This is a genomic window from Marinococcus sp. LNHM4E3-1 (assembly GCF_056034405.1).
On record NZ_JBQLID010000006.1, the window covers coordinates 1 to 57,671 of the forward strand.

Genomic DNA, 57,671 nt, shown 5'->3' on the forward strand with positions numbered 1-57,671 from the left:
TTCATCAGTGGAAGCGCCGGAGTCTTCGGTTTCGTCAGAGCCACTGTCCCCGGAAGGAGCAGAAGAGGAGTCCTCAGCGGAATCCTCTTCGTCAGTGGAGGCGCCGGAATCCTCGGTTTCGTCAGAGCCACCGTCCCCGGAAGGAGCAGAAGAGGAGTCCTCAGTGGAATCCTCTTCATCAGTGGAAGCGCCGGAGTCTTCGGTTTCGTCAGAGCCACTGTCCCCGGAAGGAGCAGAAGAGGAGTCCTCAGTGGAATCCTCTTCATCAGTGGAGGCGCCGGAGTCTTCGGTTTCCTCAGCGTCCCCGTCTCCGGAAGGAGCGGAAGAGTCTTCATTGCTGCTATCTTCAGTGGATTCTTCTTCGTCTGTTGAACTTCCGTCATTTTCTGCTTCATCCGCCGTATTCGATTCGTTTGTGTTTTCATCGGAGCTATCATTGCTGTCATTGCCTGATGGCTCCGAAGAGTTATCCTCAGATTCCCCCGGGCTGTCGCCGGAAGAATCTTCAGAAGAGGAATTATCCCCGCCTTCGTTTTCGTTATTTTCATCTGTGCTGTTTTCTTCATTATCACTGCCGGAGTTGTCGCTTGTGTCCTGGTCTTCAGAGTTTTGATTTTCATTATCGTTGTTTGAAGAACCATTACTGCCGGTATTTTCTTCAGCGTCATCATTGCCCGAGTCATTATTGTTGTTTTCTGAGTCGCTGCTGTCTGAGTCTTCGTTGCTTCCAGAATTGTTATTGCCGGAGTCATTGTTGTCGTCAGAATTATCATTGCTGTTATTGTCGCCATCGCCATTCGAACCGCTGACGTCAGCTCCGCTGGAATCATTTGATTCCCTGCCGTGAGTATCTACGGCGCGGACAGTATACTCGCCGTTTCCATCAGTATCAAATTCTGTGGTTTCCCGGTCGATTACATTGTCAACTTCGTCGCCGTCATTAAAGATACGATAGCCGATCACATCATTATCATCGGAGGCTGACCAGGTGAGGGTTCCGCCATCATTAGAGACTCCAGTCACACGGGAAGGGTCCCTGTTATTTTCAGGAGCATCTTCATCTGGAACAATATTATCCCAATCGTCCGGCAGATACTCCTGAATCTCTTCTTCATCGCCGTCCAAAAGGTATTCGTCATTTAAAGAAATGCCATCTTCCATAAATTCAGAAGGAGTATCATCGTACCCAGGGTAACGATCTCCGTCGATGGTTACATATTCAATTTCTTCGAGACTGTCATCCTCTTCAGTAGGAGCGAATTCTTCATTGAGAATATCTTCATTCACCAGATCTGCTTCTTCACACAAATCGGTAGGCTGTTGACCGGAGAGGCCGCATATTTCTTCTGTAGATATGCCATCCGGTTCAGAGAATGTGTCCCCAGTCCCGATTAAATCGTCCTCCGTGTCGGAAGCGGCATTCATAATATCGGCCCAAATCTGCTGAGTTCTCTGCGAATAAGAGAGCCCCTGCGCATCTTCAATGCCAATCTGTTCATTATACCCAAGCCACAGGCCGAAGGTTACGTTGGGATTATAGCCGACGAACCAGGAGTCGATCTGATTATTTGTCGTACCTGTCTTTCCGGCCCAGTCACCGTCAATATTCAGACGATCGGGAAGAGAGCTTGCAGTACCGTCTGATCCTAATACGTCACGAAGAATATCTGTAATAAGGAAGCTGGTCTGCTCCGAAAAAGGATTGGTGGATTCTTCTTCATGTTCGAAAACAGCTTCGTCTGTACTGTCGGTAATAGAAGCTACCATGTAAGGTTCATGATGTTCTCCTCCGGCAGGAAAGGTCGTAAACGCGCTTGTATTTTGTTCTACACTTACGCCGCGGCTGAGTCCGCCGATGGCAGTGGAAGAAGAAATGCCGTTTTCGACCACATTGCCCATACCAAGATCATTAAGAGCTTCTTCTCTGGTCGATTCGTCCAGCATGTCAAACACCCGTACTGCCGGTATGTTTCGTGATTCGGCTAAAGCACTTCTGGCGTCGATAAAGCCTTCATACTCTCCGTCAAAGTTATTGAGCTCGTCATCGTCTCCTCCGTATTCGGTAGGAATATCGAGCAGCGTCTGTCCGGGATGCAGAAGGCCTTCTTCAATGGCGGGGCCATAATCAAGCAGCGGTTTCATGGTTGAGCCGTTCTGCCTGCGCGTCTGGGTAGCGTAGTTTAATGAACTTGTTTCAAAATCACGACCTCCGACGAAGCTTAAAATAGCACCGCTGTTATTTTCAATCATCATACCGCCGACCTGCTCTGCTTCGCCCTCTTTATCGGGGCCAAAGTAGTCGTTGCCATCTACAGCTTCCTGCATAGCGTCATAGGTGTCTTTGTGAACCGTCAGTTCAATATCATACCCGCCTTCAGCAACTTCCCGGCCTGCTTCCTGGTTATATTGCTGAATGGTTTCCTGACGCTCTTCGTCTGATAAATTTTCTAATTGAACGTCGTCTTCGGCAAGCATTTCTTCGCGCATAATCCTTGTAGCTCTGCGCTGAGCTTCATTAATCAAATAAGGGTATTCCTGTGCTACTTCTTCTTTTGGTTCAGCAAGGTTGTCGCGAATATCGTAATCCATTGCTTCATCATATTCTTCCTGGGAAATGGACTCTACTTCGAGCATATTGTTTAAGACTTCATCTTTCCTGTTCAGCCCTTGAGAGAGGTCGTCTTTTATTTCCCCGTTACTTTCAAATGGAGTGTAGGTGTAAGGGTTTTGCGGGAGTCCGGCAATGTAGGCGGACTGGGCCACGTTCAGTTCAGAGGCGTCAACGCCAAATATTCCCTGGGCGGCTGCCTGGGCCCCTGCGATATTTTCCCCATTGGCATTACGGCCGAATGGAACGATATTCATATAAGCCTGAAATATTTCATCTTTCGAAAAGTACGTTTCCATTCTCATCGCCAAAGCGACTTCTTTCGCTTTTCTTTCAAAGGATACTTCTCTGGTCAACAGCTGGTTTTTAACGATCTGCTGGGTTAAAGTTGACCCTCCCGTTTGAGTGGAAGAGTTCGTTACCTCCTGGTATGTAGCGCGCATTAATGACTGGGGATTAATTCCGTTGTGATCATAAAAAGCCCTATCCTCTGTTGACAAAAATGCGTCCTGCAGGTTGGTTGAAACGTTATCGAGTTCTACACGCTGTCTCTCCAATTCTGAAGGCAGCTCTCCCAGTTCCTCTCCGCTGGCAAAATGGACGGTGCTGTTCTCGGCATAGCTATATATTGATTCCTGCATTTCTTCCTCCGTGTAAGCTTCCTGTCCTTTAACCAAGGAAGCGAAAAAGCCTGCACCGATTGACCCAATAAATAAAAAAGCTAAAATAAAAACAATAAACAGGGTGAGAAATGAAAGACCAACAACGCGTAAGGTGTTTCTAGAGCTTGTTTGGTCGTGACGCCCCATAATTATTACGATCTCCCTTCTCTATGTAGCTTTGTCTTTGGATTCATACATTGACAGTGTTGAAAGTCTTGTGCTAAAAATAAAAGAAGTGCAAACTTGAAAACAAACTATAACATACAGCTATGAAGGATGAAAGTAACCATAGGACCTACAGTCACAGAGAGTCGACGTTAGCTGAAAGTCGAACTGCAGCCTTTGGCGAATTACACATCCAGAGCTCCTTTCAGATCTTTGATTAAAAAAGGTCTGAAACGGTGTAATGCATCGTTATCAACATGAAGCCGGGAAGCTCATGCTTCCAACAAGGGTGGTACCGCGGTCATCATCGTCCCTTTTCGTTTTTCGAAGCGAAGAGGGACTTTTTTATGTACCTACACTTATATATCCAAGTTTAGTGCGTTTTTAAACCAGAAAGGGGAAAGTTATGGGCATTTGGGAGGAATTAGAAGAAAGAGGACTTGTGAATCAGGTAACAGAAAGAGAGGGACTTAAGAATCAGTTAAACAACGGTCAGCTCCGTTTTTACTGTGGATTCGATCCTACGGGAGACAGTCTTCATATTGGTCATCTGCTGACTATTATTTTAATGCGCCGGATGCAGCTGCACGGGCATCAGCCAATTGCTCTTGTAGGCGGTGGCACAGGAATGATTGGGGATCCGAGCGGGAGAAACGCAGAACGCTCCCTGAATGAACCAGAGATTGTGGAAGGTTTTTCACAAAAAATCCGCACTCAGCTTGAAAAATATCTCGATTTTGACGGGGCGTATGGTGCAGAAATAGTAAACAACCATGACTGGCTTGGAAGCATGACTCTCATCAGCTTCCTTAGAGACTTTGGGAAGCATTTCAGTGTCAATTATATGCTTGCGAAAGAATCGGTGGAATCCCGTATTCAGGAAGGCATTTCTTTTACGGAATTCAGCTACCAGATAATGCAGTCAATTGATTTTTACTACCTCTACAAAAATCACCAGTGTACGCTTCAAATCGGCGGCAGCGATCAATGGGGCAATATTACTGCCGGTTTAGAGCTGATTCGTCGTCTTGAATATGAAGACGAGGAAAAATCCCCTGCTTACGGTATGACAATCCCGTTAGTAACCAAAGCCGACGGCACGAAATTTGGAAAAACAGCCGGCTACGCGATATGGCTCGATCCTGAGAAAACATCTCCATACGAAATGTATCAATTCCTGCTTAATACGGATGATCGTGATGTATTAAAGTTTATACGCTACTTCACGTTTATTGATCATGAAGAAATGAAAGAGCTTGAAGAAAAGATGCAAACAGTGCCTGAAAAAAGAGAAGCCCACCGGAGGCTGGCACAGGAAATCACTTCGTTTGTCCACGGCGGGGAAGCACTGAATCAGGCTGAAAACATTACGAAAGCTCTTTTTGGCGGAGGCGAGCTGACAGCACTGACAGCAGATGAAATAGCCCAGGGTTTCAAAGATGTACCATCGTACACGATGGAAGCAGAAGAACAAAACCTGGTGGATCTTTTAGTTCAAGCGGGAATAGCAGGTTCAAAACGACAGGCCAGGGAAGATGTACAGAACGGTGCTGTGTATATTAATGGTGAAAGAGAACAGAGTACAGACAAAACTGTAGGGAACAATGATTTAATTGACGATCAATTTATCATTATGCGCAGAGGTAAAAAGAAATATTTTCTGATTTTAAAAAACAATGGATAAAACCGGCTGAAAAAAGCCGGACAAACATAAAAATCCCGTGCAGATCGATATCTGCACGGGATTTTTACTATTAACGAGAGTAGTACTCAACGATTAGTGCTTCGGAAATTTCCGCAGGAAGCTCAGAACGTTCAGGGTAACGACTGTACGTGCCCTGAAGGTTGTCAGCATCAAACGTGAGATATTCCGGAACGAAAGAATTAGCTTCAAGTGCGTCCTGGATAGCGCTCATGTTGCGGGATTTTTCACGAACACTGATGGTTTTTCCTGGCTCTACGCGGTAAGACGGGATATCTACACGATTACCGTCTACAGTGATGTGGCCATGGTTGACCAGCTGGCGTGCACCGCGGCGGGTGCGGGAAAGACCGAGACGATAAACAAGGTTATCGAGACGGGATTCAAGCAGAATCAGGAAGTTTTCGCCGTGTACACCAGGCAATTTGCCGGCGATGTTAAATGTGCGCAGGAATTGGCGCTCATTTAAGTTGTACATGAAACGAAGCTTCTGTTTTTCCTGCAGCTGAACACCGTATTCGGATAATTTTCTGCGCTGCGTTGGACCATGCTCTCCCGGCGGATAAGGACGTTTTTCGAGTTCTTTTCCTGTACCACTGAGAGAGATGCCGAAGCGGCGGGACTTTTTCCAGGTTGGACCTGTATAGCGTGCCATAATGGCATCCTCCTCTATTAAAACAAATTTTGGTATAAAAACACTGTTGGCGAATCTCCCGTCATGCTCATTTTGCCCTCGTATGTCTTCGCCCCGACAGCTAGGGGTTACGCAACACACCTTGCTGAAAGCAAGGAGCAAAATGGAAAGCACATGCAAGGCTTGCCCAGGCTGTCTTTTACACAACCGTCATTATAACTTCTGGCTGATGGCAAGTCAATATGTTTAGACCGGTAAGATTTAAATAAAATTAATGGAAAATTTCCGGAGGAAATAAAGAAGCCAGGCAAGCATAATTTAAGCTTGCCTGGCAGGACAGCGAACTGGAGAAGGTTACGTTTTAGCTGAAAACAGCCCGTGTTCAATTTCATCGGCAAACTGACGAAGGAAAGACTCTTCCTGTTCAGAAAAGCGGTTCAGTACAGGGCTGTCAATGTCGAGCACGCCGTACACCTTCCCCTCAGGGGTGAACAACGGAACAACTATTTCTGACTGGCTGGCAGCATCACATGCGATATGGCCCGGAAAGGCGTGCACATCCTCCACGCGAACCGTCTGCTTTTTCTCATAAGCCGTACCGCAGACCCCTTTGCCAGGGGTGATGCGGTTACAGGCAGGCAGCCCCTGGAATGGACCGAGAACCAGTTCATTTTCTGTATCGTTCCAAATATAGAAGCCGACCCAGTTTACGTCGGTCAAAAATTGATTAAGCAAAGCGGAGGCGTTGGCCAAGTTGGCGGTTTGGCTGTTTTCGTCTGAAAATAATGCTTTCGCCTGCTGACATAATGTATGGTAGCTTTTCTCTAAAGATGAGTCATAAGAAACTGGTTGAAAAGACATGAAGATCCCTCTTTCATTATCGTAGTTGCTCCCCTGCAAGAGCTGAAATATCGTTACTGCCTGCGAGCAGTCCCGAAGAGGCGTGGGCATCGGAGCCGTATACAAGCGGTATCCCCATCTTTAATGCTGATTGTATTACCGAGGGATGCGGGTACGGCTCGAGGCACCGTTCTTTGATTGTACCGGCACCGTTCACATCAAGTTCAAACCCTCTGGATTTAACCTCCTGCAAAATAGCTTCAATAGCATTTTGATCAAGAAAATCATATTCGTAATTTTTATGAAACTTTCGAATAAGCGTCATATGCCCGATCCTGTTCGGTGCGTATTTTCCAAGGTGAGTCTGAGCAGAGCGGAGAACGGCACTATAGTACAATTCCGCCGCTTTTTGCGGTGATCCGCTTAGACGGACGTAGCGGTCAAAGTGATCAGGTGAAAAATCTATACATATATATTCACTGTTTATTTTAATGAAGTGAGAGGAAAGAATGCAATCCTCGAGCTCAGGACCGTACGTGTTCATAAACTGTTCTGTATTTTTCTCAAATCCTTCAATAAAATCCACTTCGAGTCCTTTTTTAATGGAAATATCGCTATGGTATTCTGACTGAAGGTCATTTAAATCATGGAGATACTGATCGAGCTGCGCAAGCGGCATGGCACTGTCTTTATCCGGCACAGGATCTGTAAAACCCTTAGGAAGAGGAGCGTGCTCGGTGAAACTGATCGTTTTTATTCCGTTTTTGATACAAGCCTCAATATAGTCGTGAAACGAGTCTCTGCTTCCATGCGGACAGAAGGGGGAGTGAATATGGCCGTCACGAGTAATTGTCATAGGTATAAACTCCTTGTTTTGTGGAAAATATTATTAAAATACGGTTGACGAAATTAAGAAATAAGGAAAATGGATTTTCTCGAAATTTTCTTTATCGTCATATAACAATCACTGCGTTTACATGTTATCATAAGTTAGAGCAAACATAGTTGAAAAAATATTTTGAGTACATTCGTGCACATAAAGTATGAGATAAGTATAAGTAACCCATAACGTGTAAATTATTGAAAACAAGGATGCACAGCGGGGAAAACTGGAGTGAGGAATTTGGCGACAACAATTGTAATTATAGTTCTGGTTATCATTATCGCCGCGTTTGTCATATACGGAGCATGGGGACGCAGACGCATTTACCGGGAAGTAGACCGCCTGGAGGATGCAAGGGCAAATATGGCGGACCAGCCTGTAGCTGAAGAGATTGCGCGGGTCAAGGGCATGACAATGTCGGGAGAAACAGAAGAAAAGTTTGAATCATGGCGCAAGGACTGGGACGAAATTGTGGGCAAGCATCTGCCTGATATTGAAAAGGCTCTTTATGATGCGGAAGAAAAAGCAGACAAGTACAAGTTTAGTCAGGCTTCAGAAATCGCTGCTGCTGTAGATACGCAGCTCGCCAGTATCGAAGAGGAGATCAGCAATATATTTCTGGAAATAGAAGAGCTGGTACATAATGAATCTGATAACCGTCGCGGCATTGAAGAGTCGGAACAGAAATATGAAGATATAAAACGGTTTGTTTCTCAGAACTGGCACACGCTCGGCAAGACAGCCCCGCTTTTTGACCAGCACATGCGTGACCTCCAGTCTTCTTTTGAAGCTTTTTATGAAGCGGTGGAGCAGGGGAATCAATCTGAAGCCAAACAGCTCAGAGAGAAGCTCGATGAAGATTTGGAACGTGAAGAAGCATCGCTCTATGCCGTCCCTGATATGCTTGCAAAAGTACGGCGGCGTCTGCCGGAAGAATGGAAATCCCTGCGCGCCGGGCTGTATGAAATGGAAGAGCAGGGATACCCCATGGATGCTTTTGCATTTGAACAACGACTGAACGAAAACGAAGCAGAAGCTGAACAACTGCAGACGCGGATTGAAAATCTGGACCTTGACGGGGTTGCAGAACGCCTTACTGAAATGGATGCCTACAATGAAGAAGTGTACCGCATTCTTGAAGAAGAAGTGGAAGCCCGTGCCGAGGTCGAACGTCTGCTGCCTCAGGTTCATGAAGGCAGAGAACAGTTATCCACGAGGATGCAGACGCTGTTAGTGGAAAAAGAATTTATCGAAGCCAACTATCGGATTCCATCGGAAACAGACCATTTGATTGCTTCATCAAAACGACAGGTTGATGGAATTAGAAAGAGCGTATTACAATTGCAGGAGCAAAAAGAAAACAAAGAACATTCCTTTACGCATATTGAAATGGAACTAAAGCAAATTCTTGAGAAACAGGAAGAAGTTGAGTCGGGAATTCTGGAAGCTGAGAACCAGCTCGGCGTACTCCGAAAAGATGAAACACAGGCAATGGAAACGCTCGAAGAGCTGAAACGCCAGAACCGCATCGAAGAAATGAGAATGCAGCGTACAAGGCTGCCTAAGCTTCCGCCAATACTTTTGAATGAAAAAGAATCAGCGGATGATAAAATTGCCCATGCCGCTGCGGCCCTTTCTGAAACGCCACTTGAAATGTCGCAGGTGCGTGAAACGGTAGCTCAGGCAGAAGAGAGTGTGCGCACTGTTTCCACAATGCTTCGGCGTATGGAAGAGCAGGCGTTGATGACTGAACGTATCATCCAGCGAGGAAATTTATACCGGAGCAAAGAGGCTGAACTCGATCAAAGCCTGAAAGAAGCAGAAAGTGCTTTTCGCAAAGGCCAGTATGAGCATGCCCTGCAGGTGGCTTCATCATCTGTGCGGAAAATGGATGACCGTTTTGTAACAGAAGTTCTGCAGGAGTCTGACATGCAGCTGACAGAAGCATAATCGACAAGCAAATAGTTAAGAAGCCTGAACTCAGGCTTCTTTTTTATGATATTAGTGAATGCTGGGAGGAATTTGAAAATGTATTTTGATAACAGCGCGACCACCCAGCCATACGAGGAAGTGCTGAGTGCATACAGGAAAGCGTCCGAAAGTTATTTTGCCAACCCTTCTTCATTTCACCATAAGGGCGGTGAAGCTGAACGCCTGCTTGAATCTGCGAGAAGCCAGATCGCCCGGGAGTTAAACGTGGAACCGGAGCGCTGCTTTTTTACGAGCGGTGGTACGGAAGGAAATAATATGGTATTAAAAGGAGTCGCAGAGGCGAGAAAAAATCTTGGTCGTCATATTATAACAACGGCTGTGGAACATCCATCAGTAATGGAAACCTGTGTCCACTTAGAAGAAAAAGGGTATCGGGTAACATATCTGCCGGTTGGCAGGGACGGCCGTATAGTTACAGAGGATTTGACTAAGGCATTGGAGCCGGATACTATCCTTGTTACGATCGGTCATACAAACAGTGAAACCGGTGCAATACAGCCTGTTGAGGCGATTGGAGAAATACTCTCTTCCCGCACTGATATTTATTTTCATACGGATTACGTACAGGGTGCGGCCAAAATTCCATTAAATATTGAAAAAGCGGGCCTGGATTTTGTTACGGTATCCGCTCATAAATTCCATGGATTGAAAGGTGCGGGACTGTTGTATAAGCATCCAAGAACGGTGCTTGAGCCTTTAATACACGGGGGCGGTCAGGAAAGCGGGGTCCGTTCAGGAACAGAGAATACAGCAGGTGCTGCAGCTATGGCCAAAGCACTTCGTCTGGCAAAAGAAAGCTATGCTGCAAACAGCAGCAGAATTGAAGAAATCAAATTGTGGACCGCGTCACGGCTGCAGGAAAGCGGTGGAGTGATTAACTCTCCTTTTTCCGGGGGATCTCCGTTCATATTAAATATTTCCTTCCCCGGAATAAAACCGGAAGTACTCGTTGAAGCGCTCGCGGAGAGGGGAGTTTCAATTTCCACTAAAACAGCATGTGCTTCTAAAAACTCGGAGCCATCTGCCGTCGTTTTAGCTGCTACGGGAGAGCGGAAACTTGCAGAAAGTGCTGTGAGGGTAAGTTTCTCTGCAGATACAATGAAAGAGGAAGCCGCTCATTTATGCAGCATCTGTGAAGAAGTGCTGCCACAGTTGAAAAAGGTTATGGAGGAACAGCAATGAGAGAAGAATATTTATTAATTCGCTTTGGTGAACTTGCTTTAAAAGGAAAAAACCGAAAAGAATTCGAACGGCAGTTAAGAGAAAACATTGATCACGCGGTAAAGGATTTCCCTCACTGTGAAGTACGGCGCACCTATGGACGTATTGCGATTAATCTGCTGGGGGAACCTGCTGAAGAAGTCATTAAAGCGGTGAAGCCGGTGTTTGGAATTTCCTCCATCAGCTATGCGAGAAAAGCGGATTTATCGGAAGAGGAGATCCAGCAGACGGCCTATCAAATGTTTTCGGAATATAAGGATAGAAAAACTACGTTTAAGGTGGAAGCAAGAAGGTCCAATAAAGACTTTCCTATTCATTCCACGAAGCTCGCTCCAAGCGTCGGAAGTTATATTCTCCATCATACCGAAGGCGTCGGGGTGGACGTGAAGAATCCAGAAGTAACCGTGGAAATTGATGTTCGCGAGCAGGGGGCCTATGTAAGCTGCGGACGTATTAACGGGGCGGGGGGACTGCCGACAGGCACTGGCGGAAAAGTAGTCAGTATGCTTTCCGGAGGCATAGACAGTCCGACCGCTGCATATTTAGCCATGAAGCGTGGAGTAACGATTGAGGCAGTTCACTTTCACAGCCCGCCTTATACAAATGAGCGGGCGAAACAAAAAGTGGAAGATATCGCCCGGGTTCTCAGTCAGTTTGGAGGGAGTATCAATCTTCATGTGGTACCATTTACCCGTGTTCAGGAAGCTATCCGAAACAGGGTGCCCGATGACCATACGATGACGATTACACGAAGAGCGATGCTTGAAATAGTAACCAAAATAGCGGAGAAGGAAGACGCCAAGGCAGTAGTAAATGGCGAAAGCCTGGGACAGGTAGCTTCCCAGACGCTTGAAAGTATGAACGTTATCAACGAAGTCACGAGTGTACCGGTGCTTCGGCCGCTGATTGCCATGGACAAAGAAGAAATTATCAGCATCGCTAAGCGTATAGGCACCTATGATATTTCTGTGCGACCGTATGAAGATTGCTGTACTGTGTTTCAACCGGCCAGTCCTGCCACTAAACCCAAAATTGGTTTAGTCTATAAATATGAAAAACGTCTGGATAAAGAGGAATTGTTTAAAGAAGCGATAGCTGAAACGAAAGTGATTTCTGTATCTAATGCAAAAAGTGGAAATGAAGAGTTTGAAGACCTTCTCTAAAGAGCTTTTTTCATTTGTGCAAGTGGTATAAAATGGAATTTCGGAAGAGTTGAAACAAAACGGGAAGTCGTCCGTAAAAAGGAGAGGCGGTTAATGCTGTGAAAACACTTTGGTATAACGGAAATATTTATACGATGAAAAAAGAAAAAGAAAAGGTCGAGGCAGTTTTAACCTCGGAGGGGACGATTGAAAAAGCAGGAGTGCTCGCAGAGATAGAAAAAGAACTGCAAAATGCTGCTGTCCGCCGGGTGGATTTAAACGGAAGCGCGATGTACCCTGGTTTTACAGACAGTCATTTACATATGATCGGGCTGGGGGAAACGATGATCCAGCTGGATCTGTCAGAGTGCACCTCTGCAGAAGAAATGGCTGCACTGATTAAAGAGAAAACAAAAGAAGTGCCCGCAGGTGAATGGGTCATTGGGGAAGGATGGAACGAAAACAATTTCCCGGACCGGAAAATTTTCCACCGGGAGGAGCTTGATGATTTAGTGCCCGCTCATCCATTGCTGCTGACACGGATATGCCGACACGCCGCATTGGTTAACACACGTGCCCTCGATGCTGCAGGTATCGATAAAGATACTCCGGACCCGGAGGGCGGCATCATTGTTAAATCAAGGAATGGGGAGCCTACAGGCTATTTGCTCGACCAGGCTGCCGACTTAGTAAAAAATGAAATTCCAGAGGTGTCCGAGGAGTATCTACAGGAGGCACTTGGAAAAGCGGTGAGTCATATGCATCAATGCGGACTGACTGGCGGACATACGGAAGATCTTAATTACTACGGCGGGTTTACGAGGACATTGAACACATTCAGAAATATTTTGGCCGCCACTTCATTTCGGGCGCATCTTCTCGTGCATCATGAAGTGTTTCCGGACTTTATACAGCAGGGTCATACGTACGGTCTTCTTGATGAAGGTCTGGAACTCGGCGCTATGAAAATATTTGCAGATGGAGCACTGGGGGGACGTACCGCCCTTCTCAGCCATCCCTACAATGATGCCCCTGAAACAGCGGGTGTTGCTATCCATTCGAGAGAAGAACTGAAACAGCTCGTGGCAGAAGCCAGAAAAGAAAATATGCCGGTGGCTGTTCACGCTATTGGCGATTTAGCTTTGGAATATGTGATAGATGCTTTAGAAGCCTGGCCGGTGCCAGAAGGGGTGCGGGACCGGATTATTCACGTCCAAATTGCGAGGGAAGATTTGGTGGAACGGCTGAAGGCGCTGCCGGTAGCACTCGATCTGCAGCCCCGGTTTGTGCTTTCGGATTTCCCGTGGGTCGAAGAGCGTCTCGGCAGAGAAAGGCTTCGTTATTCCTTCGCCTGGAAAACACTCCTCGATCAGGGAATCATCTGCGCGGGGAGCTCAGACGCTCCTATTGAATCTGTAGACCCGAGAACCGGAATTTATGCGGCTGTCGCCCGGAAAAACCCGGGGGAGATGCACAACGGCTATATGCCGGAAGAAAAACTAACTCCTTTTGAAGCCGTGGAGCTTTATACTGGAGGCAGTGCCAGAGCGATCAGCCGTGAACACGATCTGGGGAGAATTGCTCCCGGGTATAAAGCGGACTTCACGGTGCTCAGGAAGGATCTTTTTCAAATAAAGCCGGAAGAGATTTTAACAGCCGAGGTGGAAGCGACCGTGGTAGGGGAAGAAGTCGTGTTCATGCCCGAGGAGAGCAGAATCAAAATTAATATTGAAGCGGAGGAATTATGATGAATGCAAAAAGGTGGTTTGCTTTATTAGCGGCAGCGGTGCTTCTTATCGTTTCGCTTGGCGCCCAGACAGCTTTTTCCTTGTGGAATACAGTTTCGAACCAAGCGCAAAATCAGCAGAATCAGGAGGACATAGTGAAAGAGGGCTCTTCAGACAGCCGGATAGCAATGCTTGATGTAGAAGGCACCATTCAATCCTCGGGCGGCTCCGGTGCTTTCTCCGGGGAAGGCTACAACCATGATGAATTTCTGAGTAATCTCGAAGAAGCCGGGTCGAGCGCAGATGTAGACGGTATTATTATTAATGTAAACAGCCCTGGTGGAGGTGTGGTTGAAAGTGATGAAATCCACGACGCCGTCGTCGAAGTACAGGAGGAAGAGAATAAACCTGTATATGTTTCGATGGGTAATACGGCTGCTTCCGGCGGCTACTACCTCGCAGCCCCAGCGGATAAAATAGTTGCCCATTCAGCGACTATTACCGGTTCGATAGGCGTGATTATGTCTTCCCTGAACTACTCCGAGCTGGCTGAAAACCTGGGCATTGAAGGCGTGAACATAACGAGCGGAGAGTTTAAAGACATGGGATCTCCTACGGAAGAAATGACAGAAGAAGATCGGGAAATCATGCAGGGCATCGTCGACGACATGTATGAAGATTTTCTGCAGGTTGTAATAGATGGAAGAGGATTTAGTGAAGACGAGGCAAGGGATTTAGCTGATGGCCGTATTTATACGGGTGAGCAGGCGGAAGAAAATGGACTGATCGATGAACTTGGGACTTCAGAAGACACTATTGCAATGATGGAAGAAGATCTTGAACTCGGAGACGCTACTGTAGAGCGCTACACTTCGGAGGGATTTAGCTGGCAGTCGCTTCTGCAAAATTCCGTCCAGGGATTGTTCATTTCTGATGAGAAGCTGCTGGGACTCCAGGAACTGCTGAAGTCAGTCGGAAGCGACAGTCCGCGGCCAATGTATTTGTATGAAGGATAGGAGGGATAATGATGACCACAAATGGCGGCTATCCGGAAGACCCTAAGAAAGTGGAACAAACAGTGCCGGAAGGAAACAACGAGAATGCTGGCTCTCTGTCCGGCTCAGCAGATAAGCAAAATGCCAATGAAAGAAATGAAACGAAGGAAGAACTATTCGCAGGGTTTTGGATGCGCTTTTGGGCGTACCTTACTGATCTGATTATACTTTTTTCCTTAAACGGGCTCCTTCTCTCTCCTTTCTATTTTACGGGACAAGGAGAAATCTGGGGATTCATCACATTGTATGCCGTCTTTAACGCAGTGATCACCTATGGATATTTTTTACTGATGACAAAATTTTATGGGCAGACGCTTGGTAAAATGATTTTCGGTTTGAGAGTAGTCCGGGTGAACCGGGAAAAGCTAAAATGGTCCGATATCATTTTCAGGGAAATCGTTCTACGGTTTGCCTACCGCAGCCTGGTTATTACAAATCTGGCATATATCGTAGTAGCCTTTACACCACAAAAGGCTGGTATTCATGATATGATTGCGGATACGAGGGTCATTCATACAAGAAAATGATGCCCGGAACAAAAAGTGAAGGAGGAGTAAGATGACAGCAGTAACGTTTAAAGAAAAACCGGTGACACTCGTGGGAGACAAAGTCGAATCCGGAGAATACGCTCCCGATTTCACTGTACTTGCAAATGATATGAGCCCGGTATCACTAAGTGATGCCTCAGGCAAAGTAAGGCTAATCAGTGTAGTGCCATCTATTGATACAGGTGTCTGCTCACAGCAGACACGGAAATTCAACGAAGAAGCTGCTTCGCTTGAAAATGTGGAAGTATGGACTATCAGCTGCGATCTTCCTTTTGCACAGCGGCGCTGGTGTGCAGCAGAAGGAATTGAAAATGTCCATGTACTTTCCGACCATAAAGACCTGGACTTTGGCAAACAGTTTGGTCTGGTAATGGATGAAATGAGACTGCTTGCCCGTTCAGTGATCGTCGTAGACAGCGAAGGAAAGGTTTCCTATAAGGAAATTGTTTCAGAAGGAACGAACCATCCTGATTATGAAGCGGCAATCAACGCAGCCAACAATACACACTAATGAAGAAAATGGCGCCTGCAAAGGCGTCATTTATTGTGTGTGCAAGGCTGGAAAGTAATCGGGTTTTTCCGTTTTCATTACTTCTCTTTAAAGAGCACATCTGCTATACTGACGTATTGTAAAGTGAGAGTGGTGAAGCATTACGCTGCAGAAGGAGGGCGTGTCATGGACGAAACGACACCGGTTGAACAGCTTTTTGAATTGCTGGATGACCTTACGAAAACGATACAGCAGGAACTGAGTATAACGTATTTGGAAGCGATAGCCGAAGCCGGGGAGGATATCTTTCAGGGGACGGTGGTGCAGCGCATATCTGCAGAAGAAAAAGACCGTTTGGAGCAAAGCCTGGAAGAAAAGATGCCTGAAGCGATGGAGCAGGAGGATATTCGCAAAGCGTTTCAGCTCGCCCTGATTAAAGGAATGAAGCAGTCCGTGCAGCAGCATCACGCTATTACACCGGACGCTGTTGCTATTTTCATGGGTTATTTAGTAGACAAGCTGATGAATGGCCGTAATGAATTTGTTATTGCGGATCCGGCTGTAGGAACAGGTAATCTTTTATCAGCCGTATTAAACCAGCTGTCAGAAAAAAATATCGAGGCGTACGGTTCGGAGGTTGACGAAACGTTAATTAAAATTGCCTATACGCTGGCGAATCTGCAGGAGCATGCTGTTCAGCTGTTCCATCAGGACAGTATCGAACAATTCGGTGCGGCAGATCCGGATGTGGTCATGAGCGATCTTCCGGTCGGCTACTATCCGAAAAATCAAATTGCCGAATTGTACCAGCTCGGAAGCACGGACGGACAATCCTATGTGCATCATTTGCTTGTGGAGGGCATGATGAACCGGCTGAAACCGGGTGGTTTTATGGTGCTTCTCATTCCAAACAACCTGTTTGAAGATGAAAAAGCAGCGGAGCTTCAGGCATATGTAAAAAGACATGCGCATACGCTCGGTCTTCTTCAGCTGCCGGAAACGATGTTTCAGGCCAAAGAAGCATCGAAAAGCATATGGATGCTCCAAAAGAAAAGTCCTGATGTAAAACAGCCGGGGCAGGCGCTATTGGCAGAGCTGCCATCATTCAGCCGCCAGGAAGCGCTCCAGGATATGATGAAGCGGATCAACGACTGGTTTGTGCAAGAAGGGTTTATCAATAAATAAAGAGAGTAATTATTAGGAGTGGAGAACGAATGTCTACCATTATTGCTATTAATGCGGGGAGCTCCTCGCTGAAATTCCAACTGCTGCAAATGCCTGAAGAAACAATTATTACTAAAGGGGTCGTGGAACGGATCGGTCTGGAGACTCCTTTTATTACCGTAGAGGTACAGGGAGAAAAGAAAACAGAATATCCTTCGCTGCAAAACCACGAAGAGGCTGTAAAAGCCCTGTTGGATTCGTTAACAAAGTACAATGTCATTACCGATGTTAATGACATTGAAGGAGTAGGCCACCGGGTAGTTCACGGGGGCGAAGCATTCTCTGATTCTGTATTGATTACAGACCAGGTACTCAGCGAACTGGAAAATGTAAGCGAGCTTGCTCCGCTGCATAACCCAGCTAACATTGTCGGCATTAAAGCGTTTCGTGATATTCTCCCGGATGTTCCATCTGTAGCCGTGTTTGACACAGCGTTTCACCAGTCGATCCCAAAAGAAAAGTATTTATACGGTGTCCCTTATGAGTACTACGAAAAGTACGGTGTGCGTAAATACGGCTTTCACGGAACCTCCCATAAATATGTCAGTCAGCGGATGACAGAGTTAATGGATCGGCCGGAGAATGATCTGAAAATCATTTCCTGCCATATCGGCAACGGTGCCAGCATCACGGCGGTGGACCACGGCGCTTCTGTCGATACGTCGATGGGCTTCACCCCGCTTGCAGGGGTAATGATGGGCACACGTTCCGGCAACATTGATCCGGCCCTGATCCCATATTTAATGGAAAAAACCGGTCAGACAGCTGCAGAAGTTATTGACACCTTAAATAAAAAGAGCGGCCTGCTTGGCGTAAGCGGAGCATCCAGTGATTTCCGCGATGTCGTTCAGCAGGCAGGGGAAGGTAATGAAAGAGCCCAGACAGCGCTTGATATATATTTGACGCGGATGCATAAATATATTGGTACCTATGCGGCCAGTATGAACGGCGTCGATGCAGTTATATTCACTGCCGGTGTAGGGGAAAACAGCGCCCTAGTCCGTGAAAAAGTAATGGAAGGCCTTGAATTTATGGGCATTCAAATTGATAAAGAGAAAAACGGCGAGGCTTCGGGAGAGGCGTTTATTCAGACAGATGACTCCCGTGTGGCTGTCGCAGTGGTCCCTACGGATGAAGAAGTAATGATTGCCCGGGACACAGTCCGGCTCGGCCAGATTCAATAAGTCAGACTCAACTCCTGTTTCGATGAAGCAGGAGTTTTTTACAGAATATATGATATTTCTGCATATATTCTCTGGATAATGGGAAAGAAGGAGTAACAGTACTTTGAAAGGGGACAGATTTATGCAAACAGCCGAAATGCGCTGCAAACTTCCTGTCTCAGCATTAGCGGAGCGCTGCGATCCGCGCATGTTTTCCTTTCACACAACGAAAGAATTAACAGATAGAACTCAGGGAATGATTGGACAAGAGCGTGCAGTGAAAGCTATGGAGATGGGTTTGGAGATTCAGGATGAAAATTATCATATGTTTTTAACCGGAGCAAGCGGGCTTGGGAAAACGACATATGCCCGAAGAAAAGCAAAGCAGGCAGCAGAAAAAAGGCAGGTGCCGGCTGACTGGATTTATACATATTCTTTTGAGGATCCCCGGCGGCCGAGGGTGATGAGCATCCCCGCCGGAATGGCTGAGCCATTTGCTAAAGATATTAAAGAATTGATTGAGGACCTGCAGGAAGAGATTGCTGCGACACTTCGCAGTAAGTCCTTTGAGCGGAAAAAAGTATCTATGGCAGAAAAGCATGAAAAAGTGATTAATGAGCATTGGGAAAAGCTTGAAGAGGAAGCCGCGGCAAAGGGGTTTGCTCTTGAAAAAACAGAAGAAGACATCGTGGCGGTGCCTCTTAAAGAAGACGGTGACCCTCATAGTGACGAAAGCTATAATGAACTTTCAAAAAGCCGGCAGGATTACATCATGGAGGAATCTCAGGCGATTACCAGACAGGTGAACGACTTTTTGAGACAACAGCAGGTGGCGAAGCGTATTTTAAGACGCCAGCTCAGGGAAGCCGACGAGCAGATGGTTCAAGCGTCCATTCAGGGCTTTATATCGACTTTAAAAGATGAATATATCAATGAAGACTTACATAATTTTCTTTCGGATATGGAAAAGGACGTTATTCAGCACTGGCAGGAATTCCTCCCGGCAAAAGAAACCCAGGAAGGGCGTCCGGCCGCATCGAACTTTTCGTTCCGCCGGTATGAAATTAATATTTTGGTGAATAACAGCGGTAATTCGGGGGCGCCTGTCATTTATGAGTCCCATCCGACATACGTCAACCTGTTTGGAAAGGTAGAAATTGGCCGTAATGGAGGTTCGCCGGTGGACTTTTCCCACATCAGAGGCGGCGCTCTTCACCGGGCGAATGGCGGATTCTTAATCCTTCATGCCGCAGAGCTGATGTCGCATCCATTTGCATGGAAAGCATTAAAAAGAGCCATGCGGCTTGGCTATATCCGGCTCGAGACGCCTTATGAGGACTCTGATATATTTGCCAGTACTTACCTTGAGCCCGAGCCCGTGCCTTTTCAGGCGAAAGTGCTTCTTGTCGGTACGAATGCTTTATACCAGAAGCTGCAAAAAGAAGATGAAACCTTCCGCAAGCTTTTTAAAGTGAAGGTGGATTTTACTACCACCATGGAGCGGACAAAAGAAAATATATGGCAGTACGCGACTTTTCTGGCCTGCTTTTGTGATAACAAACGGCTGCGTCCTCTGACATCGGAAGCAGTCGCAAGGCTTGTTGATTACAGCACCAGGGAAGCAGGTCACCAGCGTAAGCTTTCCATTAAATTTCACGAAGTGACATCTCTATTGATTGAAGCGAATTATTGGGCGGCGCAGGAACAGTCAGCCATAATTGAACAAGAGCATGTGCACGCTGCCTTAAAAGAAACGAATTACCGTTCGGCTCAGCCGGAAGCAGCCATTCATGAAGCAATTGAAGACAGAACAATCAATATTGCAACGAACGGAGAAAAAATTGGCCAGATTAATGCGCTGGTGGTAGCCCACACAGGAGATTATTCATTTGGTTATCCGACCCGTGTCACGGCGCGTACATATGCCGGCAGCGGCGGTATCGTTAATATCGACAGGGAATCGCAGCTTACCGGAGCCTTTCATACGAAGGGCCTTCATACACTGACAAGCTATCTGCAGGCGGAATTTGCAAGTGACCGGCCTCTCCCGCTTGCGGCAAGCATCACCTTCGAACAATCCTATCATTTAGTGGACGGGGACAGCGCTTCAAGCACAGAACTGTACGCGCTCCTTTCTTCTCTGGCAGAGGTACCGCTCCGTCAGGACATTGCTGTAACCGGGGCGGTCAATCAGTTTGGTGATGTGCAGGCGATTGGAGAAGTGAACGAAAAAATTGAAGGCTTTTATTATGTATGCAAGAAACAGGGCCTCACAAAAACCCAGGGGGTAATTATACCGACGCAGAACATTAAGCATTTGATGCTTCGAAACGAAATCAGGCGGTCCGTGGAAGCAGGTGATTTCCATATCTGGGCGGTGGATACTGTAAAGGAAGGCATGGAAATACTTATGAGTGAACATGCCGGTGAAGTAGGAGAAAATGGATTTTACGCTTCTAATACTGTTTACGGTAATGTGCAGCAGCGGTTAATGGAAATGGTAGAAAAACATCAGGAATAAATGCAGCAGAGAGGCCCGGGCAGGCGTCTCTGCTTATTTGTGTATGCCTCCGCCTGCTTAGCAGAAACATTCAACACTGATTATGATTCGTGCATGCACATACACCGAAATGCATGATATTGGGCAGATAACGCATAAAATATCAAAAAAATAAATTTTTATACTAAAAAATTGTATTTTCCGGTTGCAAATTCTTTGCGGGCTTGTTAAAGTAATGAAAGAAGTTGAATACAGTAATCATAAACAAAGGCGCTGGTCCTTTTAATTTTTTCAAAACGATGTATAAAAATAATTAATCAAGTATGAATATTCAATTATAATCTGGAGGGAAATAAGAATGGCAGACAAAAAAGTAGTTCTCGCTTATTCAGGCGGGTTGGACACATCAGTAGCAATCAAGTGGTTGAGCAGTCAAGGGTACGAAGTGGTAGCAGTAGGACTTGACGTAGGTGAAGGAAAAGATTTGGAGTTTGTAAAAAATAAAGCACTGGAAGTAGGGGCGGTACAGTCATATACGGTAGATGCAAAGAAAGAATTTGCCGAGGATTTCGTACTTCCGGCCCTTCAGGCACATACGATGTATGAACAAAAATATCCGCTCGTGTCTGCGTTGTCACGGCCGTTGATTTCAAAGAAGCTTGTGGAAATTGCTGAGCAGACAAATGCTGATGCCGTAGCGCATGGCTGCACGGGTAAAGGAAACGACCAGGTAAGATTTGAAGTAAGCATTCAGGCTCTTAATCCGGATCTTGAAGTACTCGCCCCGGTCCGGGAGTGGGGATGGTCGAGAGATGAAGAAATTGCTTATGCGAAAGAAAATGATGTTCCTGTTCCGGTAAACCTCGATAATCCATATTCTGTTGACCAGAACCTCTGGGGCAGAAGCAACGAATGCGGTGTTCTTGAAGACCCGTGGGCTACACCGCCGGAAGGCGCGTATGATCTGACGAACCCGCTCGAAAAAACACCGGACGAAGCAGATATCGTCGAAATTGAATTCAAGCAGGGCAAGCCGGTGGCACTTAACGGCCAGGCCTATGAACTGCAGGATTTGATTTTGGAGTTAAACGACGTTGCCGGTAAGCACGGTGTGGGCAGAATTGATCACGTGGAAAACAGAATGGTTGGAATTAAATCAAGAGAAATTTACGAGTGCCCGGCAGCTATGACGCTGATTCAGGCGCACAAAGAGCTTGAAGATCTGACGCTTTCCAAAGAAGTAGCACACTTTAAGCCGGTTATTGAGAAAAAATTGAGTGAAGTGATTTATGAAGGACTGTGGTTCTCCCAGGTACGGCCGGCTCTTGAAGCGTTTTTGAAAGAAACACAGACTAATGTGACAGGTATTGTACGGGTGAAATTATTTAAAGGCCATGCTATCATTGAAGGAAGAAAATCAGACTACTCCTTGTACAATGAAAATCTGGCTACCTACTCAACACACGACGAATTTGATCATAATGCAGCTGTCGGATTCATTCAGCTGTGGGGTCTGCCTACCAAAGTACAAAGTGCAGTTAACAAGAAAGGTGTTAATGTATGACCAAACTGTGGGGCGGGCGCTTTACAAAACAAGCGGAAGAATGGGTGGATGCCTTCGGGGCATCCATTCCTTTTGACCAAAAACTGGTGGAAGAAGACATCCAGGGAAGTATTGCGCACGTACATATGCTGAAAAATCAGGAAATTATCACTGAAGAAGAAGCCTCCGAAATCCACCGCGGCTTGAAAGCGGTACTTACCAAAGCAAAAAATGGAGAACTGGAGTATTCGGTGCAAAATGAAGATATTCACTTAAATATCGAGAAGTTTTTAATTGATGAAATCGGTCCGGTAGGGGGCAAACTCCATACAGGACGGAGCCGGAACGACCAGGTGGCCACAGATGTTCATCTGTATGTGCGAAATCATACATACACCGTTATGAATTCCATCCGGGCTCTGCAGCAGGCACTGCTCCTGCAGGCAGAGGAGCATGTGGAGACCATTATTCCCGGCTACACTCATTTGCAGCGGGCCCAGCCTATATCCTTCGGCCATCACATGATGGCTTATTTCTGGATGCTTGAGCGGGACTACGGGCGCTTTGAGGACAGCTTAAAACGCACGAACATTTCTCCTCTTGGGGCGGGGGCCCTCGCCGGTACCACGTTCCCTATCGACCGCAGGCAGACTGCAGAAGAACTCGGCTTTGACGATATTTACCAGAACAGCCTGGACGCAGTAAGCGACAGAGATTTTGCCCTGGAATTTATGAGTGCGGCCTCTACGGTCATGATGCATTTATCAAGATTGGCCGAAGAAATGATTTTCTGGTCAAGCCAGGAATTCCAGTTTATTGAGCTCGATGATTCCTTTGCGACAGGAAGCAGTATTATGCCTCAGAAGAAAAATCCGGACATGGCAGAGCTTATTCGTGGGAAAACCGGGAGAGTATACGGTAACCTGATGGGTCTGTATACGCTTTTGAAGGGGCTGCCGCTTGCGTATAACAAAGATATGCAGGAGGACAAAGAAGGACTGTTTGATACCGTGCGGACGCTTGAAGGATCTCTGGACATTTTTGCGGGAATGGTGGAAACAATGGAAGTCCATACGGAACAAATGGCGGAAACAACCAGCAAAGACTTTTCCAATGCGACAGAACTGGCGGATTATCTTGCTGTTAAAGGAGTTCCGTTCCGGGAAGCCCATGAGATTGTCGGCAAGTTAGTACTCGACTGCATTCAGAACAACAAGTATCTTATGGATCTTTCCATGCAGGAATTTAAAGAAGCTAATGAAGCATTTGAAGAAGACATTTATGATGTTTTAAAGCCAGAAACTGTCGTGAGCCGCAGAAACAGTGAAGGCGGCACCGGCTTTGAACAGGTGCGTGCTGCAATCGCACAGGGCAAAAAAATAATAAACCAAGCGTAATAAGCACTGCTTCTGCCCCGTCCAGAGTGACCCTCCGGACGGGGCTTTTTTGGGCGCGGAAGGGCCTGCCGCCTGCAACACCAATAGAAAGCCCCGCATCCTTAAGGATACGGGGGACTTTACCGGTTCTTATTTACGTACAATTAAGACGTCACATTTTGCGTGGCGGGCAATGGCTTCAGAGACGCTGCCGATAAACACACGTTCAACAGCATTCAGGCCTGTAGCCCCGGTGATGATTAAATCTGCTTCATAGTTTTTGGCCAGCTCACGCGGGATCTTTGTTTTTGGAGAACCGAACTCCAACGAGGAGACGACGTCAGGGACTCCTGCATTTTTTGCTTCTGCTGTGTAGTTCTCGAGCAGTTCGTTGCCATATTCTTCTGCTCGTGCAATAATAGTACGGTCATACCGTTCCATTGTAGCGAATGTTCTTGTGTCAATAACATGAGAGATGATTAGTTTCGCCTGCTGCTCCTGTGCGATCTCAACAGATTTTTTGAACGCTGTTCTGGATTCATCTGAGCCGTCGACGGCAACAATAATAACTTCGTATCTACTCAATGCCATCCTCCCCTTCTGTCGTAGGATTTCTCTTTCCTATAGATATTTTTCCCTATTTTTTTAATTTAAAACGATTGTGTGTAGGTAAAAGGATGTGCCGGAGAAACAAGTGAAAAATGTTCAAATAATTTTCACTATTAAATGACTAATGGATGATATAAAGGCGGGTGAATAACGATGAGGCATGCGTTAATTACAGCAGGCACCAAAGGCCTCGGCCGAAAAGTTTCTGAAGCTTTAAAAGAAAAAGGATATACATTGACTATTACTTACCGAAAAAAAGACGAAGCCTATTACAGGATGAAAAAGCAGTGGGAAGAAGAAAGCAGCCGTGTTCAGTTTGTTCAGGGAGATATGGTGTCCAAGCAGGATGTTGAGCGGATGGTGGAGGAGGCTTATGCAGCCTTTGGCCGTCTCGATATTGTCGTGAATAACGCCGGCCCCTACATATTCGAGAAAAAAAAGCTGGCAGATTACTCTGATGAAGAATGGCACCGGATGATTGATGGTAATTTAAGCGCTGCCTTTCATTTGGCAAGAAAGGCAATACCTATTATGCGACATCAGCAGTTCGGGCGTTTCGTCACCTATGGTTTCCAAAACGCCCCAACAGCCCCGGGGTGGATTTATCGTTCAGCCTACGCTGCAGCGAAAAGCGGCCTGGTCTCGCTGACAAAATCAATATCAATTGAAGAAGCTTCTCATGGCATTACCGCAAATATGGTATGCCCGGGTGTAGTGACCGGGGATTTTAAGGAAGCAGATATTCATGAAGGCAGAGAGGTGACCGACGACTCCATTCCTGTAGGAAGGCCGGCAACCGGCGGTGATATTGCTAGAACTATTTTGTTTTTAACGGATGACGATGCAGATATGATTACAGGTTCTGTAATTGAAGTAACCGGCGGTGTGGATGTGCTTCATAAACGCAGGTAGATGGAAGGCAGTTTAAGTTAGCTCTGTAAAAGGTATAGTTACCCGGAAACAGTTTTTGATTGCGGAGGAGGATATACATGAAAGTATCTTATCATGGTCACTCAGTAGTAAAGATTGAGACGAACGGCAAAACGATCCTGATTGATCCATTTATTACAGACAACCCACAAACTGATTTAAATGCGGACGAAGTAAAAGCAGATGCTATTCTGCTGACTCACGGGCACTTTGATCACGTTGGCGACACCGTGGATATCGCTAAACGCAATAACGCGCTTGTTGTGGCACCGTTTGAGCTTGCACAGTACCTTGGCTGGCAGGGCGTAGAAACACACCCAATGCACATTGGCGGCGGTTATACGTTTGATTTCGGTCACGTGCAGTTCACACAGGCGTTTCACGGTTCCGGCTACTTCCTTGAAGAAGAGCAAAAGATAATTTATACCGGTATGCCAGGAGGAATTATCTTCGAAGCAGATGGCAAAAAAGTATATCACATGGGTGATACCGGCTTGTTCTCTGATATTAAGCTTATCGCTGAAAGAAACAAGATTGACCTTTTGTTCGTTCCTATCGGTGATAACTTCACGATGGGGCCAAGGGATGCCAAAACCGCCGCGGAATGGGTGAACGCGGATTACACCGTTCCTGTTCACTATAATACGTTCCCTCCTATAGAACAGGATCCGCAGCAGTTTGTGGACTCGCTTTCACCGTTGAAGGGAAAGGCGCTGAAAGCAGGCGAATCCGTCGAACTGTAACAATTAAAAAAACCGTTCAGTCATTAAAACAGACTGAGCGGTTTTTTTTAATGCAATTGACGACAGGCAGTTGAAGGGAGGGTTCTTGAACCGTATAATGTAATAGTACAGATGATATAACAGAAGTAATACAGTTAGAAATTTACGCAGACAGAACGCCCCCGGTAAATGCGTAAATAAAAAGGAAGGTACTGTGCCTATGGCGACCAAACATGAACAAATATTAAACTACATACTTGCCCTGGATGTAGGAGAAAAAATTTCGGTCCGTGGAATTGCAAAGAATTTAGAGGTAAGTGAAGGGACAGCTTACCGGGCGATCAAAGAAGCGGAAAACCAGGGGATTGTCAGTACGATCGAACGAGTCGGCACGATACGTATCGAAAAAAAGCAAAAAGAAAATTTTGAGCGCTTGACGTATGCTGAAGTAGTCAATATTATCGACGGTCAGGTGCTCGGGGGCAGGAACGGCCTGCATAAAACCCTGAACCGTTTCGTTATCGGGGCCATGAAGCTCGAAGCGATGATGCGCTACGTGGAGCCCGGGAATCTTCTGATTGTCGGTAACCGCTATCAGGTGCATAAGCTTGCGCTTGAAGCCGGAGCGGCTGTTTTAATCACCGGTGGATTTGACACAAATGAACATGTTATTTCTCTGGCGGATGAACTGGGGCTGCCGGTAATTACAACGACGTACGACACGTTTACGGTAGCCTCCATGATTAACCGGGCGATCTATGACCAGTTGATTAAAAAGGAAATCGTGGTAGTAAACGATATTTTAATTCCACTTCAGGACACCTATTTTATGACAGTGGATAACACTGTGGAAAAATGGCACGAAATGAACCAGAAAACAGGCCACAGCAGATACCCGGTGATCAGTGAAGACATGAAAATCCAGGGGATGGTGGCAGCGAAGGACGTCCTGGGGGCTTCTGTGCAGACCCCTATTGAAAAAGTAATGACGAAGTCTCCGATTACGGTGAGTGAACGAACGTCTGTAGCTTCGGTAGCCCACACGATGGTGTGGGAGGGAATCGAACTGCTCCCAGTGATGGACGATGCGAAAAAGCTGCTTGGAGTCATCAGCCGGCAGGACGTATTAAAAGCACTGCAGATGGTGCAGCGCCAGCCGCACGTTGGGGAAACCATCGAAGATACGGTGACAAGCCGTTTTCGGGAGGCCCATCCCGGGTCAGGCTTTATGTTTGAATGCGATGTTACCCCGCAGATGACTAATGCGCTTGGGACAGTGGCAAATGGAGTTATTATGTCTCTTGTTACAGAAACCGGCCGGCGCCTGCTGAGAGAATACAAAAAGGGTGACATGGTTGTAGAAAATGTAACACTTTACTTTATCCGCCCGGTACAGATTGAAAGTAAAATTGATTTGAACGGAAAAATTCTTGAAGTGGGAAGAAAACACGGAAAAGTGGATGTAGAACTGTACTACGAAGGTGCAATCGTCGGTAAGGCGATGATGATGGTACAGCTGCTCGACCGCTGATCAATGGAGGAAAGATAATGCAGATGTTTCAGGCAATCATACAAACGATAGAACAATACAGCAAAATCATGATTTACCGGCACGAACGTCCGGATCCGGATGCTCTCGGTTCTCAGGCTGGATTGGCGGCATGGATTAGAAAACAGTTTCCAGACAAGCAGGTGGGTACTACAGGTGAAAATGAACCCTCTCTTTCGTTTTTAACGACGATGGATGAACATTCGTTTGAAGTGGACGCCGAAACCCTGGTTATCGTGTGTGACACTGCCAATATGGCAAGAATCGACGGTGCAGGCTGGGATCAGGGAGCGGCGGTTATAAAAATCGACCATCATCCAAACGAAGATCCATACGGCGAGCCGATGTGGGTAGATACGAAAAAAAGCTCCACTTGCGAAATGATTACTGAGCTGGTGCTGTATGCCCAAAAGTCTTACGGTTGGACAATCCCAAATGAAACTGCCCGCCTGTGCTATGCTGGGATTATCGGAGATACCGGACGTTTCCAGTTCAGTAACACCACGCCGAACACGATGCACATGGCAGCTGAACTGCTTGCATTTGATTTTGACCCGGGAGCAATCTATGCCGAAATGTATAAAAATCCCGAGAGTCTGGTGCGCCTGCGCGGAGAAGTGCTTCAAAACTTTACGCTTACCGAAGACGGAGCAGCCTACATGTACTTAACCCGGGAGCTGCTCGGAAAATACAATGTAACCATTAATGAATCTTCAGCGGTAATTAACTCGTTTGCTGATACAGAAGGAGTCATTGCATGGGTATTTTTTGTAGAAGAAGAGCAGGGTTCATACCGTGTGCGTTTTCGTTCGCGCGGGCCGGTGATCAATCAGCTGGCTGTTAAATACCGTGGAGGCGGCCATACAATGGCTGCAGGAGCGCAAGCAGAGAACAGGAAAGAAACGGAAGATATTATACAGGAGCTTGAAAATATCTGCCGAAATTGGAAGCGGCGGTAAGAACGTTCATCACAGACCAGGCCGAAGGGAGGTGGAGGCGCATGTCACTGCACGCATATTCGGAATACAGCATTTTACAAAGTACTATCCGGCTTGAAAACCTTGTCCGCAAAGCAAAAGAGTACAATTGGCCGGCGGCAGCGGTTACTGACCGGGACACGATGCACGGGGCAGTGGCTTTTTACCGTCTCTGCCGGCAGTACCAGGTGAAGGGTCTCCCAGGGATTGAATTGTGGGTCCAGGGAGACACTAAAGAGGACGAAGAATTTCCGGTGGTTGCGCTGCCGCAGGATAACCAGGGATACGGGCAGCTCATGCGGTGGGCCGGGGACAAGCAGCAGGACAGAAAGGTAACATGGAAACAACTGGCAGAGTCTGCCGGTTGTCTTTTTATCCTGCCGCTTGAAAACAGTGAGCCCGGTACCTTTAAGAATCGCAAAGACGAGTTACATGCGTTTTTTGAAAAATGGAGCAGACGGTTCGGGGCTGATGTTCTTTGGCTTGAAGCACCGCGGGCTGGAGAAGAAATAGAATGGAGAAGGGCTGCAGAGCAATTCGGGCTCCCAATGGCAGCGTCTCCATTAATCAATATGCAGACAACCGAAGAGGAGCGGGCCTACAAGCTGCTGCATGCAGTGAAGAAAGGCAGTGTCTGGAAAGATACCGTGATAGAACAGAGACCTTTCTCGCTCGAAATGTGGCAGCAGGAAGCATCCGTTATGTATGAAGCTGAACATATCAGTAACTGGAAGCGGGCAGCTGATAAATGCCACGTAGATATTTCATTAGGGGAAACGCACCTTCCGGTATTTCCAGCTCCGCGCGGGCAGTCTGCCGGCCTGTATTTAAAAAAACTTGCAGAAAAAGGAATGCAAAAGCGTTATAATGCAGTCTCAGAACAAATGAGAGAGCGTTTGAAGCATGAACTGGATGTCATTATCGATGCCGGCTTCGCTGATTATTTTTTAATTGTGCAGGATTTTGTTGCTTTTGCCAAAAAGCAGGGAATGTATGTAGGACCGGGAAGAGGGTCGGCAGCGGGGTCGCTCGTTTCCTACCTTATCGGTATTACGGATGTGGATCCCCTGCAGTACGATCTTCTTTTTGAGCGGTTTTTAAACCCGGAACGTGCGGCGCTTCCGGACATAGATATTGACTTTCCGGATCACCGGCGGGAAGAGGTGCTGCATTATTTAAGGAATAAATACGGGGACAGCCATGTGGCTCAGATCGTTACATTCAATACGTTCGGGGCGCGGGCGGCAATAAGGGATGCGGGAAGGGTGCTCGAAATTCCTCAGGGGCTCATTAACCGGACGGCTGGTATGTTTTCAAGCGCCGATTCCATTGCCGGAAAAATTGCCAGTGACAAACAGCTGCAGCAGTGGCAGCAGAACGAACCAAAAGTTGACTCCCTCCTTCGGGCGGCTTCCTTTTTGGAAGGGCTGCCGCGTCAGACATCTATTCACGCCGCTGGCATCGTGTTAAGCAGCGAACAGCTGGAAGCCTACACTCCCTTAATGGAGAGAAACGGATCGCTGCTGTTAACGCAGTACCCGATGGAGGACCTTGAAGCTCTCGGACTTGTGAAAATCGACCTGCTGGGGCTCCGGAATTTAACGCTGCTTGAATATATGACCGAGGCTGTTCAAAAGATAGAGAAGAATTTTCAGTTAAGACGCATACCTATGGATGATGAAAAAACGTATCAACTGCTGAGCGGGGGGAAAACTAACGGAATATTTCAGCTTGAATCGGCAGGGATGAAATCTGCTCTGCAGCAGATCAGGCCCGACCGTTTCGAGGATATTGCCGCAGTGAGTGCTCTTTATCGTCCGGGCCCGATGGCTCAGATCCCGTTGTATGCAGAGCGCAAGCATGGAATAAAAGAAATGCCTGAGCTCCCTGAACATATTGAAGATATTGCAGGGTCTACATATGGCATTATCGTATACCAGGAGCAGATTATGCAGATTGCGGTGCAAGTGGCAGGGTATACAATGGGGGAAGCGGACTCCTTCCGGAGGGCTATCAGCAAAAAAAACGCTGTTGAAATGAAAAAAGAAGAAAAACGGTTTCTCGAAAAAGCAGCAGCTTCAGGAGTGCCGAAAACGGAAGCAGAAACAATATTCAGCTGGATTGAACAGTTTGCCAATTACGGCTTCAATAAAAGCCACGCAGTGGCCTACAGCGTTATTTCCTATCAGCTGGCTTATATTAAAGCCCATTATCCGGCCGTGTTTTTCTCTTCATTAATGACAAGTCATGTGCGAAGTGAAGAAAAATTCCTGGAATATCAGCGGGAAGCAAAAGAGCTTGGTATTAGGCTGCTTCCGCCTTCAATCAATCAAAGCGGCTATGGGTTTCGTATTGAGGAAGGAAATCTTCGTTTTGGCTTGAATATCATTAAACAGGCAGGTAAAAACAATATCCAGATGATTTTAAATGAAAGAAAAAGCGGTGGAAGTTTTGAATACTGGCTTGATTTTCTTCACCGCGTGGATACAAGAGCGATTGGCCGTCAGGGGTTTGTGTATCTTATTCAGGCTGGCGTGTTTGATGAATTTGGTGTTGAACGGTCGACGCTGCTCGCTTCGCTTGACCGTTCCCTGCGGATGATCGAGGGAGAACAGGAATTCCAGGAGTTTGGCACAGAGCTGGCCCCGAGAATGCGCTGGATTGAAGCTGAGCCCCTTACCCGCGAAGAAAAGCTTGAGATGGAAAAAGAAGCCTCCGGATACTACTTAAGCGGCCATCCGCTGGATGCCTACAATGAACTTTTTGCTGCCTTCCGGTTATGGGACCTTGGAAGCTCGCTTCCAGCGGATAATCAGCTGCGCTGGGCCGGCGGGTTCGTGCGGACCGTAAAAACCGTGCGAACGAAAAATGGACAGTCCATGTGCTTTCTGACGATGGATGATGGCTCCGGGGAGCTTGAAGTGGTCGTATTTCCGAACGTCTACCGGAATGTAAAATCACTGCTGACAGAAAAATCGATCCTTCTGATTCAGGGGCGCACCGATAAACAGGCCCGCACCAGCAAACTGATTGCAGAGGACTGTCTTTCCCTGCAGGAGCTTGAAAAACAGTCGGAGAATACGCTGTTTGTTAAACTGCCGGCAGAAAGCGGGGAACAGGCGCTGAGCCGGATTAAGCACATACTGCGGCAGTCGCCCGGGGCTGTACCTGTCATCGTCTATGATGAGCAGCAGGAGCGCACCATTCAGCTCGGAAACAGCTTGAAAACAAACGCCGGGGAAGCATGCCTGCGCGAACTTGAAAAGGTTGTTTCAAAAGACTCCATTATTTTAAAACCAAATAAAGATGCCGCTGACTGATTATTCTGTTATAATAGGTAACGTTTATAATTAAAATGAATGAAACACTTGATGTGCTTCTAAAAGCACAGGGTTATAATTAAAATATAAAATATGCTGAAGGAGAGTGGCACCATGCCGACAACCCGCGAGGAAGCACTACATATTCATAAACAGAACCAGGGAAAACTGGAGACGGTCTCGAAAGTACCAGTAAGAAATGGAAGAGATTTAAGTCTGGCCTATTCTCCAGGTGTAGCCGAGCCGTGCAAAGAAATTTTTGATGATAAACAAAAGGTATTTGAATATACAATGAAAGGAAACATGGTAGCGGTTGTATCCGACGGCTCTGCCGTGCTTGGGCTGGGTAATATCGGCCCGGAAGCGTCTCTGCCTGTTATGGAAGGAAAGGCGGTTCTGTTTAAATCCTTTGCGGGTGTGGATGCTTTTCCGATCTGCCTCGAAACAAATGATGTCGACAAAATTGTAGAAACGGTAAAATTAATGCAGCCGACTTTTGGCGGCGTGAATCTTGAAGATATCGCCGCTCCTAACTGCTTTGTCATTGAAGAACGGCTGAAAAAAGAAACGAATATTCCTGTTTTTCATGACGATCAGCACGGCACAGCAATCGTCACTGTAGCCGGGTTAATCAACGCCCTGAAACTCAACAAAAAGCATATGTCTGAAATCCGCGTAGTTATTAACGGGGCAGGTTCAGCCGGCATTGCTATTATTAAACTTCTGCGCCGCTTTGGAGTGAAAGACGTAATTTTATGCGACTCCAAGGGAGCGATTTACGAAGGTCGTCCGGAAGGCATGAATGACATGAAAGCGGAAGTCGCAAAAGTAACGAACAATGAAAATGTTTCCGGGGGATTAAAAGAGGTTGTACAGAATACGGATGTATTTATTGGTGTTTCTGTGGCGGGAGTATTATCGAAGGAAATGGTAGAGTCCATGAATGATGACCCTATCATCTTTGCGATGGCTAATCCGGACCCTGAAATCACTCCGGACGATGCCAAGGAAGCCGGAGCGAAAGTAATTGGCACAGGCCGCTCCGATTTTCCGAACCAGGTAAACAACGTGCTTGCGTTTCCGGGTATTTTCCGGGGTGCCCTTGATGTAAACGCGACCCACATTAACGAGGACATGAAAAAAGCAGCTGTATATGCTATTGCAGAGCTGATTACCGAAGATGAGCTGAACGAAGATTATGTTATTCCAAATCCTTTTGACCCGAGAGTCGCTCCAGAAGTAGCAGCAGCAGTAGCGAAAACAGCGATGGAAACGGGTGTGGCGCGAAAAAATGCTGATCCGGAAAAAATCAAGGAAAAAACAAGAGCTCTTTCTGATATCGAAGAATAGTAAAGACCTATACTCTTAGCCATTGAAGATGTCTGGCTTTTCCTATATATTAGAGCCTGTATGTGATAGACTATGTGGGAGACTAATAGCAGGAGCGATCGCTGACAAAACGGTCGCTCCTGATGTACGTCTGCAAATAAAACAACAGCGCTGCGTTATGTACACCCGCTGAACGGTGAATTGCATTCCGGGACGCTGCAGTCTGCTTGCGTTTTTATTATTTGCGGAGCAGCCAAGCATTAAATATGAAGAAGGTGTCTTTATGATGATCAAAGATTTATTCAGCAAAAGGCGGAAATATGCTTCAATGCCGGCTGAACGGGAACAGCCGAAAACAATGAATGAAGGCGTTATGACAAAGTGCCCTAAATGTAAAACAATTGTGTATACGAAGGAATTAATGAAGCATGCCAATGTCTGTATGCACTGTGGTCATCATATGCCGATGACTCCTTCCGAACGGATCGATTTGATCCTCGATACAGATTCCTTCCGGGAATTAAACCCTCATATGGTTTCGGCAGATCCTCTGGAGTTTCCGGAATACAAAGAAAAGCTTGAAAAGGATCAGAAAAAGACTGGTCATAAAGAAGCTGTCGTCACAGGTGAAGGGACGATCGGAGGCACCCCGGTGGTTCTTGGTGTCATGGACCCGGCGTTCCGGATGGGGAGCATGGGGTCGGTAGTCGGAGAGAAAATCGCACGGGCAATCGAACGGGCGCTTGACCTCCATGCACCCTTTATTCTGTTTTCAGCTTCAGGCGGAGCCCGTATGCAGGAAGGGATTCTCAGTCTCATGCAAATGGCCAAGACGAGTGCAGCGCTGAAAAAAATGGATGAAGCAGGGCTTTTATTTGTATCAGTTATGACTCACCCTACTACCGGCGGCGTTTCCGCAAGCTTTGCCTCTCTCGGAGATTACAATTTTGCCGAGCCGGAAGCATTGATAGGCTTTGCCGGAAGAAGAATAATTGAACAGACAATACGCCAGGAGCTTCCCGAAGACTTTCAGACAGCGGAATTTTTGCTTAAACACGGACAGCTCGACAAGGTACTGCATAGGCAGGACATGAAAAATGTTTTGTCCGCAATCGTGCAGATGCATACGTGAAGGGAGTAAGTGACAATGGAAAATCATCTTCCTTTTGAAAAACCAATCATGGAGCTTCGGAACAAAATCGATGAATTAAAAAGCTTCACAGATGAGAAGGACATTGATTTAAGCGGAGAGATAGAAAAACTGGAACAGCGGCTGGAGCAGCTCGAAGCAGAAGTATATAATAATTTAAAGCCGTGGCAGCGGGTGCAGATCGCGAGGCACCCGGAGCGGCCCACCACGCTGGATTATATCGACAGTTTGTTTGAACAATTCATTGAACTGCACGGCGATCGGCTTTTTGGCGATGACGAAGCGATTGTCGGAGGCATTGCCTTTTTTGAAGGAAGCCCGGTAACTGTTATTGGACATCAGCGTGGACGGGATACGAAGGAAAATGTGCGCCGGAATTTCGGTATGCCGCATCCGGAAGGGTACCGCAAAGCGCTTCGTCTTATGAAGCAGGCCGAAAAGTTCAACCGGCCGGTGATCTGCTTCGTTGATACGAAGGGCGCTTATCCCGGAAAAGCAGCGGAAGAGCGGGGCCAAAGTGAAGCTATTGCGCGTAACCTGATGGAAATGGCCGGGCTGAAAGTGCCGGTAATTAGTGTTGTTATCGGAGAAGGCGGCAGCGGAGGCGGTCTAGCGCTTGGAGTAGCGAATCATGTACATATGTTCGAAAATTCATGGTATTCGACGATTTCTCCAGAAGGGGCTTCCTCTATTCTATGGAAGGATGCTTCATATGCAAGGGAAGCTGCTGAAGCTATGCGTATCACAGCCGGAGATCTGAAGGAATTTGGAGTAATTGATGAGATTGTGAAGGAACCCCGGGGAGGGGCCCATCATGATCCGAAAGAACAGATGGCTATTCTGCGAAAAACGCTTCAGCAGTCTTTGAAGGATCTGCTCGTATTAACGCCGAATGAATTAATAGAATCAAGGTATGAAAAATTTAAGCAGATGGGTACGTTTGAAGAAAGTGATTTTTAGGAAAGCGCCGGGTGGCGCTTTTTTTATGAAATCGAACGGGCCCTTGTTGTTCAGCTGATATTGAAAAAGCCGTACCGGGGACTGTCACAGAGGCCCCCTGTTAGTGCGGCTTTTTGATTAAAGCGGTTTTTTTAAATACAATTACTTTTGTGTCATCGGGTCTATAACGGGTATAATGATAAACAGGAATGCAAAGGGAAGGAGTTATGGAATGAAACGGATTGGAGTACTAACTAGTGGAGGAGATTCTCCGGGAATGAATGCAGCCATACGTGCTGTTGTTCGGAAGGCGATTTATCACGATCTTGAGGTTTACGGGGTTCAGTACGGTTATGCCGGGCTGATCGAAGGCGATATCAAAAAAATGGAGCTTGGCGACGTTGGGGATATTATCCACCGCGGCGGAACGAAATTGTATACCGCCCGCTGTGAAGAGTTCCGTACACCCGAAGGACGCCAGAAGGCAGTGGATCAGCTGAATGCAAGAGGCATTGAAGCATTGGTCGTCATAGGCGGTGACGGTTCCTTCCGCGGTGCTGAAAAATTGACCGAGCTTGGCTATCCGACGATTGGCGTGCCGGGCACAATCGATAATGACATTCCGGGAACGGATTACACAATCGGCTTTGATACGGCGCTGAACACAGTCATCGACGCTATTGATAAAATCCGTGATACCGCCACTTCACATGAGCGTACATACGTTATTGAAGTAATGGGCAGAGATGCCGGTGACCTCGCACTCTGGTCCGGGCTCGCCGACGGCGCAGAGACGATTCTTATTCCAGAAGAAGAGTATGACATGGATCAGGTAGTAAGCCGTCTCCGCCGTGGTCACGCGAGGGGCAAAAAACACAGTATCATCATTATCGCTGAAGGCGTGGGGAGCGGAACAGAATTCGGCCAAAAAATTCAGGAAACGACGAATCTTGAAACGAGGGTGACCGTGCTCGGCCATATCCAGCGCGGAGGCTCGCCAACCGGATTTGATCGTGTGCTCGCAAGCCGTCTGGGAGCAAGGGCCGTGGAGCTTCTTTTAAACGGTAAAGAAGGACGGATGGTCGGCATTGAAAAAAATGAGATTGTTGATAAATCCATTCCGGAGGTGCTTAGGCAAAAGCATCAGGTAGACTCCGGCATGTATAAATTGTCACAGGAACTGTCGATTTAATTCCGGGGTCAACGCAGTGTCACGGATGAAAAGTTTCTATGGTACAATGAACTAGGATTTTAGAGAGAGAACAGGAGGAAAATCATGCGAAAAACAAAAATTGTATGTACGATAGGACCGGCAAGTGAAGCGCCGGAAACGCTGGAGAAATTAATTGAAAACGGCATGAATGTAGCGAGACTCAACTTTTCCCACGGGGACTTTGATGAGCATCAGGCCCGGATTGACAGCATACGTGAAGTTTCTGCCCGCCTGAAAAAAAACGTTGCTATTCTGCTGGACACCAAGGGTCCGGAAGTGCGGACTCATACGATGGAAGGCGGCGCTATTCAGCTTGAAAAAGGACAGCCGCTGATCATCAGCACAGAAGAAGTCGTAGGGACAAAAGAAAAAATCTCTGTCACCCACGATGGCCTTACTGATGATATGGAGGTCGGCAAAAAAATTCTTCTTGATGATGGACTGATTGAGCTTGAAGTAACCGGTATCGAAGACAAGGAAGTTCATACGAAAGTACTGAATAACGGCGAACTGAAAAATAAAAAAGGCGTTAACCTTCCAAATGTGAAGGTCAATCTGCCAGGGATCACAGAAAAAGATGCGGATGACATCGAATTCGGAATTAGAAACAACGTAGATTTTATTGCAGCTTCATTTGTGCGCAGGGCTTCTGACGTGCTGGAAATCCGGGAGCTCCTGGAAAAACACGGAGCTGAAGACACGTTTATCGTGCCGAAAATTGAAAACCAGGAAGGCATCGACAACGTCGAGGAAATTCTGGAAGTATCTGACGGCCTGATGGTGGCTCGCGGAGATATGGGAGTTGAAATTCCGCCAGAAGAAGTACCACTCGTACAAAAGCGTCTGATTAAACGCTGCAACTTCCTGGCAAAGCCAGTCATCACAGCTACTCAGATGCTCGATTCCATGCAGCACAACCCGCGTCCAACCCGTGCTGAAGCAAGTGATGTGGCGAATGCCATTTTCGATGGTACAGATGCTATCATGCTTTCCGGGGAAACAGCAGCCGGGGACTATCCAGTGGAATCCGTGGAAACAATGAGCAACATCGCGCTTAGAGCAGAATCCTCCCTGCAGTACCGGAATACGCTTGATGAAAAAACCAAAGAAAGCAAGCCTTCAATTACCAACTCTATCGGGCAGTCCGTTGCCTATACGGCTTATGCATTAAATGCCTCAGCGATTCTGACCGCCACCGAAAGCGGGTATACTGCACGTATTGTTTCAAAATACCGTCCGGAGTCACCGATCATTGCAGTTACAAGTAATGAACGTGTCTATCGCCGGCTCGCTTTAATCTGGGGCGTTCAGGGACTGCTTGGCACAAAATCGAGCACTACCGATGAAATGCTTGATGTCACCGTAAGCAAAGCTCTGTCGGAAGAGCTTGTCAGTCGTGGGGACCTTGTAGTTATCTCTGCCGGAGTACCTGTAGGTGAAACAGGAACGACTAACCTGATGAAGGTCCACGTGATCGGAGAAACAGTGGCAAAAGGACAGGGCATTGGCCGTTACACTGCATCAGGACGAGTAGTGGTTGCAGGCAGTGCAGAAGAGGCAAATGCCAAAATGACAGAGGGCGCGGTGCTCGTCACTCAGGCAACGGATAAAGATATGATGCCTGCTGTGGAAAAAGCGCTGGCTGTGGTGACAGAAGAAGGCGGCTTGACATCCCATGCTGCTGTTGTAGGACTGAATCTGGGTATCCCTGTAGTAGTCGGGGTTGAAGAAGCCAGAAACTTGTTTGAAGATGGCGAAGAAATTACAGTCGACGCTTCAAGAGGCGACATTTACCGCGGACATGCGAGTGTATTGTAAGAGATTCTGAGAACTAACTATAACCCGGTAATGCTGAAACGACGAAGAAATCTGGATAAATTTTTAAATGAAAGGGGGCGGGCAGATGGGTAAATGGTTTTTATTGCTGTTGATTATTGTACCGGCCGCAGAAGTAGGTGTATTAATATTATCCGGCAACACGATCGGCATATGGCCGACAATTGCACTCATTATTGCGACCGGGCTGCTTGGGGCCTGGCTTGCGAAACGGGAAGGCCTGCAGGTGTTCCGTACGCTGCAGATGCAGACGCAGCGGGGGGAGATGCCTGGGGATATTGTTCTGGATGGTGTCTGTATTCTTGTTGGCGGCACGCTGCTGCTCACCCCGGGATTTATCACAGACGCTCTCGGTTTCAGCCTGTTAATTCCGTGGTCGAGAAGAGGAATGAAAGCCGTTTTAAAGAAATGGTTTAAAAAAATGGTGGATAACGGGAATATAAGAGTGATGGGGCGCAGGTGGTAAGCCTGCTCCCGATTGAAACTTCTGAAAACTTTCCGGGCGTACATGACATGAAATTGTCAAATGTGGTAGGATTATTAGGAGCGTTTAATTTGGAAGGATGACCATGCATTGTTATCGCAAGCCTCAGTTTTTTTACTTATACTGCTTGCGGTGGGGATTTTCGCAAAAAACCAGTCATTAATCATAGCTGTCGCTGCTTTAATCGTTATTAAATGGACAGGACTGGGCGATAAAATATTTCCGTTTATGCAGGCAAAAGGCATTGAAATTGCTGTTACTATTTTGACATTTGCGGTTCTGGTTCCCATTGCTACTGGGGACATTGGCTTTCGCCAGCTCGGTGAAGCAGTTCGTTCCTATTATGCATGGATTGCGCTCGCCTCGGGCATACTGGTGGCGCTTATTGCCAAGGGTGGTGTAGAGCTTCTTCAGACAGATCCGCATATCACTACTGCGCTTGTGCTTGGCACCATTTTAGCAGTAGCTCTGTTTAACGGTATTGCCGTCGGGCCTCTTATCGGGGCCGGCATCGCTTATATTGCGATGAGAGCCGTGGAGTGGTTTTCCTCTCTCGGCGGATAGACGGCTGAATAACAGCCGGAGGTATCTCCGGCTGCCATAACAGGGGAAAAGTCATTATTGTATACACAATTGAATGCGCTATACCTCCAAAAAGTTGCAGTGCAATGGGCTTTTATGTCAAAAACAGACCAACCGTTCTGTTTTCGAAGCGTATGTTTTATTAAAAGGAAAATGTAAGCATTTTCTTCTTCAGTACATACGCTATACTTTTTGAATTAAAGGAGAGATTGTGTAATGAGTTCAACTCGTGGTTTAGAAGGCGTTGTAGCTACTACTTCCAGTGTCAGCTCCATTGTTGATGATGTATTGAGATACCAGGGCTATCATATTGATGACCTGACAGAAAATGCCTCTTTTGAAGAAGTTATTTATCTGCTTTGGTACGGGGAGCTTCCAACCAAAGAAGAATATAATAATTTCCGTCAGTCGCTCATGGATAATATGAGTGTACCGGATGAAATTTTTGAATATATGAAACAGTATCCGGTCGATAAAGTGCGTCCTATGGCTGCTCTTCGTACTGCAGTTTCGCAGTTGAGCCTTTACGACAGTGAAGCTGATGACATGAGCGAAGAAGCAAACCAGCGTAAAGCGGTGCGGCTGCAGGCACAAATTCTATCTCTCGTTACAGGTTTTGCAAGAGTTCGAAAAGGAAAAGACCCGATTAAGCCTGATCCTGCACTGAGCTTTTCTGCAAACTTTTTGTATATGCTAAACGGAGAAGCACCAGATGAAACATCGATTAAAGCGTTTAACAAAGCGATGATTCTGCACGCTGACCATGAACTGAATGCATCTACATTTACTGCCCGTGTTTGTGTAGCCACCCTTTCGGATATGTATTCTGGAGTAACAGCGGCTATCGGCGCATTAAAAGGCGAGCTTCACGGCGGCGCCAATGAGCGTGTAATGGGGATGCTGACAGAAATCGGAACCCCGGAAAATGTGGACAGCTATGTGCAGAAGCTTCTTGATAACAAAGAAAAGATTATGGGATTCGGGCACCGGGTATATAAAAATGGCGATCCTCGTGCCAAATACCTGCGCGAGATGTCGCGTCAGCTGACAGAAGTTACCGGTGAATCAAAATGGTATGACATGTCGATGAAAGTTGAAGAAAAAATCGAAAACGAAAAAGGTCTTCTGCCGAACGTGGATTTCTTTTCAGCGTCTGTATATCACAGTCTCGGCATTGACCACGACTTGTTTACACCGATTTTTGCCGTCAGCCGTACGTCCGGATGGATCGCTCATATTCTTGAGCAGTATGAAAATAATCGTTTAATCCGTCCGCGTGCAGAATATGTCGGCCCGGAAAATAAAACGTATGTTTCTCTTGACGAACGGTAAACTGGAACTGAAATTGTGGAAAACGGTGCTTCGTTTTCCTGCTTCCGTTTATTCAGCGTCCCGGGCATGATTTGATGTCCGGGTAAAAAAGAAAAGTTGATCATATTAAAGGAGGATTTATTTTATGTCTAACGGAGAAAAGATTCAAACTAATAATGGTAATTTAACGGTGCCAAACGAACCAATCATCCCTTATATCGAAGGGGACGGCATTGGTCCGGACATCTGGGCTGCAGCAGAGAAAGTATTGGATGCAGCTGTAGAAAAAGCCTATAACGGTGAAAAGAAAATTCACTGGAAAGAAATTCTTGTAGGTCAGAAAGCTTACGATAAAACAGGCGAATGGCTCCCGGAAGAATCCCTGGATGCTATCCGTGAATACTTAATCGCTATTAAAGGCCCGCTCACCACTCCTATCGGTGGAGGCATTCGTTCCTTGAACGTAGCACTTCGCCAGAAGCTTGACCTGTTTACATGCCTGCGTCCGGTACAGCACTTTACAGGCGTACCTTCCCCGGTAAAGCGTCCGGAAGACGTTAACATGGTTATTTTCCGTGAAAACACTGAGGACATTTATGCCGGTATTGAATTCCAGGAAGGCACAGATGAAGTGAAAAAAGTAATCGACTTCCTGCAAAATGAAATGGGCTCCGAAAACATCCGTTTCCCTGAAACATCCGGTATCGGTGTAAAACCTGTTTCCAGAGAAGGCACTGAGCGCCTCGTCCGTGCTTCTATTCAATACGCACTCGATGAAGGCCGTGAAAGTGTAACCCTCGTACACAAAGGAAATATTATGAAGTTCACCGAAGGCTCCTTCAAAAACTGGGGCTACGACCTTGCAGAGCGTGAATTCGGCGATAAAGTCTTCACATGGCGCGAATACGATGAAATCGTAGAAAAAGAAGGCAAGGAAGCAGGAAACGCTGCTCAGGATAAAGCGGTAAGCGAAGGCAAAATCATCGTAAAGGATGCTATTGCAGACATCTTCCTGCAGCAGATTCTGACACGTCCGAAAGAGTTTGATGTAGTAGCCACTATGAACTTAAACGGAGACTATGTTTCTGACGCGCTGGCTGCGCAGGTTGGCGGCATTGGTATTGCTCCAGGCGCCAACATCAACTATGAGACGGGACACGCTATTTTCGAGGCTACACATGGCACAGCACCAAAATATGCCGGCCTGGACAAAGTGAATCCTTCCTCTGTTATCCTTTCTGGAGAACTGCTGCTTCGTCACCTTGGCTGGAATGAAGCTGCCGAGCTTGTGCTTCAATCCATGGACAAAACCATCGGAAGCAAAGTCGTAACCTATGACTTCGCCCGTCTGATGGACGGTGCAAAAGAAGTGAAGTGCTCTGAATTCGGTGACGCTCTAATCAGCAATATGTAATCCAATCAATTGATAGGAGATGAGCATGCATGGCTATTACGCGCAGAAAAGTATCCGTTATAGGTGGCGGCTTTACAGGTGCTACTACGGCTCTTATGGTTGCCCAGAAAGAGCTTGGGGATGTAGTGCTTGTAGACGTCCCGGACAATGAAGGGCCGACAAAAGGAAAAGCACTCGACATGCTCGAGTCGACTCCAGTATATGGGTCGGATGTTAATGTGACCGGCACCTCGGATTACGCTGATACAGCTGGATCGGACATTGTCGTAATCACAGCAGGTATTGCAAGAAAGCCGGGGATGAGCCGGGATGATCTGATTAATACAAACGCAAAAATCATGAAATCTGTCACAAAAGAAGTGGTGAAGCATTCGCCGGAATGCATTATTGTCGTGCTCACCAATCCGGCAGATGCAATGACATATGCGGTGTACAAAGAATCCGGCTTCCCTAAAAACCGTGTTATCGGTCAGTCCGGAGTGCTCGATACGGCACGCTTCCGTACGTTTGTCGCCCAGGAAACCGGCATTTCCGTTGAAGACATCCAGGGATTCGTTCTTGGCGGCCACGGAGATGACATGGTACCGCTGATCCGTTACTCTAACGCTGGCGGAGTGCCGCTGACTAAGCTCATATCCCAGGAACGTATTGACGCAATCATTGAACGCACGCGCAAGGGCGGAGGGGAAATTGTGCAGCTTCTCGGTAATGGGAGTGCTTATTACGCCCCAGCCGCCGCTCTCACGGAAATGGTTGAAGCGATTTTAAAAGATAAAAAGCGAGTGCTTCCATCTATTGCTTTTCTTGAAGGCGAATATGGATATAATGATCTTTACCTCGGGGTACCGACCATTCTTGGCGGTAACGGGTTGGAAAAAATTATCGAGCTCGAGCTGACAGATGAAGAACAAAATCAATTGAATACTTCTGCTGATTCTGTTCGTGATGTCATGAAGGCATTACCGAACGATTAAAGAAGTGCTGAAGCTGCCTGTACAATACAGGCAGCTTTTTTTATGCCATCAGGAGAAAAGCGATAAACATTGAGCTGTATGACTCGCTTATAGTATGATGAATGTGACAGATGCAGCAGCTCGGGAAAATAATCAGTGCCAAGGGGGGCGCTGAGAGGCGGAGGGTTCATATGGCAACACGGTTATTGGTAGTAGACGATGAAGAATCCATCGTAACGCTGTTAAAATACAATCTTGAGCAGTCGGGATACGTGGTGGATACAGCTTACGACGGCGTGGAAGCACTCCGGAAAGCACAGGAGGTAAAGTACGATTTAATTGTGCTCGATCTAATGATTCCAGAGATCGACGGCCTTGAAGTGTGCCGGAAAATCCGGACAGAAAAGATTCAGGTACCAATTTTGATGCTGACGGCAAAAGACGAAGAGTTTGATAAAGTACTCGGTCTTGAACTGGGAGCCGATGATTATATGACAAAGCCGTTCAGTCCTCGTGAGCTGGTTGCCCGTGTCAAGGCGATCATGCGCAGAGTGGACTATTCCGGACAGGAAACGGAAATGGAAAAGATAGAAAGAAAAAGCATCGGCCACTTAACAGTGTATCCGGAAAATTATGAAGCATATGTAAAAGAAGAAGCGCTTGAGCTGACGCCGAAGGAATTTGAGCTGCTCGTGTACTTAATTAACCATAAAGGACGGGTGCTTACGCGTGACCAGCTGTTGAATGCAGTATGGAATTACGAATTTGTCGGAGACACTAGAATCGTTGATGTACATATCAGTCATCTGCGTGAAAAAATTGAACCGAATACGAAAAAACCGGTATACATCAAAACGGTCCGCGGCCTTGGCTATAAATTTGAGGAGCCGGCACCTGCATGAGGAGATTCCGTACCCGCCTGATCGTAGCTCTGATGGCGATTATTTTAATCGTTTTGACCGTCGTAGGGCTTGTGATCGGACAGATTGTCCGTTCTCTTTACGTGGATGAGCTCGAGAACAGTCTGGAAAGGGAGGCCAACCTTTCTGCCTCGATTGCTGAAGAACGAAATGAAGAAAGCTGGGAAGCACTGGCACAGAATATCAGCAGCCAGCTGGATGTCCGTGTGACGATTATGGATGAAAACGGAACCGTGATTGGAGAAACTGAAGCGGAGCCTGAAGAACTCGATAACCATTTCGGGCGTCCGGAAATAGAATCAGCGCGGGAAAACGGTGAAGGCAGTAATCTGCGGTACAGTGAGACGGTGGAAGCAGAGCTCCTTTATTACGCTGTGCCATTTTCGTATGAAAACGATACGCATTATATGAGGCTGGCTATTCCTGTTGAACGGATCAATGCCACTAACTGGCTGATCTGGGGAACTTTGATTGGGAGCTTTGGTATCGCGCTTCTGATCATTTTATATATTACAACAAAAGTGACAAATCAGTTGACGAAACCAATTACTCAGGCTACAAGAACGGCCAATGAACTGGCTAAAGGAAATTTCAGCGCCAGGGCTTATGGAAGTACGCAGGATGAAGTCGGTCAGCTGACCCGTTCGATTAACGTGCTCGCATTTAATCTTGAAAGTGTGACAAAGGAAAATCAGGAGCAGCAGGAACGGCTTGAAACGCTGATCAATACGATGGAAAGCGGCCTGGTATTTATAAACAGCCGCGGCGAAATTACGTTGATGAATGCCTACTGTGCCCGTATTTTTAAGGAAGACACAAGCCAGTGGCTCGATTTACTGTACTATGAAGCAATGGACGAGAAAGAGATCATTAAGCTTATCCAGAAAATATTTTTAACAGAGAGCCGGTCCAGTGCCACTGTGCAGATGCTTCATGAACTTGAAGTGCGTTTTTTCCACGTCTACGGTGCTCCGGTGCTGGGGGAAAAAGATGAGCTGCGCGGCATTGTGCTTGTTTTGCATGATATTACAGAGCTGAAAAAGCTGGAGGAAGTGCGGAAAGATTTTGTCGCGAACGTATCACACGAATTAAAAACGCCGGTTACTTCCGTAAAAGGCTTTACCGAAACGCTCCTGGACGGGGCTATGCATGACGAAGCGCTAAGCAGACAGTTCCTGGATATTATTTGGAAAGAAAGCGACCGGCTCCAGGATTTAATCAGTGATCTTTTGGAGCTTTCAAGAATTGAGCAGGATTATTTTGAATTAAACCGGTCACGATTCGATGTGAGCAATACGGCTGCAGAAGCCGTCCGCCTGCTTGAGCCTAAAGCGATTGATAAACATTTGCTGCTTACTTCGCGTGTGGACGCAGGAATTTATATGGATGGGGACGAAGCCCGGTTGAAACAAATTATTATCAACTTGGTCAATAACGCCATTATTTATACAAAAGAAGGCGGGGAAGTGCAGGTCCGGTTGTTTAAAGAAGCAGAGGAAGTAGTGCTTGAAGTAGAAGACAACGGCATCGGTATCAGTCCCGAGCAGCTGCCGCGTATCTTTGAGCGGTTCTATCGTGTTGATAAAGCGAGAAGCCGCGGTTCGGGCGGCACCGGGCTCGGACTTGCTATTGTTAAACATCTGACGGACGCCCACGGCGGCCGTATCGAAGTGAATAGCACCAGGGACGCAGGAACGGTATTCACACTGCGTTTTCCCGGGGAGAGACAGCCCGTAGAGGAAGAATTTACAAATTCTTAACCTCCGGTAAACGACCTATTTACATTTATGCGATAACATAGTGGTCGAACGGGTTTTCATCCGCTGTCTGTTTTTGTAGCGGGCTGCATCCCCTCTGGAACGAAAGCACCCCTTGGCTTTCGTTCTTTTTTTATGCTTTTTTCAGGTAGACATTCTGACGCTGTCCACGGTGTATGATAAAATATAACGATGAACGTGAAAGCCCGCTTGATGAAGTACATAAGAAGCCGGTTCGGCTTTTTGTAATAAGGAGGACAATAATTTGAGTAAACTAGTATTATTGGATGGAAACAGTATTGCTTACCGGGCCTTTTTTGCCCTGCCTCTTTTAAATAACGATAAAGGCGTTTATACAAATGCGATTTACGGCTTTACAACCATGCTTTTAAAAATTTTGGAGGACGAGGAGCCAAGCCACGTGTTGGTGGCCTTTGATGCCGGGAAAACAACCTTCCGCCACGATACTTACAGCGAGTACAAATCCGGCCGGGAAAAAACCCCTTCTGAGTTATCCGAACAGCTTCCAGTCATTCGTGAAGTGCTGGACGTTTTTAAAGTTCCTTATATCGAAAAGGAGAACTATGAAGCAGATGATATTATCGGCACCCTTTCGAAACGGGCCGAGGATGAAAACTGGGACGTGCGCATCTATACTGGTGACCGGGACCTGCTGCAGCTGGTCAGTCCTCACGTGCATGTTTCCTTTATCAAAAAAGGAATAACAAACACCGAACTGTATGACCCGGATGCGATTCAGGATCGGTACGGCCTTACTCCTCTTCAGATTACTGATATGAAGGGGCTGATGGGGGACAGCTCGGATAATATTCCAGGCGTGCCCGGGATCGGGGAAAAAACCGCATTAAAGCTGTTACAGGAATACGGCTCCGTGGATAAAGTACTGGAGTCCATTGATAAAATTTCCGGAAAAAAAATGAAGGAACGGCTCGAAGAAAATAAAGAACAGGCGAAAATGAGCAAAGAACTCGCTGTTATTTACCGGGAAACGCCGCTCGATTTAGAGCTTCAGCAATTAAAGCATGAAGACTATGACGTAAAAGAAGTGACAGATCTTTTCCGCGAGCTGGAGTTTCAAACGCTGTTAAACAAATTTGATGACGTTGATGAAGCGCAGCAGACATTCGATGAGCTGGCATACAAGCATGTAAAAGACGTGCAGGAGGATATGCTCGTTTCCCCGTCTGCCCTGGTGGTGGAAGTGCCGGAAGAAAATTATCACCACGGGAGTATCTGGGGCATAGCGGTTATTAATGAAACCGGCCGGTATTTTGTTTCCACAGAAGACGCGCTGCAGAGTGAAGCATTCCAGGAATGGGCTAAAGACGAATCCAAAGAAAAATATACGTTTGATACAAAGCGTGCTGTCGTTGCTCTGGGCTGGAAAGGCGTGGAACTCCGGGGTATCACCCATGATACGCTGATAGCCTCCTATTTAATTGATCCCTCTGTATCTTCGCATCACGTATCTGATATAGCAAAACGTCGGAATCTGCAGGTGGTGGACACCGACGAAGCTGTTTACGGTAAAGGGGCCAAACGTACGAAGCCGGAGGAAGAAGCACTGGCAGAGCATCTGATCCGGAAAGGTGAAGCCGTCTACCGGCTGCAGGGGAAAATTGAAGAGGACTTAAAACAGAACGAGCAGCTCGAACTGTTTAAGGAGCTGGAAATGCCGCTGTCGCTTGTACTCGGACAGATGGAAACCCAGGGCATCTCTGTGGACCGTTCGCAGCTTGAGGTGATCGGTGATGAGCTGGACGGCCGCCTCACAGAGCTTGAAAAAGAAATTTACAAACAAGCCGGGCGTGAATTTAACATTAATTCGCCGAAGCAGCTTGGGCCAATTCTGTTTGAAGAGCTCGGACTGCCGGCTGTTAAGAAAACGAAAACCGGCTATTCCACGTCGGCGGATGTGCTCGAGAAACTGAGTGACCAGCATGAAATTATTCCAAGTCTGTTGTTGTACCGCCAGATTTCGAAGCTGCGTTCGACATATATTGAGGGGCTCCTAAAAGTTATTCACCCAACTACGGGCAAAATTCATACGATGTTCAACCAGGCGATTACGCAGACAGGACGGCTGAGTTCTACTGAGCCGAATCTGCAGAACATCCCAATCCGCCTTGAAGAAGGCCGGCGTATCCGGAAGGCTTTCATTCCTTCTGAATCCGGGTGGTCTATTTTATCGGCAGACTATTCACAGATTGAACTCCGGGTGCTCGCTCATATTGCAGATGATGAGGGGCTCAAGGAAGCTTTCCAGAACAATATGGACATTCATACAAAAACTGCGATGGATGTGTTTGGCGTAGGGCACGACGAAGTGACATCCAACATGCGCAGAAGTGCGAAAGCTGTAAATTTCGGAATCGTTTACGGCATTTCGGATTACGGCCTTTCGCAGAGCCTTGGCATTACGAGAAACGAAGCGAAAGAATTTATTGAGAGCTATTTAAAAAGCTATCCCAACGTGCAGAATTACATGAATGAGATCAAGGATGAAGCGAGACGCGACGGGTTTGTAACGACACTTCTGCACCGCCGCAGGTATCTGCCCGACATGAACAGCCGCAACTTTAACCAGCGCAGCTTTGCAGAAAGAACAGCTATGAACACTCCTATTCAGGGCACGGCGGCTGATATTATTAAAAAAGCGATGGTGGATGTAAGCAAAGCCCTTGAAGAAAAAGGACTGAACAGCCGGCTGCTGCTGCAGGTACACGACGAATTGATCTTTGAAGTACCCGAAAATGAAGTGAAAACCATGCAGGAGCTTGTCCCGGAGCTGATGGAGCAGACAATTGAACTGTCGGTGCCTTTAAAAGCAGACGTGGCCCAGGGCCCGACATGGTATGATGCGAAATAAGGAGAGAGAACGATGCCTGAATTACCGGAAGTAGAAACGGTCCGGCGGAATTTAGAAGACACGGCCGTTGGAAAAACGGTGGAGACCGTGAAAGTATACTGGCCTAATATTATTAAACGCCCCGATGACCATGAAGCCTTTTCAATGATGCTTGGAGGAAAGACGATCGAGCGCGTGCACCGTAAAGGGAAATTTTTAGTAATTTATCTTGAAGATCTGGCTGTTGTTTCCCACTTGCGTATGGAAGGACGTTACGAATGGAGTGACGGCGGGGAGCCGGATAAACACACGCATGTGCGCTTTTATTTCACCGACGGTACGGAGCTCCGCTACCGTGACGTGCGTAAATTCGGCACGATGCACGTGTTCAGCCGAGGAGAGGAGTGGAACGAAAAACCGCTGAACCAGCTCGGGGCGGAGCCTTATCGTGATGCTTCTTTTACCGCTGATTACCTGCACGCCCGGTTTCAAAAAACCTCGCGCAGTATTAAGGCGGTACTGCTCGACCAATCAATTATTGCAGGTCTCGGAAACATTTATGTGGATGAAGCGCTGTTCCGGGCGGGTGTTCTGCCGGACGCTCCGGCCGCAGGACTTGAAAAGCCTGTGGTAGAAATCCTTCGAAAGCAGATCACAGAAGTGATCGAAGAGGCAGTCAAACAGGGAGGAAGCACGGTACGCTCCTATGTGAATGGAGACGGACAGGCCGGCGCTTTTCAATTAAATCTGTTTGTATATGGAAGAAAAGGGGAGCCGTGCAAAGTATGCAGTCATGAAATTGAGCGGGCTGTAGTAGCGGGCCGGGGTACGCACTACTGTCCAGTCTGCCAGACGAAGGAGGGGACGGAATGGTTATCGGCCTTACAGGCGGAATAGCAAGCGGTAAGTCACTGGTGGCAGACGCTCTGCGGGAGCAGGGCCTTCCCGTGATTGATGCTGATGTGATTTCACGGGAAGTGGTGGAGCCGGGGGAGCCTGCCCTGGAGCAGATTATTGAGCACTTCGGCCCGGAAATTCTCCAGTTTGATGGAACGCTCGATAGAAAAAAATTAGGCTCTGTCATTTTTAATGATACTGAAAAACGCCAGGTGCTTAATCAAATTATTCACCCGGCTGTCAGGCAGCGCATGATGAGCAAACGGGATGATCTCGTACGTGAAGGAAATGAACATGTCGTGCTCGACATCCCGCTTCTGCTCGAAAACAATTTAAACTTTCTGGTCGACCGCATTATCGTCGTTTATGTCAATGAAGCAACGCAAAAGCAGCGGCTCGTGGAGCGTGACGGCCGGGGAGAAGAAGATGCGGCTGCGAGAATCAAATCGCAAATGCCTCTCGGAGAAAAAAGAGAGCTGGCGGATGCAGTGATCGATAATTCGGGGACAGAAAAGGAAACCAAAACCCAGGTGAACGAGCTGCTCCATCAATGGAAAATAAAATAAAAACGGATGGATAACCACTTTTCGTAAAAGAAAGTGGTTATTTTTTAAAAATAGGTTGCAAGAATGCGCTATCAATGTGTTATACTATTTTTAGATTTTACTTATAAAAGTATAACATATTTCCAGAGGAGGATATTAAATGAAAACAAGCATAGCGATCAACGGTTTCGGACGAATTGGGCGTATGGTTTTTCGAAAGGCAATGATGGACCCTGAAATTGAAGTGAAAGCCATCAATGCCATGTATCCTCCTGAAACGCTGGCTCATTTAGTGAAATACGATAGTGTGCACGGTCCGTTTCCGCTTGAAGTAAAATCCGAAGGGGACGAAATGATCGTGGACGGAAAACGGATCCGCCTGCTTCAAAACCGAAATCCCCTCGAACTTCCGTGGGAAGAACTGGGTGTAGATATTGTGGTCGAAGCGACGGGGAAATTCAACCGTGGCCCTGACGCTGAAATGCATATAGAAGCCGGAGCTAAAAAAGTCGTGCTGACTGCTCCCGGCAAAGAAGTCGATACAACCATCGTAATGGGAGTAAACGAAAAAGACTACGATCCGGAACGCCACCACGTAATCTCAAACGCATCCTGCACGACGAACTGCCTTGCGCCGGTCGTCAAGGTGCTTGAGGATAACATCGGTATTGAAAGCGGTTTAATAACAACTGTACATGCATACACCAATGACCAGAACAATATGGATAATCCCCACAAGGATTTGCGCCGGGCGAGAGCCTGCGGCCAGTCGATTATCCCGACGTCTACCGGAGCAGCTAAAGCTCTTTCAGAAGTGATTCCTTCCATGGAGGGAAAAATGAATGGTATGGCTCTCCGGGTGCCAACGCCGAACGTGTCACTTGTGGATATGGTCATTGATATGAAGCGCCCGGTCACCGAAGAAGAGATCAACCAAACGCTGAAAACAGCTTCTGAGCAAAAGTTAAAGGGTATTATTTCCTACTGCGAGGACCCGCTCGTATCAACAGATTTTAATGGAAACGAAAATTCATCTATTATAGATGCTCTCTCCACCATGGTCATTAACGACCGCCAGGTTAAAGTGCTTGCATGGTACGATAATGAGTGGGGCTACTCCTGCCGGGTAGTGGATCTGGTAAAAATGGTCGGAGAACCAGCTGTCGGCTACTCCTCCGTCGCTTCGTTTTAAAAATCGTTAATGTGGGAAAGCGTCCCGTAAGTGGGGCGCTTTTTTGTTTATCCTCTATGGGGAATTATGTACAGAAGTTATGGAGTATATACAGGCATTAAAGCCCTGGATCAAAGCTTTAAAGATGCTGCATGTGAAAACTGGTTGCAAATTGCAAATAAACATCGTATACTGAATTTCGTGCCTGTGCGTCCTTGAATTTGACGGCAGAAATGCACAGTTTTCAGGCGTATACAGGTATACTAGCGGTTACTGTAAGGGTTAGTGCCAAATTGGACTAACTTTCCCCCAGAGTAGCCTTTAAAACGTGACGGGCCGATAAAAATACAACGACCTAATGATGTAATAAAAAGAAACAAAGGGGGAAACGTACCATGGAAACAATGGGACGCCATGTCATTTCCGAGCTCTGGGGTTGTGACGAAGAAACTTTAAACAATGTAAATGCAATCGAACGTATCTTTGTAAACGCCGCTTTAAAAGCAGGCGCTGAAATAAGAGAAGTGATTTTTCATAAATTTGCACCGCAGGGTGTAAGCGGAGTAGTCATCATTTCAGAATCGCATTTAACGATTCACAGCTTTCCGGAACACGGCTATGCAAGCATCGATGTGTATACTTGCGGAGACCATATTGATCCGAACACGGCGGCTAAATATATTGCCGGTTCACTCGGTGCCGAAGCGGAAGAAACAATAGAAATCCCCCGCGGTACAGGCCCTATCCGTGTAGAGCGCCCGGAAGCGAATGCCCTATAATACGCATACGAACACCGTTTAAGCACAGGTAGCTGCTTGAACGGTTTTTTATTGCCTGCAGTACAAGGGATTCAAAGAAATACACAAATTGTCATCCTCCCGCCAGGAGCGAATGTGATATGATAGAACCAATAAAAATAGAGACCGCCCATCAAATTGGAGATGATAATAATGAAATGCCCTGTATGCTACTCCAATGGCACACGTGTATTGGATTCGAGGCCGAGCAATGAAGGCCGTTCCATCCGGCGCCGGCGTCAGTGTGATACGTGCCACCACCGCTTCACTACATTTGAAATTGTGGAAGAACTGCCGCTTGTCGTAGTGAAAAAAAATGGGAACCGGGAGGAATTCAGCCGGGAAAAAATGCTGAGAGGCTTGATCAGAGCCTGTGAAAAGCGGCCAATCCCAATGGAAACGCTCGAGGGCATCGTTTCGAGGGTTGAAAATAAACTGCGGGAAGAAGGACGAACAGAAGTGAAAAGCGAGGAAGCCGGGGAGCTTGTCATGGAAGAGCTAGCGGATATTGATGAAATCGCTTATGTCCGTTTTGCTTCTGTTTACCGGCAGTTTCGTGATATAAATGTATTCATCAATGAATTAAAAGAACTGATTGATAAAGAAAATAAAGAAGATTCATCAAAATCATAAAAAGGAGGGCGGCGCTTTGAGTCTGCATTGGATGGAAGTAAAACCGGTGGACGGGTACTACGTTCGCACAAGTAAAGAATTCAGCGAGAGCACGGATAAAACGATGTCTATGCTCTACCAGCCGTTAGTCGGAAGCAAAGCGATCGCTCTCTACCAGACTCTGCAGAATAAGCTTGAAAAAGACTGCTATGAAAGCTCCGAAGCAACCCATCATGAACTGATGGCTTTTTTGCAGATGCCTTTAAATGAGATTTACGCTGCCCGCCGCCTGCTTGAAGGCATCGGGCTTCTCAGGGTTTATGAACTCGAAACACACTCACAGGATAAAACATTTGTTTATGATATCCAGCCGCCTATGTCGCCGCGGGCTTTTTTTCAGGACGATGTGTTAAGCGTATTTTTATATAACCGTCTTGGGAAAAGCAAATACATTCAGCTGCGCCAGCGTTTTGGCATTTCGGCTGTGCCTGAAGGAGCAGAAGAAATTACGGCTTCGTTCAATGAAGTATTTGCTTCCCTGCATGCGTCGGAAATGGCTTCCGAGCCGCCTCCGGCAGATGAAGGAACAGAATTTGTCGGTGGCAGTGAGCCGTCGCGCCTGCAGCTTGAAGAGAATGGATTCGACATGGAGCTGCTAAAAGCTTCGCTTCCTTCCTTTCTCGACAGCTCCCGGCTGTTAACACCTTCGCTGCAGCAGACCGTCCGCCGGCTTGCTTTTGTGTATCAGCTATCGCCGATTGATATGGGAAAAGTGATTCAGGAGTCCCTATCAGCAGACGATGAAGTAAATATAGAAGACCTGCGTAAAAAGGCAAAAAATCATTACCGTATGGAGCACGGAGCAGCCCCGCCTGCGCTCGGGAACCGTACAGAAAGTCAGGAGCCGGCACCGGCAAAGGGCCGCCCGGTGTCTGAACAGGAGCAAATGAAGCAGTTTTATGAACAGACGTCCCCCGTGACGTTTCTTCGTTCGGTGGCCGAAGGAGCTACTGTGCCGGAGTCGGATATCCATCTCGTGGAGGAGCTTTTATTCAGCTACCGTTTATCCCCGGGAGTTGTGAACGTGTTGACAGATTACGTGATGAAGAAAAATAATATGAAATTAAGCAAAGCGCTTGTCTATAAAATTGCCGGCCAGTGGACAAGAAAAAAAGTACATACCGTAGAGGATGCCATGAAGCTCGCAAAGGAAGAACACAAGCAGGCCCAGGAACGCCAGGCACCTAAAAACAATTATACGAATAAGCGGTCTCAGGGCTACGTCCGAAACGATAAGCTGCCTAAGTGGCTGGAAAAAGAAGAGCAGGCAGAGAATAAACCGGCAGAAGGTGAAAATTCCACGCAGGAGGAGCAGCTGTCGAAGGAAAGAGAGCGCTTTGAAGAAATGCTTAAGGAACGACGGGAAAGAGCAAACCGTTAAAAGAAAGGAGGCGGCTGGATGGATTCGATCGGATCCTCGTTGAACAGATGGATGGATAAGGATTGGAAGGAACGGATGGCCAGACTTGAAAAAGAAGTGTTTGCCTATCCGGGAGTTATCGATTTCAAGCGCCGTCATCCGCACATACCAGCGGAAGAATACGAAAAAAACAAGGCAGCTTTATTTGAGTATAAAAGGGAGCGCAGTAACTGCGATGCCTGTCCTGGGCTTGAAAACTGCCCGAACCTGATGCAGGGCTATCAGCCGGAATTGATGGAAGACAAAGGGAAAGTAACGGTTGCCTATCACCGCTGTTCATTAAAGATACACGATGATGAAAAGAAAAAAAGACAGGCACTTATTAAAAGCTATTATATTCCAAAAGAGATACTGCATGCTTCCTTTGACCAGGTGGATATGGACCATGAATCAAGAGCGAAGGCAGGAACCGCAGCACTGCATTTCGCATCGACCACCGTGCCCGGAGAAGACGGACAGGGGCTTTACCTGTATGGAAAATTCGGGGTCGGTAAAACGTATATTGCCGGAGCCATCATGAATGAACTGGCGGAGCGAAACATCGGCTCGATGATTGTACACGTGCCGGACTTTTTCCGTGAGATCAAAGAATCGCTTTCGGATAATACGGTGAGGGAAAAGGTGGACAGCGTCAAAGGCGTGCCGGTGCTCATACTCGACGATCTTGGAGCCGAATCGATGAGTGCCTGGACAAGAGACGATATTTTAGGAGTTATTCTGCAGTACCGGATGATGGAAAAGCTTCCTACTGTTTATACTTCCAACTATGATTACAGTGAACTTGAAGAGCATTTGACGTATTCCCAGAAGGGTGGTAACGAGCGGCTGAAAGCTAAGCGTATCATGGAGCGCATCCGCCCTTTCACAGAAGAAGTGTTCATGGACGGACAGAACCGCCGGGGATAATTGGAAATGCATAGGGCATTCTAAGTGTATAATACAAATAAATATGCTACCATGATGATAGCGCCCAGCATGCAGAAAATGGGTTGGATTCGCGGTATTTTCATGCGAGCGCCACAAAGGAATTTTCTGGAGGGTATACAAATGAGCATTGATGGAATACTGGAACGTGCATTAAACGGAGAACGACTGACAATGGATGACGCTGTGCGCTTGTATGAAAGCGATGAAATAGAAAAAATGGGAGCTGCCGCAGATGAAATTAAAAAACGCTGGCACCCCGAGCCTGTTGCTACCTTTAACATAGGACGGAATGTCAATTACACAAACGTCTGCGATACCTTCTGCCGTTTCTGTGCATTTTACCGCCGGCCGGGATCGGAAGAGGGATACCTTCTTTCGGATGACCAGATTCTGCAGAAGATTAAAGAGCTTCAGGATGTAGGAGGAGACGAAATTTTAATGCAGGGCGGGACCAACCCGAACCTCCCATTTGAATACTATACGAACCTGCTCAAAAAAATTAAAAGTCATTTCCCTGATGTGACGATGCACTCGTTTACACCGGCAGAGGTGTACAAAATGATGGAAGTGTCCGGCCTGTCCTTGAGAGAGGTATTAACGGCTCTTCACGAAGCAGGTTTGGATTCACTTCCGGGCGGCGGCGCCGAAATTCTCACAGAGAAAACGAGAAAACGGATCAGCCGCCTGAAATGCACGGCCGACCAATGGATTGACTGCATGAAAATGGCTAAAGAGGTCGGTATGCACGGCACTGCAACGATGGTTATCGGCTTTGGCGAATCCAATGAAGAGCGGGCAGAACACCTGTGGCGCATTCGTGAGGCGCAGGATGAATCCAACTGCTTTTTGGCTTTCATATCCTGGACCTTCCAGCAGGATTACACAAGCATGAAAGGCGAGCGTATTACACCGGAAGGCTATCTCCGTAACGTTGCCATTTCACGCTTGTTCCTGGACAATATCCCGAACTTCCAGTCCTCCTGGGTAACAGCAGGACCAGAAACGGGGAAACGCTCCCTTTCCTACGGCTGTAACGACTTTGGCAGTACTATGATGGAAGAGAACGTTGTTTCTTCAGCCGGTACCACACACAAAGTGAACATCAACCGTATTCTTCGTTTAATACGGGAAGCAGGCTACACGCCGGCTCAACGTAATACGAAGTATCATACACTCCGGGTGTTTGAGGGAGAAGAGAACAGCGAAAAAGACTTTGTAATGCAAAACTAAATACAGGTTGCATGAAAAGAAGCTTTTCGCTATGCTGAAATAGCGAAAAGGAAAATGCAAGGATGAGGCCATGAAAATAAAACAGGCGTCCCAGAGAAGAGAACCATGGCTGGAAGTTCTCTACGAACCGTTTTATTTTTACCCCCTCGGAGCTTCGGCAGGGAACAGCAGTATCTGCCGGCGGATCCCCGGCCGTTACCCGGATAGAGTCGTCCCTTTACAGGGGAGGGAAACTAGGGTGGAACCGCGGCTGAGCCCGCCCCTTTCGAGGGGGCGGTTTTTTTATGTGTTTTTCTGTATATTACAGTAATAAAAGGAGGATAAATCACAGTGGCAGAACAGGCAATTACGCTCATATTTCCAGATGGAAATGAAAAGTCATATGACATTGGCACGACGACAGAAGAAGTAGCCGGCGGGATCAGCTCGGGACTGAAAAAGAGTGCGCTGGCAGGAAAAATTAATGGAAAAATGGTGGATCTCCGCACTCCGCTCCGGGAGGACGGTCAGATTGAAATCATCACGTATCAGTCCCCGGAAGGCCTTGAAGTGCTCCGGCACAGCACCGCGCACGCGATGGCCCAGGCGGTGAAGCGCTTGTTTGATGATGTGCAGCTTGGTGTCGGCCCGGTGATTGAAAACGGATTTTATTACGACATTGATACCTCGCACCAGCTGACGCCGGAAGACCTTCCTAAAATCGAAAAAGAGATGAATAAAATCATCGATGAAAATCTTGAAATTATTCGCGAGGAAGTGTCCCGGGAAGAAGCAGTCCGCTTTTTTAAAGAGCTTGGCGACGAGCTGAAGCTGGAATTAATTGAGGATATCCCGGAAGGAGAACAGATCGCGCTTTACCGGCAGGGAGAATTTGTCGATTTATGCCGCGGCGTTCATGTGCCGCAGACATCCAAATTAAAAAAGTTTAAGCTGATGAATATTTCCGGGGCATACTGGCGCGGGGACAGCAGCAACAAAATGCTGCAGCGTATTTACGGAACCGCCTTTGAAAAACAGTCCCAGCTTGACGATCATTTGAAAATGCTCGAAGAAGCTAAGGAGCGCGACCACCGTAAAATTGGCAGAGAGCTCGACATATTTACGACAAGTCAGACAGTCGGACAGGGCCTTCCTCTCTGGCTTCCAAACGGTGCCACGATCCGTCGGATTATCGAGCGCTATATTGTGGATAAAGAAGTGCGTCTCGGCTATGATCACGTGTATACGCCGGTACTTGGTTCCTCCGAGCTCTATAAAACGTCGGGCCACTGGGACCACTATCAGGACGACATGTTCCCGCCGATTGAAATGGATAATGAAACACTTGTGCTTCGGCCGATGAACTGTCCGCACCACATGATGGTTTACAAAAATAAAAAGCACAGCTACCGCGATCTTCCGGTACGCATTGCAGAGCTCGGAACGATGCACCGTTATGAAAAATCCGGAGCGCTTGCCGGTCTTCAGCGGGTGCGGGCGATGACGCTAAACGACGGTCACATTTTTGCCCGTCCGGATCAGCTGAAGGATGAGTTCATTCGTGCTGTACGCCTGGTTCGTGAAGTCTATCATGATTTCGGTATCAAGGATTATACCTTCCGGCTTTCCTACCGGGATCCGGAGGATAAAGAAAAATACGTGGACGATGACCAGATGTGGGAAAATTCCGAGCG

The 57,671-nt window shown here is 47.1% G+C and carries 45 protein-coding genes and 2 other annotated features (1 of these 47 running past the window's edge); of the genes, 40 read left to right on the forward strand and 5 right to left on the reverse strand.

The features are described 5' to 3' along the window. Positions 1 to 3,417 (reverse strand): transglycosylase domain-containing protein (locus ACTRXI_RS07845; protein ID WP_474261882.1); only part of this gene is annotated, 3,417 nt, incomplete at its 3' end. Between the two features lie 113 nt (positions 3,418 to 3,530). Continuing rightward, positions 3,531 to 3,753, forward strand: a binding site (T-box leader). A gap of 88 nt (positions 3,754 to 3,841) precedes the next feature. Here ACTRXI_RS07845 and tyrS point away from each other — a divergent pair. Beyond that, positions 3,842 to 5,119 carry a tyrosine--tRNA ligase gene (gene tyrS, locus ACTRXI_RS07850; RefSeq protein WP_474261883.1) on the forward strand — a complete coding sequence of 426 codons (1,278 nt, stop codon included), beginning with the start codon at positions 3,842 to 3,844 and terminating at the stop codon, positions 5,117 to 5,119. Positions 5,120 to 5,189: 70 nt separating this feature from the next. On the opposite strand, the gene rpsD is transcribed toward tyrS, so the two are convergent. The 3 genes from rpsD to hisJ form a co-directional block, all read right to left on the reverse strand. Further along, positions 5,190 to 5,792, reverse strand: coding sequence for a 30S ribosomal protein S4 (rpsD, locus tag ACTRXI_RS07855; protein ID WP_022793076.1), 603 nt, complete (start codon positions 5,790 to 5,792; stop codon positions 5,190 to 5,192). A 333-nt stretch (positions 5,793 to 6,125) separates the two neighbouring features. After that, complete coding sequence (locus ACTRXI_RS07860) at positions 6,126 to 6,632, reverse strand: GAF domain-containing protein (RefSeq protein WP_474261884.1); 507 nt, start codon at positions 6,630 to 6,632, stop codon at positions 6,126 to 6,128. A gap of 16 nt (positions 6,633 to 6,648) precedes the next feature. After that, complete coding sequence (hisJ, locus tag ACTRXI_RS07865) at positions 6,649 to 7,467, reverse strand: histidinol-phosphatase HisJ (RefSeq protein WP_474261885.1); 819 nt, start codon at positions 7,465 to 7,467, stop codon at positions 6,649 to 6,651. Positions 7,468 to 7,734: 267 nt separating this feature from the next. Here hisJ and ACTRXI_RS07870 point away from each other — a divergent pair, with 267 nt between their 5' ends. The 12 genes from ACTRXI_RS07870 (at position 7,735) to argH (ending at position 23,496) form a co-directional block, all read left to right on the forward strand. Beyond that, positions 7,735 to 9,444: a septation ring formation regulator EzrA gene (locus ACTRXI_RS07870; protein WP_474261886.1), complete on the forward strand. Its 1,710-nt coding sequence runs from the start codon at positions 7,735 to 7,737 to the stop codon at positions 9,442 to 9,444. A gap of 78 nt (positions 9,445 to 9,522) precedes the next feature. Continuing rightward, positions 9,523 to 10,668, forward strand: a complete 1,146-nt coding sequence (locus tag ACTRXI_RS07875) for a cysteine desulfurase family protein (RefSeq protein ID WP_474261887.1) — start codon at positions 9,523 to 9,525, stop codon at positions 10,666 to 10,668. Next, positions 10,665 to 11,870, forward strand: a complete 1,206-nt coding sequence (gene thiI, locus ACTRXI_RS07880) for a tRNA uracil 4-sulfurtransferase ThiI (RefSeq protein WP_474261888.1) — start codon at positions 10,665 to 10,667, stop codon at positions 11,868 to 11,870. Before ACTRXI_RS07875 ends, thiI begins: the two co-directional genes overlap by 4 nt. Before the next feature lie 98 nt (positions 11,871 to 11,968). Further along, on the forward strand, positions 11,969 to 13,597 hold the full coding sequence (locus ACTRXI_RS07885; RefSeq protein WP_474261889.1) for an amidohydrolase: 1,629 nt from the start codon (positions 11,969 to 11,971) through the stop codon (positions 13,595 to 13,597). Next, positions 13,597 to 14,592, forward strand: a complete 996-nt coding sequence (gene sppA / locus ACTRXI_RS07890; RefSeq protein ID WP_474261890.1) for a signal peptide peptidase SppA — start codon at positions 13,597 to 13,599, stop codon at positions 14,590 to 14,592. Before ACTRXI_RS07885 ends, sppA begins: the two co-directional genes overlap by 1 nt. 8 nt (positions 14,593 to 14,600) lie before the next feature. Next, positions 14,601 to 15,158, forward strand: a complete 558-nt coding sequence (locus tag ACTRXI_RS07895; RefSeq protein ID WP_474261891.1) for an RDD family protein — start codon at positions 14,601 to 14,603, stop codon at positions 15,156 to 15,158. A 31-nt stretch (positions 15,159 to 15,189) separates the two neighbouring features. After that, on the forward strand, positions 15,190 to 15,690 hold the full coding sequence (gene tpx, locus ACTRXI_RS07900) for a thiol peroxidase (protein WP_474261892.1): 501 nt from the start codon (positions 15,190 to 15,192) through the stop codon (positions 15,688 to 15,690). A gap of 165 nt (positions 15,691 to 15,855) precedes the next feature. Continuing rightward, positions 15,856 to 16,854 (forward strand): class I SAM-dependent methyltransferase, encoded by a 999-nt coding sequence (locus tag ACTRXI_RS07905; protein ID WP_474261893.1) that lies wholly within the window; start codon positions 15,856 to 15,858, stop codon positions 16,852 to 16,854. A gap of 29 nt (positions 16,855 to 16,883) precedes the next feature. Next, positions 16,884 to 18,077 carry an acetate/propionate family kinase gene (locus tag ACTRXI_RS07910; protein ID WP_474261894.1) on the forward strand — a complete coding sequence of 398 codons (1,194 nt, stop codon included), beginning with the start codon at positions 16,884 to 16,886 and terminating at the stop codon, positions 18,075 to 18,077. A gap of 121 nt (positions 18,078 to 18,198) precedes the next feature. Beyond that, entirely contained in the window at positions 18,199 to 20,577 is a 2,379-nt protein-coding gene (locus tag ACTRXI_RS07915; RefSeq protein WP_474261895.1) for a Lon protease family protein, read from the forward strand. A gap of 337 nt (positions 20,578 to 20,914) precedes the next feature. Further along, entirely contained in the window at positions 20,915 to 22,120 is a 1,206-nt protein-coding gene (locus tag ACTRXI_RS07920; protein ID WP_322526553.1) for an argininosuccinate synthase, read from the forward strand. Then, positions 22,117 to 23,496: an argininosuccinate lyase gene (argH, locus tag ACTRXI_RS07925; protein WP_474261896.1), complete on the forward strand. Its 1,380-nt coding sequence runs from the start codon at positions 22,117 to 22,119 to the stop codon at positions 23,494 to 23,496. Before ACTRXI_RS07920 ends, argH begins: the two co-directional genes overlap by 4 nt. Before the next feature lie 129 nt (positions 23,497 to 23,625). Here the strand turns inward: argH and ACTRXI_RS07930 are convergent, their stop codons facing one another. Continuing rightward, positions 23,626 to 24,066, reverse strand: coding sequence for a universal stress protein (locus ACTRXI_RS07930; RefSeq protein WP_091614868.1), 441 nt, complete (start codon positions 24,064 to 24,066; stop codon positions 23,626 to 23,628). Between the two features lie 171 nt (positions 24,067 to 24,237). Between ACTRXI_RS07930 and ACTRXI_RS07935 the strand changes: the two genes are divergently transcribed. From ACTRXI_RS07935 to thrS, 27 genes are all read left to right on the forward strand, one after another. Next, on the forward strand, positions 24,238 to 24,996 hold the full coding sequence (locus ACTRXI_RS07935; RefSeq protein ID WP_474261897.1) for an SDR family oxidoreductase: 759 nt from the start codon (positions 24,238 to 24,240) through the stop codon (positions 24,994 to 24,996). Between the two features lie 77 nt (positions 24,997 to 25,073). Further along, positions 25,074 to 25,757, forward strand: coding sequence for a metal-dependent hydrolase (locus tag ACTRXI_RS07940; protein ID WP_474261898.1), 684 nt, complete (start codon positions 25,074 to 25,076; stop codon positions 25,755 to 25,757). A 199-nt stretch (positions 25,758 to 25,956) separates the two neighbouring features. Then, positions 25,957 to 27,267 (forward strand): DRTGG domain-containing protein, encoded by a 1,311-nt coding sequence (locus ACTRXI_RS07945; RefSeq protein WP_474261899.1) that lies wholly within the window; start codon positions 25,957 to 25,959, stop codon positions 27,265 to 27,267. Between the two features lie 17 nt (positions 27,268 to 27,284). Then, a complete protein-coding gene (locus tag ACTRXI_RS07950) occupies positions 27,285 to 28,244 on the forward strand; it encodes a DHH family phosphoesterase (RefSeq protein ID WP_474261900.1) in 960 nt (319 codons plus the stop codon). A gap of 41 nt (positions 28,245 to 28,285) precedes the next feature. After that, on the forward strand, positions 28,286 to 31,582 hold the full coding sequence (locus ACTRXI_RS07955) for a DNA polymerase III subunit alpha (RefSeq protein WP_474261901.1): 3,297 nt from the start codon (positions 28,286 to 28,288) through the stop codon (positions 31,580 to 31,582). Between the two features lie 114 nt (positions 31,583 to 31,696). Next, entirely contained in the window at positions 31,697 to 32,932 is a 1,236-nt protein-coding gene (gene ystJ, locus ACTRXI_RS07960) for an NADP-dependent malic enzyme (RefSeq protein WP_022793097.1), read from the forward strand. 265 nt (positions 32,933 to 33,197) lie between these two features. Beyond that, complete coding sequence (accD, locus tag ACTRXI_RS07965) at positions 33,198 to 34,043, forward strand: acetyl-CoA carboxylase, carboxyltransferase subunit beta (protein ID WP_462865667.1); 846 nt, start codon at positions 33,198 to 33,200, stop codon at positions 34,041 to 34,043. 15 nt (positions 34,044 to 34,058) lie between these two features. Then, positions 34,059 to 35,021, forward strand: coding sequence for an acetyl-CoA carboxylase carboxyltransferase subunit alpha (locus ACTRXI_RS07970; protein WP_022793099.1), 963 nt, complete (start codon positions 34,059 to 34,061; stop codon positions 35,019 to 35,021). 211 nt (positions 35,022 to 35,232) lie between these two features. Beyond that, on the forward strand, positions 35,233 to 36,192 hold the full coding sequence (gene pfkA, locus ACTRXI_RS07975) for a 6-phosphofructokinase (RefSeq protein WP_474261902.1): 960 nt from the start codon (positions 35,233 to 35,235) through the stop codon (positions 36,190 to 36,192). 84 nt (positions 36,193 to 36,276) lie between these two features. Further along, positions 36,277 to 38,031, forward strand: a complete 1,755-nt coding sequence (gene pyk, locus ACTRXI_RS07980; protein ID WP_474261903.1) for a pyruvate kinase — start codon at positions 36,277 to 36,279, stop codon at positions 38,029 to 38,031. 85 nt (positions 38,032 to 38,116) lie between these two features. Next, the gene (locus ACTRXI_RS07985) at positions 38,117 to 38,515 is read left to right on the forward strand and encodes an FxsA family protein (RefSeq protein ID WP_474261904.1); all 399 of its coding nucleotides are present in this window, start codon (positions 38,117 to 38,119) and stop codon (positions 38,513 to 38,515) included. Positions 38,516 to 38,623: 108 nt separating this feature from the next. After that, positions 38,624 to 39,097: a DUF441 domain-containing protein gene (locus tag ACTRXI_RS07990; RefSeq protein ID WP_022793103.1), complete on the forward strand. Its 474-nt coding sequence runs from the start codon at positions 38,624 to 38,626 to the stop codon at positions 39,095 to 39,097. A gap of 234 nt (positions 39,098 to 39,331) precedes the next feature. After that, positions 39,332 to 40,447 (forward strand): citrate synthase, encoded by a 1,116-nt coding sequence (gene citZ, locus ACTRXI_RS07995; RefSeq protein WP_474261905.1) that lies wholly within the window; start codon positions 39,332 to 39,334, stop codon positions 40,445 to 40,447. 124 nt (positions 40,448 to 40,571) lie between these two features. Then, the gene (gene icd, locus ACTRXI_RS08000; protein WP_022793105.1) at positions 40,572 to 41,840 is read left to right on the forward strand and encodes an NADP-dependent isocitrate dehydrogenase; all 1,269 of its coding nucleotides are present in this window, start codon (positions 40,572 to 40,574) and stop codon (positions 41,838 to 41,840) included. Between the two features lie 29 nt (positions 41,841 to 41,869). Beyond that, complete coding sequence (gene mdh / locus ACTRXI_RS08005; RefSeq protein WP_474261906.1) at positions 41,870 to 42,814, forward strand: malate dehydrogenase; 945 nt, start codon at positions 41,870 to 41,872, stop codon at positions 42,812 to 42,814. A gap of 170 nt (positions 42,815 to 42,984) precedes the next feature. Beyond that, on the forward strand, positions 42,985 to 43,695 hold the full coding sequence (locus ACTRXI_RS08010; protein WP_474261907.1) for a response regulator transcription factor: 711 nt from the start codon (positions 42,985 to 42,987) through the stop codon (positions 43,693 to 43,695). Next, positions 43,692 to 45,473 (forward strand): two-component system histidine kinase PnpS, encoded by a 1,782-nt coding sequence (pnpS, locus tag ACTRXI_RS08015; protein WP_474261908.1) that lies wholly within the window; start codon positions 43,692 to 43,694, stop codon positions 45,471 to 45,473. Before ACTRXI_RS08010 ends, pnpS begins: the two co-directional genes overlap by 4 nt. 262 nt (positions 45,474 to 45,735) lie before the next feature. Next, complete coding sequence (gene polA, locus ACTRXI_RS08020; protein ID WP_474261909.1) at positions 45,736 to 48,360, forward strand: DNA polymerase I; 2,625 nt, start codon at positions 45,736 to 45,738, stop codon at positions 48,358 to 48,360. A 12-nt stretch (positions 48,361 to 48,372) separates the two neighbouring features. After that, positions 48,373 to 49,236 carry a DNA-formamidopyrimidine glycosylase gene (gene mutM / locus ACTRXI_RS08025; protein ID WP_474261910.1) on the forward strand — a complete coding sequence of 288 codons (864 nt, stop codon included), beginning with the start codon at positions 48,373 to 48,375 and terminating at the stop codon, positions 49,234 to 49,236. After that, positions 49,209 to 49,802: a dephospho-CoA kinase gene (coaE, locus tag ACTRXI_RS08030; RefSeq protein ID WP_474261911.1), complete on the forward strand. Its 594-nt coding sequence runs from the start codon at positions 49,209 to 49,211 to the stop codon at positions 49,800 to 49,802. Before mutM ends, coaE begins: the two co-directional genes overlap by 28 nt. Before the next feature lie 139 nt (positions 49,803 to 49,941). After that, complete coding sequence (locus ACTRXI_RS08035) at positions 49,942 to 50,973, forward strand: glyceraldehyde-3-phosphate dehydrogenase (protein ID WP_474261912.1); 1,032 nt, start codon at positions 49,942 to 49,944, stop codon at positions 50,971 to 50,973. Between the two features lie 374 nt (positions 50,974 to 51,347). Then, on the forward strand, positions 51,348 to 51,731 hold the full coding sequence (gene speD, locus ACTRXI_RS08040; protein ID WP_022793113.1) for an adenosylmethionine decarboxylase: 384 nt from the start codon (positions 51,348 to 51,350) through the stop codon (positions 51,729 to 51,731). A gap of 171 nt (positions 51,732 to 51,902) precedes the next feature. Beyond that, positions 51,903 to 52,382 carry a transcriptional regulator NrdR gene (gene nrdR, locus ACTRXI_RS08045; protein WP_022793114.1) on the forward strand — a complete coding sequence of 160 codons (480 nt, stop codon included), beginning with the start codon at positions 51,903 to 51,905 and terminating at the stop codon, positions 52,380 to 52,382. 16 nt (positions 52,383 to 52,398) lie between these two features. Next, positions 52,399 to 53,802: a replication initiation and membrane attachment family protein gene (locus ACTRXI_RS08050; RefSeq protein ID WP_474261913.1), complete on the forward strand. Its 1,404-nt coding sequence runs from the start codon at positions 52,399 to 52,401 to the stop codon at positions 53,800 to 53,802. 18 nt (positions 53,803 to 53,820) lie between these two features. After that, the gene (dnaI, locus tag ACTRXI_RS08055) at positions 53,821 to 54,747 is read left to right on the forward strand and encodes a primosomal protein DnaI (RefSeq protein WP_474261914.1); all 927 of its coding nucleotides are present in this window, start codon (positions 53,821 to 53,823) and stop codon (positions 54,745 to 54,747) included. A 141-nt stretch (positions 54,748 to 54,888) separates the two neighbouring features. Continuing rightward, positions 54,889 to 55,998 carry a cyclic dehypoxanthinyl futalosine synthase gene (mqnC, locus tag ACTRXI_RS08060; protein WP_322526531.1) on the forward strand — a complete coding sequence of 370 codons (1,110 nt, stop codon included), beginning with the start codon at positions 54,889 to 54,891 and terminating at the stop codon, positions 55,996 to 55,998. A 50-nt stretch (positions 55,999 to 56,048) separates the two neighbouring features. Then, positions 56,049 to 56,265: a binding site (T-box leader), on the forward strand. A gap of 63 nt (positions 56,266 to 56,328) precedes the next feature. Beyond that, on the forward strand, positions 56,329 to 57,671 hold the 5' portion of the coding sequence (thrS, locus tag ACTRXI_RS08065; RefSeq protein ID WP_474261915.1) for a threonine--tRNA ligase. Its footprint extends 598 nt past the window's final position; the window shows 1,343 of its 1,941 coding nt (coding positions 1-1,343); it begins with the start codon at positions 56,329 to 56,331; the stop codon falls past the right edge of the window.

What these genes read in the sequence shown, in the direction of transcription:
- tyrS (WP_474261883.1), top strand. Translation starts at nt 3,842, where the DNA reads ATGGGCATTTGGGAGGAATTAGAAGAAAGAGGACTTGTGAATCAGGTA.
- rpsD (WP_022793076.1), bottom strand. Translation starts at nt 5,792, where the DNA reads ATGGCACGCTATACAGGTCCAACCTGGAAAAAGTCCCGCCGCTTCGGC.
- ACTRXI_RS07860 (WP_474261884.1), bottom strand. Translation starts at nt 6,632, where the DNA reads ATGTCTTTTCAACCAGTTTCTTATGACTCATCTTTAGAGAAAAGCTAC.
- hisJ (WP_474261885.1), bottom strand. Translation starts at nt 7,467, where the DNA reads ATGACAATTACTCGTGACGGCCATATTCACTCCCCCTTCTGTCCGCAT.
- ACTRXI_RS07875 (WP_474261887.1), top strand. Translation starts at nt 9,523, where the DNA reads ATGTATTTTGATAACAGCGCGACCACCCAGCCATACGAGGAAGTGCTG.
- thiI (WP_474261888.1), top strand. Translation starts at nt 10,665, where the DNA reads ATGAGAGAAGAATATTTATTAATTCGCTTTGGTGAACTTGCTTTAAAA.
- sppA (WP_474261890.1), top strand. Translation starts at nt 13,597, where the DNA reads ATGAATGCAAAAAGGTGGTTTGCTTTATTAGCGGCAGCGGTGCTTCTT.
- ACTRXI_RS07895 (WP_474261891.1), top strand. Translation starts at nt 14,601, where the DNA reads ATGATGACCACAAATGGCGGCTATCCGGAAGACCCTAAGAAAGTGGAA.
- tpx (WP_474261892.1), top strand. Translation starts at nt 15,190, where the DNA reads ATGACAGCAGTAACGTTTAAAGAAAAACCGGTGACACTCGTGGGAGAC.
- ACTRXI_RS07905 (WP_474261893.1), top strand. Translation starts at nt 15,856, where the DNA reads ATGGACGAAACGACACCGGTTGAACAGCTTTTTGAATTGCTGGATGAC.
- ACTRXI_RS07910 (WP_474261894.1), top strand. Translation starts at nt 16,884, where the DNA reads ATGTCTACCATTATTGCTATTAATGCGGGGAGCTCCTCGCTGAAATTC.
- ACTRXI_RS07915 (WP_474261895.1), top strand. Translation starts at nt 18,199, where the DNA reads ATGCAAACAGCCGAAATGCGCTGCAAACTTCCTGTCTCAGCATTAGCG.
- ACTRXI_RS07920 (WP_322526553.1), top strand. Translation starts at nt 20,915, where the DNA reads ATGGCAGACAAAAAAGTAGTTCTCGCTTATTCAGGCGGGTTGGACACA.
- argH (WP_474261896.1), top strand. Translation starts at nt 22,117, where the DNA reads ATGACCAAACTGTGGGGCGGGCGCTTTACAAAACAAGCGGAAGAATGG.
- ACTRXI_RS07930 (WP_091614868.1), bottom strand. Translation starts at nt 24,066, where the DNA reads ATGGCATTGAGTAGATACGAAGTTATTATTGTTGCCGTCGACGGCTCA.
- ACTRXI_RS07935 (WP_474261897.1), top strand. Translation starts at nt 24,238, where the DNA reads ATGAGGCATGCGTTAATTACAGCAGGCACCAAAGGCCTCGGCCGAAAA.
- ACTRXI_RS07940 (WP_474261898.1), top strand. Translation starts at nt 25,074, where the DNA reads ATGAAAGTATCTTATCATGGTCACTCAGTAGTAAAGATTGAGACGAAC.
- ACTRXI_RS07945 (WP_474261899.1), top strand. Translation starts at nt 25,957, where the DNA reads ATGGCGACCAAACATGAACAAATATTAAACTACATACTTGCCCTGGAT.
- ACTRXI_RS07950 (WP_474261900.1), top strand. Translation starts at nt 27,285, where the DNA reads ATGCAGATGTTTCAGGCAATCATACAAACGATAGAACAATACAGCAAA.
- ACTRXI_RS07955 (WP_474261901.1), top strand. Translation starts at nt 28,286, where the DNA reads ATGTCACTGCACGCATATTCGGAATACAGCATTTTACAAAGTACTATC.
- ystJ (WP_022793097.1), top strand. Translation starts at nt 31,697, where the DNA reads ATGCCGACAACCCGCGAGGAAGCACTACATATTCATAAACAGAACCAG.
- accD (WP_462865667.1), top strand. Translation starts at nt 33,198, where the DNA reads ATGATCAAAGATTTATTCAGCAAAAGGCGGAAATATGCTTCAATGCCG.
- ACTRXI_RS07970 (WP_022793099.1), top strand. Translation starts at nt 34,059, where the DNA reads ATGGAAAATCATCTTCCTTTTGAAAAACCAATCATGGAGCTTCGGAAC.
- pfkA (WP_474261902.1), top strand. Translation starts at nt 35,233, where the DNA reads ATGAAACGGATTGGAGTACTAACTAGTGGAGGAGATTCTCCGGGAATG.
- pyk (WP_474261903.1), top strand. Translation starts at nt 36,277, where the DNA reads ATGCGAAAAACAAAAATTGTATGTACGATAGGACCGGCAAGTGAAGCG.
- ACTRXI_RS07985 (WP_474261904.1), top strand. Translation starts at nt 38,117, where the DNA reads ATGGGTAAATGGTTTTTATTGCTGTTGATTATTGTACCGGCCGCAGAA.
- citZ (WP_474261905.1), top strand. Translation starts at nt 39,332, where the DNA reads ATGAGTTCAACTCGTGGTTTAGAAGGCGTTGTAGCTACTACTTCCAGT.
- icd (WP_022793105.1), top strand. Translation starts at nt 40,572, where the DNA reads ATGTCTAACGGAGAAAAGATTCAAACTAATAATGGTAATTTAACGGTG.
- mdh (WP_474261906.1), top strand. Translation starts at nt 41,870, where the DNA reads ATGGCTATTACGCGCAGAAAAGTATCCGTTATAGGTGGCGGCTTTACA.
- ACTRXI_RS08010 (WP_474261907.1), top strand. Translation starts at nt 42,985, where the DNA reads ATGGCAACACGGTTATTGGTAGTAGACGATGAAGAATCCATCGTAACG.
- pnpS (WP_474261908.1), top strand. Translation starts at nt 43,692, where the DNA reads ATGAGGAGATTCCGTACCCGCCTGATCGTAGCTCTGATGGCGATTATT.
- mutM (WP_474261910.1), top strand. Translation starts at nt 48,373, where the DNA reads ATGCCTGAATTACCGGAAGTAGAAACGGTCCGGCGGAATTTAGAAGAC.
- coaE (WP_474261911.1), top strand. Translation starts at nt 49,209, where the DNA reads ATGGTTATCGGCCTTACAGGCGGAATAGCAAGCGGTAAGTCACTGGTG.
- ACTRXI_RS08035 (WP_474261912.1), top strand. Translation starts at nt 49,942, where the DNA reads ATGAAAACAAGCATAGCGATCAACGGTTTCGGACGAATTGGGCGTATG.
- speD (WP_022793113.1), top strand. Translation starts at nt 51,348, where the DNA reads ATGGAAACAATGGGACGCCATGTCATTTCCGAGCTCTGGGGTTGTGAC.
- nrdR (WP_022793114.1), top strand. Translation starts at nt 51,903, where the DNA reads ATGAAATGCCCTGTATGCTACTCCAATGGCACACGTGTATTGGATTCG.
- dnaI (WP_474261914.1), top strand. Translation starts at nt 53,821, where the DNA reads ATGGATTCGATCGGATCCTCGTTGAACAGATGGATGGATAAGGATTGG.
- mqnC (WP_322526531.1), top strand. Translation starts at nt 54,889, where the DNA reads ATGAGCATTGATGGAATACTGGAACGTGCATTAAACGGAGAACGACTG.